Source organism: Mariniflexile aquimaris (assembly GCF_042676825.1).
Lineage (GTDB): Bacteria > Bacteroidota > Bacteroidia > Flavobacteriales > Flavobacteriaceae > Mariniflexile > Mariniflexile aquimaris.
In genome coordinates this window covers 57672-115342 of the sequence record NZ_JBHTIB010000015.1, presented here as the reverse complement: position 1 = coordinate 115342, position 57671 = coordinate 57672, and the positions used below count along the sequence as shown (strand labels likewise).

Genomic DNA, 57671 nt, shown 5'->3' with positions numbered 1-57671 from the left:
ATCGGGTAGTAAATCATTCTATACCGTAAAAAATGGTGCGACTTATGCCTACGATATTCCAACTAAAAATCAAGAAAAAATTCCTGGACAAGATGCGTTCATCATCTTAGACAATATTCGAAAATCTAATGAAGTCTTTAAAAACTCGGGAGTTGTAATAGAAGATTTAGGTGATGGTATTTTAAATTGTGAGTTTCAGTCTAAAATGAATACTATTGGTGGCGATGTTTTAGCAGGATTGAACAAAGCAGTTGACTTAGCTGAACAAAATTTTGCGGGACTCGTTATAGGAAACCAAGGTGCTAATTTCTCGGTCGGAGCCAATATTGGTATGATTTTTATGATGGCTGTAGAACAAGAATACGACGAGCTTAATGCGGCTATAAAATATTTCCAAGACACCATGATGCGCATGCGTTATTCGGCCATTCCAACGGTGTCTGCGCCTCACGGTATGACTTTAGGTGGTGGATGCGAACTATCTATGCACGCCGACAAAGTAGTAGCAGCTGCCGAAACATATATAGGATTAGTTGAGTTTGGCGTTGGCGTCATTCCCGGAGGTGGTGGCTCTAAAGAAATGGCTTTAAGAGCGTCGGACACTTTCAAAAAAGGCGATGTAGAATTAAATACTTTACAAGAATATTTCTTAACAATTGGTATGGCAAAAGTGGCAACCTCAGCTTATGAGGCTTTCGATATGGGCGTGCTTCAAAAAGGAAAAGATGTTGTTGTGGTTAATAAAGACCGCCAGATTGCTACCGCAAAAGCGTATGCTAAATTAATGGCAGATGCCGGTTATACACAACCAATAAAACGTACCGATGTAAAAGTGCTTGGTAAACAAGCCTTAGGAATGTTTTTAGTAGGAACCGATTCTATGGAAGCTGCTAACTTTATTAGTGAACACGACCATAAAATAGCCAATAAACTCGCCTATGTCATGGCTGGTGGCGATTTATCTGAACCCACTCTAGTAAGCGAACAATATTTACTAGATCTAGAGCGCGAAGCCTTTTTAAGTTTATGTACAGAACGTAAAACTTTAGAACGCATTCAGCATATGTTGAAAACAGGAAAACCACTTCGCAACTAGTTGCGATGCTACAAGCCTTACGCTACAAGCCATAGGCTAAAGTTATTAACAAACAAAAGCTTAAAGCATATTGCTTAAAGCCTAAAGCATTAAAAAATGAAACAAGCATATATAGTAAAAGCATACAGAACAGCAGTTGGAAAAGCTCCAAAAGGTGTTTTCCGTTTTAAACGTGCAGACGAGTTAGGTGCAGAAACCATCCAGTACATGATGAAAGAATTACCAAACTTAGATGTTAAGCGCATAGACGATGTTATTGTTGGTAACGCGATGCCCGAAGGCGCTCAAGGCTTAAATATGGCACGATTTATATCTCTTATTGGTTTAAATAGTGTTGAAGTCCCCGGAGTTACTGTTAATCGCTTTTGTTCTTCTGGAATAGAAACCATTGCCATTGCGGCGGCTAAAATTCAAGCTGGAATGGCAGAATGTATTATTGCCGGTGGATCGGAAAGTATGAGTTCGGTGCCCATGACAGGTTTTAAACCCGAATTAAATTACGATACCGTAAAAGCGGGTCATGAAGACTATTACTGGGGCATGGGAAACACTGCGGAAGCGGTTGCTAATCAATTTAATGTATCTCGTGAAGATCAAGATGAGTTTGCATACAACTCACACATGAAAGCGTTGAAAGCACTCGCCGAAAATCGATTTGAAAAACAAATTGTTCCTATAGAGGTTGAGCAAGTTTATATTGATGAAAACGGTAAAAAAGCGAGCAAAAAATATACGGTAACAAAAGATGAAGGTCCGCGTGCAGGCACAAGTATCGAAGCACTAGCCAAATTGCGTCCGGTATTTGCTGCTGGCGGAAGTGTTACTGCTGGAAACTCATCTCAAATGAGCGATGGTGCTGCATTTGTGATGGTTATGAGTGAAGCTATGGTTAAAGAATTAAATCTAGAACCTATTGCCCGCTTAGTTAATTATGCAGCAGCTGGTGTAGAACCACGTATTATGGGTATTGGTCCCGTAAAAGCCATTCCAAAAGCATTACAGCTGGCGGGATTAAAACAATCAGATTTAGAGTTAATCGAACTTAACGAAGCCTTTGCGTCGCAAGCATTGGCAGTAATTAGAGAATTAAACTTAAATCCAGACATTGTTAATGTTAATGGTGGTGCTATTGCTTTAGGGCATCCTTTAGGGTGTACAGGTACAAAACTAACCGTTCAATTATTTGACGAAATGCGCCAACGAAACATGAAAGGTAAATACGGTGCGGTAACCATGTGTGTTGGTACTGGCCAAGGTGCTTGTGGCATTTTTGAATTTTTAAATTAAAAACGCCCGACCTATCCCCCAAAGTAGAGGAACGATTGAAACAAAAAACAAAACAAATTCAAAAAATGATTTCAAGTTTTAAATCCGGACTAAAAACGTCTTGATTCCTGATTCTTGAATCTATAAATATTAACTAATAACTAAATAAGAATGGAAGCAACAGAAAAAGATATTTTAAGAGGTGGCCAATTCTTGGTTAAAGAAACTAAATGTGAAGATATTTTCACACCTGAAGATTTTTCTGAGGAACAACTCATGATGAAAGAAGCTGTCACCGAATTTGTTGACCGAGAAATTTGGTCTAAAAAAGCACAATTCGAACAGAAAGATTTTGCTTTAACAGAATCTTGTATGCGAAAAGCAGCCGAATTAGGCTTTCTAGGTGTTGCCGTACCTGAGGAATATGGCGGATTAGGTATGGGCTTTGTTTCTACCATGCTGGTTTGCGACTATATTTCTGGAGCAACCGGTTCTTTTAGTACAGCTTTTGGTGCGCATACTGGTATTGGAACCTTACCTATTACCCTTTACGGAACCGAAGAACAAAAACAAAAATACGTTCCTAAATTGGCGTCGGGAGAATGGTTCGGATCTTACTGTTTAACTGAACCAAGCGCCGGTAGTGATGCGAACTCCGGAAAAACCAAAGCGGTACTATCTGCCGATGGTAAATATTACAGCATTACAGGTCAAAAAATGTGGATTTCAAATGCTGGATTCTGTAGCTTAATGATAGTTTTTGCACGTATTGAAGATGATAAAAACATCACGGGATTCATCATTGAATACGATCCAAAAAATCCTAATGGTATAACCATGGGCGAAGAAGAACATAAATTAGGTATTCGATCGTCATCAACCAGACAAGTATTTTTTAACGACACCAAAGTCCCTGTAGAAAATATGCTTTCAACCAGAGGCAATGGTTTTAAAATCGCTATGAATGCTTTAAATGTTGGTAGAATAAAATTAGCAGCCGCCTGTTTAGACGCGCAGAGACGTGTTATTTCGGTTTCTGTTAATTATGCCAACGAGCGTATTCAATTTAACACACCTATTTCTAGTTTTGGGGCTATTCGCCAAAAAATTGCAGAAATGGCAACGAACTGCTGGGTGGGCGAAACAGCCAGTTATCGCGCTGCTAAAAACATAGAAGATCGTATTGAACTGCGTAAAAGAAACGGAAAAGATACACACCAAGAAGCTGAATTAAAAGGTGTTGAAGAATATGCGATTGAATGTTCTATTTTAAAAGTTGCAGTTTCAGAATACACTCAAAAATGTACCGATGAAGGCATTCAGATTTTTGGTGGTATGGGTTTTTCTGAAGATACACCAATAGAATCTGCCTGGAGAGATGCGCGTATTGCCAGAATTTATGAAGGTACCAACGAAATTAATCGTATGTTAAGTATTGGTATGCTTATTAAAAAAGCCATGAGAGGCCATGTAGATTTATTAGGACCTGCCACCGCAGTTGCTAATGAACTTACAGGAATTCCATCCTTCGAGACACCTGATTTTTCTCAATTATTTTCAGAAGAAAAAAGCATCATTGCCAACCTTAAAAAATTATTTTTAATGGTTGCAGGAGCAGCTTTACAGAAGTATGGAGAAGAAATTGAAAAGCATCAACAATTAATGTTAGCAGCCTCAGATATTTTAATTCAAATTTATATTGCTGAATCTGCTATCCTTAGAGCCGAAAAAATAGCCAAAAAAGATGGTGAAGAGGCTGCCAAAGAAAAAATAGCGATGGCTAAATTGAACTTATTCCACGCTATCGATATTATTGAAACTGCTGGAAAACATTCCATCGTTTCGTTCTCTACAGGCGATGAACAACGTATGATGCTCATGGGCTTAAAACGTTACATAAAATATGTAAACATGCCAAACATCATAGAACTAAGAAATATTATTGCAAGTAAAGTAATAAAAGAAAATAAATATTGTTTTTAAAGTAAACTAACGAGTGTGACTAACTCAATTCTAAAAGCGTTTCGGAAATTATTTTTTGAAACGCTTTTTAATTTTAAGTATTTTAGTGAAAAATAATCACCCATGAAATTTCAATATTTTATAATAACGTTTTTAATCACATTTATAACCACTTCACAAAACCATCAAAACATTTACAACATCATCGATGCGGTATCAGAAAAACGCATAGAAAAAGACATACAGGCTCTTGTTAATTTTGGAACGCGAAACACCTTTAGCGATACACTTTCAAAAACGAGAGGTATTGGGGCAGCAAGACGCTGGATTAAATCGGAATTCGAATCCATATCCAGTAATTGTAATAATTGCTTAAATGTGTTTTATCAGAAAGATTTTGTAACAAAAAAAGGCAACAACCGTGTACCACATGATGCTTGGATTGTTAATGTGATAGCCATTCAAAAAGGCAGCAAATATCCTAACAGATATATTATTATGAGTGGTGACATCGACTCGCGCGCAAGTGATACCATGGATTTTACAACAGATGCTCCAGGTGCCAACGATAATGCCTCTGGTATGGCGGGAACTATAGAGGCCGCTAGAGTACTCTCCAAATATAAATTTGAAAACAGTATTGTGTATGTTGGCTTATCTGGCGAAGAACAAGGACTATTTGGCGGTGCTGGACTTGCGGCTTACGCCAAAAAACAAGGTTGGGACATTATTGGCGTTTTAAATAATGATATGATTGGTAATATTGAAGGTGTTGATGGTGTGATTGATAATAGAGCCTTTAGAATATTTTCTGAACCCGTTCCTCCAACAGAAACCGAACGCGAACGGAATGCACGTCGCTTTTATGGTGGCGAAGTCGATGGGATTTCCAGACAATTGGCACGTTACATATACAAAACAACAAAAAATTACATGCCAGAAATGAACCCGATAATGGTTTACAGATTGGATAGATTTGGTCGTGGTGGTCACCATCGTCCGTTTAACGATTTAGGTTTTGCAGGTATTAGAATAATGGAAGCGCATGAAAATTACAACCAGCAACATCAAGACATTCGAGTAGAAAACGGTATAAAATATGGCGATGTTATAGAGCATGTTAATTTTAATTATGCCAAAAAACTAACGGCCGTAAATGCCATAAATTTGGCTAGTTTAGCTTGGGCACCACCCGCTCCTAAATCGGTTGCCGTGGGTGGCATTGTTGAACCATCAACCAAACTAAAATGGAATAAAGTTGATGGTGCTGTTGGCTATAAAATTTACTGGCGCGATACGACCTCGCCCACTTGGGATTATAGCAGACCTGTTGGAAATGTCACAGAATTTACTTTAGATGGTATTGTTATTGATAATTATTTTTTTGGAGTTTCTTCAATTGGAGAAAATGGCTTTGAAAGTATCGTTACATTTCCAAATGAAATTTCTAGATAATCCCTTATTTTAACTTCAAAATATATTTATGACTCATCGGTTTTACATATTATTACTGCTTATTATCTTTTCTACAACAAGCATTCAAGCGCAGTTACATTCAGAAAAAAGCAAATTCACAAAACAAGATACGTTAAGAGGAAGCATCACTCCAGAACGTGCCTGGTGGGATTTAACCTATTATCACTTAGATATAAAAGTAAATCCTGAAGAAAAATATATTTCTGGGAAAAACACCATTCAATATAAAGTATTGGAAAATAATTCTGTTTTGCAAATCGATTTGCAGGCACCTTTAAAAATAACCAAGGTAATTCAGAATGGCAATATTTTAGAAGTAACGCAAGATGGAAATGCCCATTTTATTACATTAAAAAACAATCAGGATATCGGCAGTATTCAGTCACTCGATGTGTATTATGAAGGTCACCCACGAGAAGCGGTAAACGCTCCTTGGGATGGTGGTATCTCATGGAAAAAGGACCAAAACGGTAATCATTTTATAGCGTCGTCTTGTCAAGGAATCGGCGCTAGTGTTTGGTGGCCAAACAAAGATCATATGTACGATGAAGTGGATAGCATGCTAATAAGTGTGAATGTTCCCGATAAATTAATGAATATTTCTAATGGCAGGTTGCGTTTAGTTGAACAAATCGACACCACAAAAACCTATCATTGGATTGTAAAAAGCCCTATAAACAATTATGGTGTTAATATTAACATTGGCGATTATGTAAAATTTTCTGAAGTTTACGATGGTATAGCGGGAAATTTAGACATGGATTATTATGTATTAAAAGATAATCTTGAAAAAGCCAAAGAGCACTTTAAGGATGCGCCTAAAATGATGAAAGCCTTCGAGCATTGGTTTGGTCCGTATCCCTTCTATAAAGACGGTTTTAAACTGGTTGAAGTTCCCTATTTAGGCATGGAACACCAAAGTTCTGTTACCTACGGCAATCAATACAAAAAAGGTTATTTGGGAAATGACTGGTCTGGAACTGGTTGGGGATTAAAATTCGATTTTATCATCATTCATGAATCTGGTCATGAATGGTTTGCCAACAACATTACCTATAAAGATATTGCGGATATGTGGATACATGAAAGTTTTACATGCTATTCTGAAAGCTTGTTTTTAGATTATTATTTCGGTAAAAAAGCGGCATCAGAATATGTTATCGGGATTCGACGAAATATTCAAAATGACAAACCTATTATAGGCCAATACGATGTAAATAATGAAGGTTCTGGCGATATGTATTTTAAAGGCGCGAACATGCTGCATACTTTAAGGCAACTTATTGAAGATGATGAAAAATGGCGGCAAATATTACGAGGATTGAACAGAACTTTTTATCATCAAACCGTTACCACAAAACAAATTGAAGATTATATATCGAAAGAAACGAAAATTGACTTAACAGAATTTTTTAATCAATATTTAAGAACAACAAAAATTCCAACTCTGGAATATAAGATTGAAAATAAAGAGTTAAAATATCGTTGGACAAAAATTGTGGATAAATTTGATATGCCCATACAAATTACATTAGATGGTAAAGAGCAATGGATATTTCCGAAGGCAGAATGGAAAACGATACCATTAGAATCTAAAAACCCTTCTTTTGAGATTAATCCCAATTTTTATGTTGAATCGAAACAACTATAATTCTTTTGAAAATACCTGAATTATATTTTAAAACCGATACAGAATGGCGCACTTGGTTACATCAAAATCATGCTTCGGCTAAAGGTGTTTACTTAATATTTTACAAAGTAGCTCACGAAAATGACAGCATGCGATGGGAAGATGCGGTAAAAGTTGCCTTATGTTATGGTTGGATTGATTCTACGGTAAAAAGTTTAGGTGACGGAAAGCGCCAACAATATTTTACACCTCGAAACATAAAAAGTGTTTGGAGCGCTTTAAATAAAAAGTATATCGATGTATTAATTTCTGAAAATTTAATGCATGAAAGTGGCTTGAAAACTATTGAAATAGCCAAACAAAATGGCACATGGACCGCTCTTGATGATGTAGAAAATGGCATTATACCAAACGATTTACAAATTGAATTTAACAAGCATCCGCTTGCTTTTGACAACTATCAAAACTTCTCGCCTTCATATAGAAAAAGTTATTTATACTGGTTAAATCAAGCTAAAAGAGAGGAAACAAGAAAAAAGCGCATAACAGAAATTATTCGATTATGCGCTAATAATATTAAAAGTAGAAGCGATTGGTAAAACAAAAATGCTAGCTTGTATAAATATTAGACTCCATAGATTGTTGGTTAATAGAACTAGCAAATATTTTTAATATGCGTTTCGCGATACCTGTCCAACCAAAGTTACGACGAGCAAAACGAGCACCTTCCACCGATAATTCATTACGTAATTTAGGGTATAATAGTGGCATAGACATCATCGCACCAAATTCTATAGGGCGATGAGGATCGGCAAACAACGCCTGATTTCCAAAATCTATCAAATCATACAAACCACCATGAACCGTTACAACACTTGGTGTTCCGCAGGCCATAGCTTCAATCGCAACCATACCAAAAGGTTCGTATCTAGATGGCATTGCAAAAATATTAGCCGAACGATAAACATTGGCTAAGTCTTCGTCTGCAATATAGTTTTTCCATTTTATTTTATCTAAAACCCCCAGCTCTCCTGCTAAGGTTTTTAATTTTTCTATTCCTTGATGATCTTGTTCAGAATCGCCACCAATAGCTGCTACCAATCGTGCTTCCGGACAAAGTTCTAACACGGTAGGTAATGCTTGTAAAAGCAGATCGTAACCTTTATTATGTGCCATTCTACCTAGGGCGAGAATATCATTCGGGTGGATATCATATTTAGAGCGCACCTTGTCGTTTTCTTTTGAAGGCACTGGAAAAAAACGGTTTTCATCAATTCCAGGAGGAATCATTCCGCAATTTCGAGGCAACACATCGTATTGTTTCGTAAGCAAATCAACTTGAGGCAAGGTTGTTGCAATCACATAATTACACATTTGATAAACAAAATACTCCTTTCTAATGCGCTCTTTAAAACGGTAGGTTTTCTCCATTTCTGCGTCGTCCATGTCGCTTCCCATAGTGTGGCGTTTCCACCATCCAAGAGAATGCGGTGTGTGAACGTGCGATATACCTAACTCTTCAGCAATTTTTTGACCTGCCCATCCTGCATCCCAATAATGGGTATAAACGATGTCGTATTTTTTATTTTCTTTTTTTATGGCGGCTAAACAATTAGTGACAAACTTTTTTAAATGATCGTGCATATCCTCTTTTCTGATAAACTTTTTTCCACCAAAAGGAATTCGCCATACACTGTAATTTTCATCTACCACATCATATTCTGGTTGATCTTCGAATTGACGCGTAACTAAATCTACTCGCTTGCCTAATCTGCTAAATCGTTCTGCTAGTTCTAAAACATAAACCACCTGCCCTCCAGTATCTGGTTTTCCTAATTCGGCATTGGCACCTACATATCCGTGTAGCGAGATCATTAAAATAGATTTCATAGTTTTATTATTTATGTTATTTATTAATTATTTTTAAATCGTGACAAGCAGAAATATACTGTGCGGCAGACCAGGCCTGATATGCTTTCCCCATGGCCCTTCCGGTAGTACCATGTGCCCATTCTGTAAATTCCCATTCTTCAATCAAGCCTTCTTTATTTATTAAAGCCAGTTTATGTAATTCTGAAATAGCAACATCTTTAAGTCCTAATTTATTAATATACTTCACCCAAAATCCACCTACAAAAGGCCAAATACCACCATTATGATAATGATGGGGTAAATTCAATAAATTAACGGTGTAATAAGGTCTCCAATCTGGGTCGCCTGGTGTTACCACGGGGTAGACGTTGGAAACAGGAAAAGGACTGTTAACCCCAACCCCAAGCATAAATTTGAGGGTTTGATGTGCTTTTTCGGCATCGACAGCGCCATGCAAAAAGGCTAAAACATTTCCTAACACATCACAGCGCCAACTAAAATCGAACGGTGTGGTTTGTGCGATCAAATAAGGTGTATCCCCTAAAGTAAATTGGCGCTCCGCAAAGGATACTCCCGAAAATAATTTCTGTTGTGTTGATGGCCAAAAATTTTCTAATATTTCCTTTTTAATAACCTGCGACCATCTTATATATTCACCAGCTTCTTCGTAATCGCCCAACATTTCAAGCATGCGCCCAAAACATACATTAGCACGATACCAAAGTATTTCGTCATATAAAATATTATAGCTTCCGCCAAATAAATCGGTCCAATCTCCCGCTTCTGGTATTTCTAACAACGCATCATTATTACTATCGTGCGCACCCAACCATCGCATGGTTTCTTTTATATTCGAAATATGTTCTCTAAGAAAATCTATGTCGTTAGTAACGTTAACATATTCGTAAAATGCAATAACCACCCAAATACCGCTATCTATGGAACAAATACCACCAACACCAGAGTAATCTGGCACATTATCTTTAATGCGAACGTTAGATGGAATTTGTCCATTACGTGAAATATGTTCGAATAAAGTTAAAAGCGTTTGTCGCTGGCATTGATGTATTTCTTTATCGTGTATAAGCGGTAACGACCCAATAACGGTTATTGCGCCATCTCTAGCCCATACGCTATGATAATTCTCGTCTGTACCATTTGGCACATTATCTTTTATGGAGCAGGCTGAAAACCCAAGCGGGGTTATATTCTTCTTTAACGCTTCTACCGCCTTCTTATAACCTTCTTTTATTAAGGCTATTTTTTCATCTTCATCTTCGGCTGCTATGTTATTTAATTCCTGTTGAATAAAAAAGTCTTCAGCATGATCTACAAGGTTGTTAACTCCAGCATGCTCAGGTAATATTCCGTAGTAAATCAACCCTTCAACAATACCATCACCAAAAATACCTTCAGAATGATACACTTGTCGGTGTTTGGTAAATTTATAAAGTTCTTCATGCGTGTTAGCGACTACGATTCCTTTAATATCTTTAATTCCAAACATTGCAGCATCATTTCCGCTATCGCCAGCTACTAAAACATTACTTGCATCTAAATCGAGTTTTTTTAAAAGCCATTGTAATGCATTGCCTTTATTTGCCCATTTTGGTAGAATATCTAAAAACTTTTCTCCAGAATAAACCACATTTATATGCATATTAGCCTCGACAAAACCCTGCTCGATACTTGTAATAAGCTCTGGAGTAGCATCATAAAAAAAATAACTTCGTTTGTAAGAATGTTGATACTTTCTAGGTTGCTCGCTAATGGGGTGTTTTATATTTTGAATTACATTTTCTACAGCCTGTAAATCCCAACCATCATCAAGAACATCGTTAAATTCTTTTAATACTTGTTTGTTGTTATAATCATAAATATGAGTTCCAACACCCGATATAATATAATTTGGTTCGGGCAAAACACCTTTTTTTATTAAATTTAGTGTGTCATCTATTAAACGTCCTGTATTATAAGTTAAGAGAACATCTGTGTCAGCACTGTATTTTTTCCATATTTTAGTGAAGTTACTTTTTAGGGTATTAAAGTCTATTAATGTATTGTCAATATCAAAAGATAGAAGTTTTATATCATGTTGTTTGTAACTGTCTTTTTGGCTCATATTAAGTTTTCGAGAAATAATTTAATTAAACAATTTGTGTAATGTATAACTTACAAAACACCTTGAACTATATTCCCGAAGTTACAAAAAAAATAGGAACTGCCTTTTGGCAGTTCCTATTTAAAACCTTGATTATGCTGCTAATGACCCCTAATTATATCATATTACTTGTTAATTAAGACTTAACTATTAAATTTTTAAAAAATCACCCTAATTTTTTTTATATTATTGGTTCAAATTCCGCTAATAAAACTCCCATATGGGTCTTTAAAATGGGTTCCTTCTGTAAATCTATATTTACTTAACAATTTAAATTCTACTAAAGACCACAACAAGAATTCTTTAACAAAATACCGATCTTGTTGAATTAAATCTGGTTGATATTCTTGTAATAAATCCTCTAATGGCGGAATGGCATCGAGGGTATTTTTATATTCTTCATCATTAAAATCATCCATGAGTTCGAAGCCATCTTTTTGATTAAAAAACCAAGACACTAGGTCGTCGTAAGGACTCTCGTCTTCTTGTTTTTTCAACTTTTCAATTTTTGGAAAAAACTCTTCGAATAAACTTTTAACAGCTTCTCCTATTAAATTATAGGCCACTACAGCAGCTCCTTCTTGTTCGCCTTCATAAACAAGTTCTACTTTACCGATAATGGATGGGATAATCCCAACAAAATCGCTTAAACGAACCACCGTGTTTTCGTCGCCCGATTTTAATGCACGACGCTCTGCAGTGCTTAGCAAATTTTCGAATGCTGTGATGCTTAATCTGGCGCTCACACCGCTTTTAGCATCTATATATTCGCTTTCTCTGGCTTCAAACACAATTTGCTCTAGTAAATCTTTAGCCAAATCTGGTACATTTACTGTGGCGGTTTGACTCTCTAACACTTTAGCTTCTTGTTCTGTAATTAAACGTGCCGTTTCAATATCTACAGGATAATGTGTTAAAATTTGAGAACCAATTCTATCTTTAAGTGGTGTTACGATACTGCCTCGATTGGTATAATCTTCTGGATTTGCCGTAAACAAAAACTGAATATCGAGTGGTAACCGCAACTTAAACCCTCGAATTTGGATATCGCCTTCTTGTAAAATATTAAACAAGGCCACTTGTATTCTAGCCTGTAAATCTGGCAACTCGTTTATTACGAAAATACAACGATTTGCTCTGGGAATCATACCGTAATGTATGACCCTGTCATCGGCATAATTCAATTTTAAATTAGCAGCTTTAATAGGATCTACATCTCCTATAATATCTGCAACTGTTACATCTGGTGTTGCCAGTTTTTCGGCAAAACGCTCACTTCTATGTAACCAATAGATAGGTGTTTGATCGCCTTTTTCTTTTATAAGCTCTTTGGCATATCTGGAAATAGGTTTAAAAGGATCGTCATTTATTTCAGAACCATCTACTACGGGAATATATTCATCTAACAAATTAAGCATTAACCGCGCTAAACGCGTTTTTGCCTGACCACGAAGTCCTAAAAGATTAATATTATGACGTGATAAAATAGCGCGCTCCAATTCTGGAATCACGGTATTTTCATAACCATGAACGCCTTCAAAAGTGGTCTCTTTATTTTTTATTTTCTGAATTAAATTATCTCTTAACTCGTCTTTTATTGACTTTGATTGATAACCCACCACTTTTAATTCGCCAAGTGTTTTTATATTTTCTATTTTCATTTTCAATTTTAATTTTGTCTTGATTTTTGGTTTTCTAATCAAATCTATTTAGCCTCTAATTCTCTTTTTTCTATTGGTTTCATAATCTTCAAAGATCATTTCACCCAAACCTTTTAGTCCGGTATAAAACGCCTTTCCTTGATTTGCATAGGTAAATTCGCGAACAAACCGCATTAAGTAACTGTCTTGCGCAATCATAAACGTTGTAATTGGAATATGTAATCTTCTGGCTTGTTGCGCCATAACGTAGCATTTATTTACAATGTGCTTATCTAACCCATTACTATTTTTGTAGTACTGTCCATCGGGCAATCGCAAACAGCTTGGTTTCCCGTCTGTAATCATGAATATTTGCTTGTTGGTATTACGTTTTCGTCGTAATATATCCATGGCTAATTGTAAACCTGCCACGGTATTGGTGTGATAGGGTCCTACTTTTAAATAGGGTAAATCCTTTATTTCTATTTGCCAAGCATCATTACCAAAAACTATAATATCGAGCGTATCTTTTGGGTATCGGGTAGTTATCAATTCGGCTAATGCCATAGCTACTTTTTTGGCTGGTGTTATTCGATCTTCGCCATATAAAATCATACTGTGACTTATATCAATCATCAAAACAGTACTCATTTGTGATTTATGCAAAGTTTCTTCAACGACCAAATCGTCTTCAGACAATTTAAAATCACCGATTCCGTGATTAATTTGTGCGTTTTTTAAACTTTCAGTAACCGAAACTTTATCTAAACTATCCCCGAATTGATACGCGCGAAAATCGCCTGTATGTTCATCACCAAGGCCAGGGCTTTTGCTTTTATGGTTTCCTTGTCCGCTACGTTTAATCTTACCAAATATTTGATCTAGAGCTTGTTGCCTAATGGCGCGTTCGGTTTTTGAAGTAATAGCCATTGCTCCTTTTCCATCGGGATCTATTTCTTCTCTAATGTAGCCTTTCGCTTTAAGATCTTCAATAAAATCGTCGATGGTATACTCTGGTGTGGTAAGCTTGTATTCTTTATCTAATTCGCGCAACCAACTTATGGCTTCATCAAAATCACCCGAAGTGTGTGTGATTAGTTCCTTGAAAATATCGAATAATTTATCGAACGGCGACTGGTTTGGCGCTTCGTATTTTTTAAATACAAAACCTTTTCTTAAAGTATTCTTGTCTTTCATAGCAAGCTAAAAATACTTTATTTTTCGTCAAAAAATGCTAAGGAATTATTAATTTTTTCTATAACGTGTCCTGAACTACTTATACTTGCGTACTATTCTACACGTTTTAGTCCTTCTACGTCGTCTATTCTAATTTGTTTTCCAATTATCGAAATTAGACCTTCTTTTTTAAACTGAGATAACACTCGAATTGCCGATTCGGTAGCAGTACCAACAATATTTGCAAAATCTTCGCGCGACAACAAAACACTTAACGTTTTATCTGGATTCACACCAAAACTCTCTTGAATATACACCAACGTTTCTGCTAAACGTTGTCTAACAGATTTTTGCGCCATATTTACAATAATATCATCTGCTTCCTTTAAATCGTGGGCCATTTCTTTTAACACATCGTATGAAAATCTCGGATTGGTTTGTAAATCGTTAATTATTTCATGTCGTGGTATAAAACAAACCTCCATATCGTTTAAAGCTACGGCTTGTAAATTTGAAGCTTCTTCTGTGATTAATGAGCGTTGACCAATTAATTGTCCTTTAACAACCATTTTAACTATCTGGTCTTTACCATTTTCACTTAATTTTGAAAGCTTACAAATTCCATCTTTAACGCAATACACACCGTTAATTATTTCGCCCTCTTCGAAAATTACTTCACCTTTTTTTATAACCCGTGTTGTTTTGCAATTCGAAATCCGAACGAGTTCTTCTTTTGATAAAGATTTTAGAGCGTTAAATTGTTTTATGATGCATTGTTCACATTTACCCATACTAACTTTTTGAAGTTTTGTAAAATTAAATAAAATTATTGAATAGGCTATGTAAATATTGAATTAGTGCAATACTAAAAAAGGAATGTTTTTATAGTAACTAATTTCTTTTACAGTAGGATGAAATAATATTTTTTGAAAATAATTTAAATTCTTTGCCAACATGGTTATAAGATTTATCCCTTGGCTATCTACAAATTTCTGGACAGCATCTTCAATATACTTATTAGTTAGAAAATGAAAACTATGTTCGTGATTGCTAAAATAATCGTCTAAATACTCTTTGTTTTTTTGCTGCTCGTCGTTTAGTTCTGCTCCTTTATTTACGTGTAACACCCGAACCACCGATTTGTGCGCTTCTATAATATCTGTAATAGGTTGTAAGGTTTCGGTGGGATAAAATATAGAAAAATCTGTGGGGAATACAATTTCTTTTGGCACGTTAAACGTGGCGTTTTCTGGTACAATTAAGGTAGTACATTTTACTTTGGTAATAACATCGCCTGTATTACTTCCAATGGCTAATTTTTCTAAATCGGAGGCGCCTTTGGTTCCCATAACTATTAAATCGATGCGCTTTTCTACCACATGCCTCCTAATGGAGCTAATCATGTACATGCTATCTGTTAGGGTAAAAAATCTATGATTACCACTTAGCCCTAATTTATTTATCCGCTTAATGGTATCTTGTAATAGTTTTTTAGTTGGTTTAGAACTCACCTCTGGGAGAACTACTTTTGATGCGTTCTGAACTGTTTCAAAACGTTCGCAATCGGCTACAGTATTAACATGTAATAAATAAAAATTACATGTCGATTTACTGAAAAACCGGAGCGCATATTCAATGGCATTCCACGAGTTTTCAGAAAAATCTGTAGGGATTAAAATATTCTTCATTCCTGTTTTGTCTTCTAAAAAACAAAAGTAAAAGCATGAAGCTAAATGATATATGACCAATATCATGTTTCACCCCTAAATGTGAAAATTAGTTGATTTGTTGCAGCTGATGGATGTCTAAAATCCTAATATTTCTGCCTTCTATTTCTATGATACCCAAATCTTTGAAACCAGACAAGGTTCTTATTAAACTTTCTGTGGCAATTCCTGCAACCCCAGCCAAATCGTTACGAGATATCCTAATGGCTTCATCTGGTTTTCTGTTTAATTTTTCAGCAAATTTAAGAATTGTATTTGCTGTTCGTTTTTTTACAGAACTGTAAGCCATATGTAATAACTGATCTTTAACACCCGTTAAATCGTTGGTTATCATTTGTATTAACTCTAAAGTTACCTGATGATTATTGCTAAGAATATCTTTAAGATCGTTTTTAGAAATCGCTACTAAAGTGGTTTCTTTTACTGCAGTTGCTGTTTCTTGATACGGTATATTTTGAGTAAAAGAGGTATACCCAAATAAATCGTCTTCTTGATGTAAGGCCGTGGTAAGTTCTTTACCTTGTTCATCTAACTTATTACATTTAACAAGTCCTTTAGACACCAAATAAATGTAATTAGAATTTTGCCCTTCTTCATAAATAATTTCACCTTCAGAAAAATTTACCGACTTTCCATGATCATCAAAGAAATTCTTAAGATCATTTAACGATCTTAATTCGGGTTCAACTTCCTTAACATCGTCTTCTTTTTCTCTTAAATCTTTTAATATTTCTGCTTTTGCTAAACGACTTTCAATAGCACTTAAAAGTTCTTCTTCTTCAAATGGTTTAGTAATATAATCGTCGGCTCCCAAATCCATTCCTTTCCTAACATCTTTCCGCTCGGTCTTTGCTGATAGAAATATAAAAGGGATATGTTTTGTTTTTTCTTTATGAGAAAGCCCTTCTAAAACACCATATCCATCTAACTGAGGCATCATAATATCGCAAACAATAATGTCTGGCACCACATTTAATGCCGTTTCTAAACCAATTTTGCCATTCGCCGCAGTTATAACCTGGTAATTAGATAATTCTAATAACTCTGCGGTATTTTCTCTAAGAATAACATCGTCTTCTATCAATAAAATTTTTTTCATTGGGTTGCTTTATTTGGTAACATGATGGTAAATGTGCTTCCTTTATTTTCTTCACTCACAAAGTGAATGCTGCCTCCTAAATTCTCTAAATGACTTTTTACAATATTTAAGCCTATGCCCGTGCCTTGAGTAAGCAAAGCATTTTCTGCTCTGAAATAACGGTTAAAGATACTTTTTTGATCATTCAACGGTATACCAATACCATTATCTGAAATTATAAAAGTGGTCATGTTTTCATCTTGCTTTACTTTTATATCTACTACCGTGTTTTCAGATGAATATTTAATAGCATTATGTACCAGATTAGATAATGCCAATTCCACGATTTTTTCATCTTGAAACAGCGACATCTCATCAATATTTTCTGGGTAATTAATTTTTTGACCTTCTTTTAATAGCATGTTGGCGTTATATACCACTTCGTTTACTACTTTACTTAACTTAAAATTGTTGAATTTATAATTAATTTTTCCAGTCTCTAATTTTTCAATAGATAAAAAATCGTTTAAAATATTGTTTAAATAATGTACTTTATCCGTAATGGTTTTTACGTGTTTGTCGCGCTTATCCTGCTGGTCTGTTTGTTTATATTTCCCCAATAACATGGCGGAGGTTAAAATTCCACTTAACGGAGTTTTAAATTCGTGAGACACTAACGACAAAAACTTAGTTTTTAACTCATTAAGTTCCTTCTCTTTTTTTAGCGCACTGTTTATTTCATTTTGAGCCTCAATACGTTTTTTAATTTCGGCGTCTCTTTCAATATTTACCTTTTGAAGTTCTGAAACCATATTACTTAATGCTTGAGTACGTTCGTTAACCTTATTTTCAAGCTCGGTATTTAATATTTTTAACTGCTCTTCTTGTTGTTTTCTTATAGTAATATCAATAACCAGCGCCATAATGTAAGACTGACCATTAATATTTAACGGATTTAATCCTGCTTCTACAGGAAAAACACTCCCATCTTTTCGAGCTCCATACAAATCGCGTCCGCGTCCCATTTGCCTACTCTCTTGATGCTTTACAAAACCTTCAAAATGAGTCCCATGACCTGCATGGTATTTTTGAGGTATTAAAATATTAAGTTCCTTACCCTCAAGCTCCTCTTTAGTATAACCAAACATTTTTTCGGCCGATGCATTTGTAAGTACAATAATCTGCTTATGATCAACTACAACTACCCCTTCAGATACTGAAGCAAAAAGTACATTAAAAATATCTTTTTCGTTTTCTAACATTAAAACAGACTCTTTTTAGAATTAATAATAGTCAGTAGTGCATCGTAAAACCTATTGTTATAACTTTTATTTGGGCAATTACCGCATCGCTTAATTATAATCATACCTTATTATTGAAGCGGTGTAAAAATAAACAAAACATGATAAATATCATATTTATTAACAACAACATTTTTATTTTTGTTGCAGGTAAAATTGAGCAAATAATAAATGAGTAAAGACTCTTGTTTTCATTGTGGTTTAGACGCATCTACGTCTAACATTACTTTTGATGGCAAACCATTTTGTTGTAATGGCTGTAAAACGGTTTACGAAATATTTTCTGAGAACGATTTAACATGCTATTACGATTTACAGCAAACCCCAGGTGCAACGCCAAAAGACATTGAAGGCAAATACAACTTTTTAGAGAACAGCAAAATTATTGAGCAATTACTGGAATTTAATGATGGTGAAACTCAAATAATAACGCTTTACATTCCGCATATTCATTGTAGTTCTTGCATTTGGATTTTAGAAAATCTGAATAAATTACATCCTTCTATTAATGCTTCTACGGTAAACTTCGGCAAAAAAACGGTTCGGGTTACTTTTAATTCTACTACGCTTACTTTAAAAAATCTTGTAGAACTTTTAAGCAGAATTGGCTACGAACCTTTTATTAGTTTAGACGATTACAGTGTTGGAAAAAAACATATTGACCGGTCCTTAATCTACAAATTAGGAATTGCTGGATTTGCATTTGGGAATGTGATGTTTTTATCGTTTCCAGAATATTTTCAAGTGGGCGAATTTTGGCTCGAGCAATTTAAACCTATGTTTAGATGGCTTATGTTCGCGTTTTCGGTACCTGTTGTTTTTTATTCCAGTCAAGATTATTTTATTTCGGCTTTCAAAGGGCTCCGTTCCAACATTTTAAATATTGATGTCCCTATCGCATTAGGCGTTACGGTTTTATTCATAAGAAGTACTATAGAAATTATTCTCGATTTAGGCTCTGGTTTCTTTGATAGTTTAACCGGATTAATTTTCTTTTTGCTGTTAGGGAAGTTTTTTCAGCAAAAAACCTATTCCTTTTTATCTTTTGAACGTGATTATAAATCGTATTTCCCTATCGGAATTACAAAAATAAATCACGATGGTAGCGAAGAATCTATTCAAGTTTACGATATCGAAAAAGGCGACCGTCTGTTAATACGCAATGAAGAATTAATCCCTGTAGATTGCATTTTAATAAAAGGAAAAGCTAAAATAGATTACAGTTTTGTAACAGGCGAATCTAAAACCGTTTCGAAACAATCTGGCGACAAATTATTTGCGGGAGGAAAACAATTAGAAGGAAGTATTGAAGTAGACGTTTTAAAATCTGTAGAACAAAGTTACCTCACACAGCTTTGGAGTAACGATGTTTTTAAAAAGGATAAATCTTTAGCGTTTACAAACATCACGAACCAAATAAGCAAACGTTTCACAATTAGTATTTTAATTATCGCTTTTATAGCCACAACCTATTGGTTATTTGCAGATTCTAGCAAAGCACTTAACGTTTTTACATCGGTATTAATTATTGCATGCCCCTGTGCCTTAGCGCTGGCAGCACCTTTTACTTTTGGAAATGTATTACGCATTCTTGGTAAGAAAAAGTTTTATTTAAAAAACGCCAGTGTTATAGAACAATTAGCTAAAATAAACACCATCATTTTTGATAAGACCGGTACTATAACCGCCAATAAAGAAACAAGCATAAGTTACGAAGGATTAAAACTTTCAAACCATGAAGAATCCTTGCTAAAAAGCACTTTGCGTGGATCGAACCATCCGTTAAGTAGATCGCTTTATAAACTGCTCGACGAACATGATATTCTTACATTAGATACTTACCAGGAACATTTAGGACAAGGTATTGAAGCCAAATACAATAACCAAAATATAAAAATTGGTTCGGCGCCATTTGTTGGTAATACTTCTGAAGTTTCAACGCTAAATACCACTGTTCATGTTAGTACAAACAACCAATACAAAGGAAAGTTTACATTTTATAACGCTTATCGAAAAGGACTTTCCCATTTATTTAATACCCTAAAAAAAGAATACGACTTGGCCATTCTTTCTGGTGACAATGAAGGAGAAAAAGAAAATTTAACTAAATTACTACCCACAAAAACCAAATTACTTTTTAACCAAAAGCCAGAAGATAAATTGGAATATATAAAATACCACCAAACAGAAGGCGCTCAAGTACTTATGATTGGCGATGGTTTAAACGACGCCGGCGCTTTAGCACAAAGCAACGTTGGGGTGGTGATTTCAGAAAATGTGAATGTTTTTTCTCCTGCCTGTGATGCTATTTTAGACGCTTCAAAATTTAACCAATTATATAATTACATTAAAACATCAAAAACAGCCATAACAGTTATTAAATGGAGTTTTGTACTGTCATTTATATATAATATCATCGGGTTATATTTTGCTGTAACTGGTCAATTATCACCTGTGGTCGCCGCTATATTAATGCCATTAAGCTCCATTAGCATTGTAGCATTCACCACGATAACAACAAATATATTATGTCGTAATTTAGAGTAACATTTGTGACATATACTAAAAACAAAAAATATGACATTTGTCATATTTTAGACTAAACTATGAAAGTAATTTTGAAGCTTAACTTCAAGTAGGTATGAGTGTTATTTACGTTTTATTAACCATAAGCATTATTGTGGCTGTTGTGTTTTTTATAGCTTTTATTTTAGCTGTAAAAAGCGGACAGTTTGATGATAGTTATACCCCGTCTGTAAGAATGTTGTTTGAAGACGAACTCGTTAAAGAAAAATCAAAAAAACCAGAAAAATCAATACTAACCAATAAAGATTAATATTTACAACTATGGAAATGCAACAATTTCATTACGATAATAAAATCGTTACAAAATTCATCTATGCAACAATAGTTTTTGGAGTGGTGGGAATGTCGGTAGGATTACTACTGGCTTTTATGTTTTTATTCCCAAATTTAACCGATGGAATTTCATGGCTAAGTTTTGGTAGATTACGACCGCTACACACCAACGCTGTTATTTTTGCATTTGTGGGCAATGCTATGTTTGCAGGTATTTATTACTCTTTACAAAGATTGTTAAAGGCGCGCATGGCGAGCGATCTTTTAAGTAATATAAACTTCTGGGGATGGCAACTTATTATTGTTGCCGCTGCGATAAGTTTACCGCTAGGTTATACCAGTTCTAAGGAATACGCAGAATTAGAATGGCCAATCGATATTGCTATTGCACTCATTTGGGTTGTTTTCGGTGTTAACATGATTTGGACCATTTTAAAAAGAAGACAGCGTCATTTATATGTAGCCATTTGGTTTTATATCGCCACCTTTGTAACTGTTGCAGTGCTTCATATTTTTAATAGTTTAGAACTTCCTGTTAGTGCCATGAAAAGTTACTCGGTGTATGCCGGTGTACAAGATGCCTTGGTACAATGGTGGTATGGACACAATGCGGTGGCATTCTTTTTAACTACTCCTTTTTTAGGTTTAATGTACTATTTTGTACCTAAAGCGGCTAACAGACCTGTTTATTCTTATAGACTTTCTATTGTACACTTCTGGTCTTTAATTTTTATCTATATCTGGGCTGGACCTCATCACTTATTATATACGGCTTTACCAGAATGGGCGCAAAATTTAGGTGTAGCTTTCTCAGTAATGTTATTAATGCCTTCTTGGGGTGGTATGATTAATGGTTTATTAACCCTTCGTGGAGCCTGGGATAAAGTACGTATTGATCCTGTTTTAAAATTTTTAGTAGTAGCCATCACCGGATATGGTATGGCAACGTTTGAAGGTCCTACCCTATCATTAAAGAACGTAAACGCTATTGCCCACTTTACCGATTGGATTATTGCGCACGTACACGTTGGTGCATTGGCTTGGAATGGCTTTATGGCATTTGGTATTATATATTATTTAATTCCAAGATTATTTAAAACCAAACTATATTCTGTAGGGTTGGCTAATTTACATTTCTGGTTAGGTACCTTAGGTATCATTATGTACGCGCTTCCTATGTACGTTGCTGGTTTTACTCAGGCAAGTATGTGGAAACAATTTAATCCTGACGGAACTTTAACTTATGGAAATTTCTTGGAAACAGTTGCCGAAATAATGCCAATGTACTGGATGCGTGCTATAGGTGGTACGTTATACATAGCAGGTATGTTTATATTGGTTTACAATATAATTGTAACTATTAAAAACGGAAGTAAGGTAGAAGACGAATTAGCCGAAGCCCCTGCATTAGAACGTGTTACTAACAAACGCACTAAAGGTGAAGGATGGCATACATGGTTAGAGCGCAGACCCGTGCAACTAACTATATTAGCAACTGTAGCTATTTTAATTGGAGGTGTTGTTCAAATTGTACCAACCATTATGGTAAAATCGAACATTCCAACAATTGCAAGCGTTAAACCCTATACACCTTTAGAATTAGAAGGGCGTGATATCTATATCCGTGAAGGATGTGTTAGCTGTCACTCACAAATGATACGCCCTTTTAGAAGTGAAGTAGAACGCTATGGCGAGTACTCTAAAGCGGGTGAATATGTTTACGACCATCCATTTTTATGGGGAAGTAAACGTACCGGTCCAGACTTACACCGCGTAGGAGGCAAATACTCAGACAACTGGCACTTTAACCACATGTACGATCCGCAAAGCACCTCATCGGGTTCTATAATGCCTCGTTACCAATGGTTAATTAAAAATGAGTTAGACAAGTCGCAAACCGAAGCCAAAATGAAAACCATGGTGGCTCTTGGTGTTCCTTATTCAGACGAAGAAATTACCAATGCACAAGCAAATATGCTGGCACAGGGCACTTTAATAGAACAAAATTTATACGCAGATCCTGATTTTGTAAATGCTTACGAAGCAGATAAAAAATATGCTGCAGAAAATGGTGAGAGTTTTGTTGAAATGAAAAATCGTGAGATAGTTGCTGTAATAGCTTATTTACAGCGTTTGGGCACCGATATAAAAGTAGAAACAGCTGAAAATTAACCGTTAAAATTTAGAATTATGTTGAAATTTGTAAAAGGTTATATGGATAGTATTGATGGTATAGAAATTTACCCAATTATTTCATTACTCATATTTTTCACATTTTTTGTAATTCTTTTTTGGTGGGTATTTACAGCCAAAAAAGAGTATATAAAAACTGTTAGCAACCTTCCATTAGACAATCAAAACGACCAAATATTATGAGAAATTTAATTCCATCTTGGGTAAGAGTACCCATAGTATTCTTTATCATTTTCGGAGTTGTAGAATACGTTATCGATTCTGGTAATCAACCCGCATTTATAAAATATCCAGCTGTATTACTTTTTCTTTTGTTGGTTCTATTAATCCTAATTGCCATTGAAGCCATTGTGGGTGCGTTAGAAAATGTGATGCTTCAAAAATTAGACGAAGAAGCTAAAGCACGTTTTTTAGCTGAAAAAGAAAAAAGCTATCAGTTTACATGGATTAAAAATATCTATAACAAATTAGTAGGTACCACAAAACCTATTGAAGAAGAAGATGAAATTATTCTAGATCATAATTACGATGGCATTAAAGAATTAGACAACAACTTACCGCCATGGTGGGTATGGGGATTTTATGCTTCCATAGTATTTGCTGCTATTTATCTTTTAAGATTTCATGTATTTAGTGGCCCTACGCAAATAGATGAGCTAGAAACCGAATTAGCACAAGCGAAAATCGCTGTTGAAGAATACAAAAAAACAGCAAAAGATTTGGTGGACTTTAATACTGTAGAATTATTAACAGATGCTGCGGATTTAAGTGCAGGAAAAGGCATCTTTGAAACCAATTGTGTTGCTTGCCATATGGCCGATGGTGGAGGTGGAATCGGACCCAATTTAACAGACAACCATTGGATTTTAGGTGGCGGTATTAAAAACGTTTTTAAAACCGTTTCTGAAGGTGGACGTTCTGGTAAAGGAATGATTGCTTGGAAAGCGCAATTAAAACCAGCGCAAATTGCACAAGTAGCTAGCTATGTATTAAGTTTACAAGGTACTACGCCAGCAAATCCAAAAGAAGCAGAAGGCGATATTTGGGGAGATGCAACGCCAGCACCAACAGAAACGACCACCACAACAACAGACTCTTTATCAACTAACATAAATTAAACTATTGCCAAGAACCAAGAATAATGTTTTAATGATTTGGTTTTCTTTATTTATTCTTGGTTCTTTTTTAAAAATTATTCATGGAAACTCCAGAAAACGAAGTATTTAGAGATTCTATTGCGACAATAGATGAAAAAGGGAAACGTGCATGGGTATTTCCAAAAAAACCTAGTGGCACCTTTTACAAATACAGAAAACTAGTTAGCTATTTTTTATTAGGCTTCTTAATTCTGGCTCCTTTTATAAAAATAAACGGGAACCAGTTTTTAATGTTTAACGTTTTAGAGCGTCGCTTTAATATTTTTGGTTTTCCGTTTTGGCCACAAGATTTTTATCTTTTTGTAATCTCAATGCTTATTGGCGTTGTGTTTATTACACTTTTTACAGTGGCATTTGGTAGAATTTTCTGCGGTTGGATTTGTCCGCAAACCATTTTTATGGAAATGGTTTTTAGACGCATAGAATATTGGATTGAAGGAGATAGAGGCAAACAAATTAAATTAGCTAAACAACCCTGGAATGCTGAAAAAATTAGAAAAAAAGGATTAAAATTTATTGTCTTTTTAATAATTTCTTTTGTTATCGCCAATGTGTTTTTAGCCTATTTAATAGGTAGCGATAAACTTATACAGTATATTAAGGATGGTCCTTTAAGTCATGTAAGCACCCTAGTGTCGTTACTTATTTTTACCGCTGTTTTTTATTTTGTTTTCGCTTGGTTTAGAGAACAAGTTTGCATTATAGCTTGTCCTTACGGAAGATTACAAGGGGTTCTTTTAGATACTAAATCTATTGTTGTGGCGTACGACCATAAACGTGGAGAAGCAGAAAATGGCAGGAAGAAGTTTAGAAAAAATGAAGATAGAAAAGCCTTAGGATTTGGCGATTGTATTGACTGTAAACAATGTATTCATGTGTGTCCCACAGGAATTGACATTAGAAATGGTACACAGTTAGAATGTATAAACTGTACCGCCTGTATAGACGAATGCGATCATATAATGGAAAGTATAAACCTTCCAAAAGGTTTAATTCGATATGCAAGTGAAGAAAATATAAGTAACAAAACACCCTTTAAACTTACAGCAAGAATAAAAGGATATATTGCAGTTTTAGTCATTTTAACAGGCTTACTTACTGGCATGCTGTTTTTAAGAAATGATGTTGAAGCTTCTGTATTAAGATTACCCGGACAATTATTTGAACATAAAGAAAACAATATAATTAGCAACGTATTTACTTATAAACTAGTTAACAAAACCACTAAGGAAATTGAAAATGTGAGTTTTAAATTGTTATCGCATAAAGGAACTTTAAAACTGGTTTCTACTGGTAATAGTATTTTAGTACCTAGTAAAGGTATTGCCCAAGGTACTTTTTTTGTGGAAATTAATAATTCGGCGCTATCGGGCGACAGAAATAAAATAAAAATTGGTGTTTACCAAGGTGATAATTTAATAGAAACAGCAACGGCAAATTTTTTAGGACCACGAAGTTTTAAATAAAGTTTCTTTCTACGGAAATAGTTACTTTTTGTGTCATTTTAAAATTTGAAATTTGTAGATAGGCAACTCTAATAGAGGTTAGAAAATTAGTTAGCAAATAGGTGCATTAGGGATTGAGGCGGCATCCTTTTTGAAAAAAAGATATAGCCGAAAGCCCGACCCTGAAAGGGGAATGCCAAAAACATAATAAAATTCCTTTTTTGGAAGGAATTGACAAAACATTTAGACTATGAAAATTAATTGGGGAACTGGTATTGTATTAGCGTTTATTGGCTTTATTAGCTTTATTCTGTACTTCGTTATTTCTATGAATTTTAATAGTAAATACGACCATGATTTGGTTGTGGAAGACTATTATGGTGAAGAATTAATGTACCAAAACGATATAAACAAACTGAAGAATTCGAAAAAATTAAGCGACAATATTAGTTACCAAAAAACAGACGCGGGGTTACTGATACAGTTTCCAAAAGATTTCGATCCTTCAAAAATAACAGGAAATGTGTTCCTATATAGACCATCTAACAAACAATTAGATTTTGATACTGCTATTTCAATATCTAAAACTTATTTGCTCATACCTGACAACCGTTTGGTAGATGGTCGATGGAACATTAAAATTGATTGGCAATATAACGGAAATTCTTATTTGTTTAAAGAATCAATAATTTATTAATATGCTTTATTCGGCATTTGTTTTAGGGTTTTTAGGAAGTTTTCACTGCATTGGCATGTGCGGACCCATCGCCTTTATGCTACCTGTAGACCGAACAAATGCGTTGAAAAAAGTGTCGCAAATAACTATTTATCATATTGGTAGATTGTTATCGTATAGCATTATTGGACTTATTTTTGGGCTGATTGGAAGAAGTCTCTACATCTTTGGGTTTCAGCAACAACTATCTATAACAATTGGAGTTTTAATGATTGTAATTGTATTAATTCCCCAAGCTTTATTTAATAAATATAATTTTTCGAAACCTATTTATAAACTCATTTCTAAGGTAAAATCAGCTTTAGGTAGTGCCTTAAAGAAAAAAACATTAGACACCTTTTTAACCATTGGTTTTCTTAATGGCTTTTTACCTTGCGGACTCGTTTATATGGCTCTTTTTGCTGCTATTGCCGGCGGAAATGCTTTAAATGGAAGTATCTATATGCTTGTTTTTGGACTTGGAACGGTACCGTTAATGACAACCGCTATTTATTTCGGACATTTTTTAAAAGGTAGTGTACGCCAAAAAATACATAAGGCAATTCCTGTTTTTGTTATCATTATTGGTATTCTTTTTATTCTTCGTGGTTTAGGTTTGGGCATTCCGTACATCTCTCCTGCCCCAATTAACGAGATGGTTTCTGGAAGCATGAACTGCCATTAAGCCAGTGTTTACAGTGCTTTTCACGATTAATTAATTCCTATTTTCAATATATCTGTAAATTTTTATATAAAAAACTAATAGTTTTATTTTTTATTTTAATAGTATTGCTATTATATTTGCACATTAAATAATTGCAGTATGAATAGCTTACTATCGAACTTAAAAATATCGGTGCCTGAAAAAATATATGTGAAACACCCAGAATCTTCCGAATTGGGAAAACGCATTGTAGAACACAGTATCATTTTAATAAGCAACATAGGTTTTGATGCTTTTACATTTAAAAAACTAGGAACGGCTATAGGTTCGAACGAAAGTTCGCTTTATAGATACTTTGAAAGCAAACACAAACTTTTGCTATACTTAACATCGTGGTATTGGGCATGGATTGAATACCAGCTAGTTTTTGAAACCCACAACATTTCTAACAAAAAAGAAAAGTTATTAAAAGCCGTTGAAGTTCTTACCCGAAGTACAAAACAAGATTCGAATTGCAGCCATATTAATGAAGAGTTACTTAATCAAATTATAATTAACGAAAACTCAAAATCCTTTTTAACAAAAGAAGTCGACCAAGAAAACAGAGATGGCTATTTTATAATCTATAAGCGGGTTGTAACTAGATTTAAAGACATGATTTTAGAGGTAGATGCTAAATATAAATATCCTTCTAGTTTAGCCAGCACCATTATTGACGGCAGTTTACACCAACACTTTTTAAAAGACCACTTTATAACTATAACAGACTGTAAAAAAGGTGTAACACCAACAGAATTCTATACAAATCTAATTCTAAAAACCTTAAACCAATAAATATGGCACAGCCAAGTATGACCCCATGGCAACGTTTAATAGGCCTTATTCAATTAGAGAAAAAAGATATTTTACAAATTTTTTATTATGCCATTTTCGCCGGTGTTGTGGCCTTATCGCTTCCTTTAGGTATTCAGGCAATTATTAATTTAATTCAAGGTGCGCAAATTTCTACATCCTGGGTGGTTCTGGTAACACTTGTAACGCTCGGAGTAGCATTATCTGGTCTTTTACAGCTTATGCAATTGCGTATTATAGAGACCATTCAACAACGCATATTTTTACGTTCTTCCTTCGAGTTAACTTACAGATTTCCAAAGATAAAGACGTCTGAACTTCGTAATTATTATCCGCCAGAATTAGCGAACCGTTTTTTTGATACCTTAATAATTCAAAAAGGATTATCTAAAATATTAATCGATATTCCAACAGCGGTGCTTCAAATATTATTCGCGCTCATATTACTTTCTTTTTATCATCCTTTCTTTATAATATTCGGACTCCTCCTATTAGTTTTGGTTTTTATCGTTTTTAAATTTACCGCTATTAGAGGTCTTGAAACAAGTTTAAAAGAATCTAAACATAAATATAAAGTCGCACATTGGATTCAAGAAATTGCACGAACCCTTATTAGTTTTAAACTATCTGGGATTACCAATTTAGGATTATCAAAAAATGACGAATTGGTTGCCGATTATCTTAAAGCCAGAGAAAGCCATTTTAAAGTTTTAATCGTTCAGTTTATACAAATGATTGGTTTTAAGGTGGTCGTTACTGCCAGTTTATTATTAATTGGAGGGGCATTAGTTTTAAACCAAGAAATGAATATCGGTCAGTTTGTTGCAGCAGAAATTATTATTTTACTTGTAATTGCATCGGTTGAAAAACTGATTCTAGGTTTAGAATCGTTTTACGATGTATTAACGTCTCTGGAAAAAATAGGCCAAATTCTGGACAAAGATTTAGAAAGCCATTATGGCGAAAAGCCTGAATATGATGACAATTTCAATATAGAATTCAATAAAGTTACTTATAAGGTACCTGAAAAAATTGAACCTATTTTAAAAGACATTTCGCTAAAAATTAACACCAAAAGCAGAATTCTAATATTAGGTGAAAGTGGTTCTGGAAAATCTACTTTATTAAGACTCATAGCCAGCGCCATAGAAGCTACGTCTGGGCACATTTATGTTAATAATTTATCAATTTCCAGTTTAAAACTTAATCACTATCGCGCACATTTGGGCATATCTTTAACCGAAGAAACACCATTTGAGGGTAGCATTAAAGCCAATTTAACAGTTGGAAATGAAAACATTACTAACGATGAGATTTTTAATACCCTTGAAAATGTTGGACTTCTCGAATTTATAAAAGAACAGCCTGAAGGTTTAGAAACCATACTCTATCCAGATGGCAAGCAAATGTCTCATACAGTTTCAAAAAAAATTGTTTTGGCACGCGCCATATTAAAAAAACCTAAAGTTTTAATTCTGGAAGATGCACTAGACCGTTTCAACCTTAAAGAAACAAGTTCTATTATTAATTATTTATCGCATCCAGATAGACCATGGGCGCTTATTGTTGTAAGTGGCGGCGACATTTGGAAATCGAAATGTACGCAAATCGTTGAATTAGATAAAGGTGAAATAAAAAACATTATACATGCTTAATATATCTCACAATAAAGTAAATGATAGGCTTGATTTATCAGAATTTAAATCTAGCAAAGACATTTTTAGCAAAACCTATTACAAACAGTTTAATAAAATTTTGCTTTCTGTAGCCATTTTTATAATTGTTGTACTGTTTTTGCCTTGGACCCAAAACATTACTGGTCAGGGTTCTGTTACGACCTTAAAACCAAGTCAACGTCCGCAAACCATCCAATCCCAAATACCAGGACGCATTGAAGAGTGGTTTGTGCAAGAAGGCGATTTTGTTAACCAAGGCGATACCATTTTAAGAATTTCAGAAATAAAAAGTGAGTATTTTGATGACCGACTTGTGGAACGAACAAATCAGCAAATTCAAGCTAAATCATCATCTGTTAACGCGTACCAAGAAAAGGTAGGCGCCTTAAACAGACAGATTTCAGCGCTGAGTAATGAACAAAATTTAAAATTCGAACAGACAAAAAACAAACTAATACAATCTCGCTTAAAAGTTAAAAGCGATAGTATTGATTTGGAAGCTGCTAAAACAAACCTTAGCATAGCAGAAAGACAATTCAACCGAACACAAACACTACAAAACGAAGGACTTAAAGCTGTTAAAGATGTAGAAGAAAAACGCCTTAAGCTGCAAGAAACACAGGCTAAATTGATATCGCAGGAAAACAAATTAATAACCAGTAAAAATGAAGTTTTAAATGCGCAAATTGACCTTTCTAGAATCAAGCAAGAATACATCGATAAAATTTCGAAAGCACAAAGTGATATGTTCTCCGCACAATCAAATCAATTTGACACCGAAGCCCAAGTATCTAAACTCGAAAACGACTTTACCAATTACAGTGTTCGTAACAGATTATTATACATCACAGCCCCGCAAAGTGGGTACATAAATAAAGCCTTACGAGGTGGTATAGGCATTACCTTTAAAGAAGGTGAAGAGTTAGTAGGAATTATGCCCGCAAAATATGACTTAGCTGTTGAGACTTATATAAAACCAATAGATTTACCATTAATTCACGTGGGTGAAAAAGTGCGTATTCAGTTTGATGGATGGCCTGCCATTGTTTTTAGCGGATGGCCAAACGTTTCGTACGGTACCTATGCGGCAAAAGTAATTGCTATTGAAAATTTTATCAGTGATAATGGAAAATACAGAGTTTTGTTGGCGCCAGATAAAAACGGACAAAAATGGCCAGAAGCAATACGCGTAGGTTCTGGCGCACGTACTTTTGCGCTTTTAGAAGATGTACCTATCTGGTTTGAATTATGGAGACAAATAAATAGTTTCCCTCCTAATTATTACCAACCTCAGGCTAAGGAAAAATCCGATTCAAAAGATTCAAAAAAATGAGAAGTCTTGTCATTTACATCGCTTTATTAATTAGTTGTACTACTGCTGCACAAGACAGTACTGCTACCATTAGCTTATCTGAGTATTTGGGTTACGTAAAAACGTTTCACCCCATTGTAAAACAAGCGAATCTAATAATTACTGAAAGCGAAGCGAAGCTTATGAAAGCGCGAGGTGCATTCGACCCAAAAATAGAAGTTGACTACGATCGCAAAAAATTTAAAAACACCGAGTATTACGATAAACTAAATGCTGCTTTTAAAATACCAACCTGGTATGGTATTGAATTTAAAGGAACTATTGAAGAAAATGATGGTTATTATTTAAACCCTGAATCTTTCGTGCCCGAAGACGGATTATACAGCGTAGGTGTTTCGGTATCGTTGGCGCGAGATTTATTAATTAACAAACGTATGGCGATGCTTAAGCAAGCTAAAATGTTTGTAAAACAAGCAAAAGCAGACAGACAATTATTGGTTAATAACATACTATACGATGCCACTATTACATATTTTAATTGGTTAAAATCATACAATGAAAAACGTGTTTACGAAGCGTTTTTAAGCAATGCAGAAATGCGATTTAACGGTATAAAAATGAGTTTTGAACAAGGTGAAGCCCCTGCTATAGACACCATAGAAGCTCGTATAGCGCTTAATGATAGAAAACTAAATTTAGAAAAAGCACGAATTAAATTTCTGAAATCTTCTTTGGAATTGTCTAATTATTTATGGTTAAATGACAATACACCTATCGAGCTCGAAGACAATATTATACCAGACACCAACACCTTTAATATAGTTGACGCCACTTTGAATACCTCTAATTTTGATATAGAAAATTTAAATTTAGACAATCACCCAAAAATGCAATCGTTAGACTATAAGCTAGAAAGTTTAACTTTAGAGAAACGTCTATCACTCAACAATTTGCTTCCAAAAATAGATTTACAGTATAATTTTCTATCTCAAACCCCAGAGATATCGAGGTCGTTTAGCACTGCGGCGTACAAAAGTGGGCTAAACGTTAGCATACCGCTATTTTTAAGAAAAGAACGCGCCGATTTAAAATTAGCTAAAATTAAAATGCAGGATACTGAATTCGAAATGCAAAGCACCAGGTTAAATTTAAAAAATAAAATAAAGGCCATTACGCAAGAACTCGATTCTTACATGTTACAAAATAAATACACTCTAGTAATTGTTAGCGATTACACGCAAATGTTAGATGCAGAAGAACGCAAATTCGATTTAGGTGAAAGCTCTCTTTTTTTGGTAAATGCTCGAGAATCAAAACTTATTGACTCTAAATTAAAAGCCATAGAATTAGAAAATAATTTCCTTAACACCAAAGCGAATTTATTTAATGTCTTAGCAATTTCTAATGTTGACACTGATTAAATCCTACACTAAATCAGCATACAAATAATTAAATAAAAAAAAAGGAACCGTTACTCCTTTAACAATTCCTTTTTCCAAAATTAGTCACACTATTAATTATACTTTCAAATTTTAAATGTTATTACTGGTAATGTTGCATGATTTGCCACATCTTCACCTATGCTACCTTCAAAAAAGTGAGCTAAACCTTTTTTACCACGCGTTGGCACTGCAATAATATCTGCTCCTATTTTATTCGCTAAATATATAATACCATCTTCTGCGGTATAATCAGACACATAATAAACGTCTTTCATCCTATCTAAATTTCCATCTGCCTTAGTAAAAAAGTTTACGACGCTCTTTTCTAATTCCGACGAACTTTTAAATCTTTCATTAGGCAAATTAACATTTACCATACAAAATTTAGCGCCTATTTTATCAAATAACTTAACAGCATTTATGTAGGGTTTAATAGATTCTTCAGCAAAATCGCAGGCAAAAACAACTTTTTCAAAATTAACATCTATACCACTGCTTTTTACTACTAGCACAGGAACATCAGAATTCCTAACAACACGCTCGGTGTTCGAGCCAATAAAAAATTCTTTCACACCACTGCTACCATGCGATCCCATAACTATTAAATCGGCATCATGTTTATGCGCTACATCGTTTACTTCGCCAAACACCTTAAAGTGCTTAATAATAGGTGTAACTTTTACATCTTTTAAATAATCTTTTTCAATAAACTTTTCAAATTTTTGCTCAGATAATTTATAGAAATAAACAGCCTTTTCATACTGCAAGCCATCGGAAGCTGTAAGCATAATATCCGACATTTCTAACATATGTAAAGCAAGTATTTCGGCATTATTTTTTTTAGCTAATTTAGCGGCCGTTTTTAATGCATATTCTGAGTGTTCAGAAAAATCGACAGGTACAATAATTTTTTTCATGAGATTTGGTATTTAATTAAACTGTCATCGAAAACAACTGTGTATCTGGTTGTTTTCGTTGTAATAATAAATCGAAAGCCATACAAATGTTTCTCACAAATGGCTGGCCTTTTGTTGTTACTTTAATATAGTTGGCATCTATTTCAAGTAACCCATCAACTTCCATTTCTTTTAATCTATTCAATACCTCTGGAAGCTCACTAAAATATAACGCATCTTGTGTCCAACTTGTTTTAAACTGACACATTAAATTTAGTATATGTTTTCTAATTATTAAATCTTCTTCGTTTAAAATATGTCCCCGATAAACTGGAATTAAGTTCTCTTTTAACAATTTGTAATAAGACTCGATGCTTTTTTCGTTTTGCGCAAATCCGTACCAACTATCGCTAATAGAAGAAACCCCCAATCCAATCATGGCTTTTGTTTTTGAGGCGGTATACCCCATAAAATTGCGGTGTAATTTTCCGCTTAGCATCGATTTATATAGTGTATCACTAGGTAATGCAAAATGGTCCATACCAATTTCATGATACCCTACCTCTGTTAACAATTGCTTTCCTAATTGATATTGCTGTCTTTTTAATTCGGCCGTAGGTAAATTAGATTCGTTAAAACCACGTTGCCCATTTCCTTTTATCCATGGCACGTGGGCATAACTGTAAAATGCCAAACGATCTGGTTGTAACTCTTTAGTTTTTAAAATCGTTTCCTTTACATGTTCGATAGTTTGAAAAGGCAAGCCGAAAATAATATCATGACCCACAGAAGTATAACCAATTTCTCTGGCCAATTCTGTAGCGCGTTTTACATTTTCAAAAGGTTGAATTCTATGAATGGCTTTTTGTACCGTTTCGTTATAATCCTGCACGCCGTAGCTTACGCGTCTAAATCCTACATCAAATAACGCCTGTAAATGTTCTTTGGTTGTATTATTTGGGTGACCTTCAAAACTAAACTCATAATTATCGGCTAATTCCGAATTTTTCAAAATACCGTTAATTAATCGTTTTAAATTTTCAGGACTAAAAAATGTTGGTGTTCCACCACCCAGATGCATTTCTTTTATAATGGGCTTTTCATTAAACAGCTCTAAATACAAATTCCATTCCTTTAAAACCGCATTTATATAAGGCGATTCTACGTTGTGTTGTGTTGTAATTCGCTTATTACACCCACAAAACGTGCACAAACTTTCGCAATAAGGCAAATGAATATAAATACTTATCCCTTCGGTAGCATTACTTTCATTAAAAGAATGTATTAAAGATGATTTCCAGTTTTTTAAAGAAAAGGTATCCTGATTCCAATAAGGAACGGTTGGATAACTTGTATAACGTGGTCCTGCTATATTATATTTATTCACTAAAAAACTCGACATACCTAACATTTATATTCAAAAGTATAAGAACAGCGCAACTAAAAACATGATATATGTCATATAGTTTATTTGCAATTCGCGCTAATAAATAGTAACTTTCCATTCAAATTAATTCCGAAAAATATGAAAAAAATAAGTTTATTGGTAATTGCAGTGATTTTCAGCATGACATCATGCAAAAATACAACAAAAACTACTGAAAATGAAACATCTACAACTGAAGCGAAAATAGCAGAACCAAAAACAATTACAGTTTCCCTCGAGCCAAAAAGCGATACGAATGTTAGCGGCGAAGTGGTGTTTACCGAAGAAAATGGTATAGTTACTATGAACGCTACTTTAAGTGGTTTAGCACCAGGTGAACACGCTATACATATACATCAATCGTCTGATTGCTCATCTCCTGATGGAACATCGGCTGGAGGACACTGGAATCCAACAAACCAACCACATGGAAAATGGGGCGCCGAATCAGGATTTCACAAAGGTGATATCGGAAATTTTATAGCCGATGAAAATGGCAACGGTAGCATCTCTATTTCTACAGACGAATGGTGCATTGGTTGTGGTGACGAAACCAAAGATATTTTAGGCAAAGGCATTATTGTACACGCTGGATTAGACGATTTTACCACACAACCTACAGGTGATGCCGGCGGGCGTGTAAGCTGTGGTGGCATTATTAAATAATTTAAAAAAAATTAATATGAATAAAGCTGCTTTAATGAGCAGCTTTTTTAATTTTACATCAGAAATTAAGTGACTATGAACCCATCGGGTAATGGCTGGATAAAAAAATTACTAAAAGAAGTTGCTAAAAACAATTCTTTCTTAAACCTAGAAAACGATACGTTTTATCGTGCTCTAAGAGATTGTGGCTTTATTTATGGAAGCAATTTTGATATTGTTTGCAATGTTGTAAAGCACAAAGATCTTACAGAAGAAGAACTTTGTAAAACTAATTTACTCTTAGCCTTACTTTACACCCATTCTAACGCCAATTCCGACATCCCATTTGCCGAAAGTGCGGTTAACTTTTATACCGAAATTAATGAACTTAAAACCTCGTACTTTTTAGGGTTTTTAGGAGAAAAAAAATCGAACGAACAACTCGAAAAAATAATACAAAAGCGTGTTCAAATTGACGACAATTTTATTACCAAAAACTTTAATTATTTCATTATAAATGCCTTGTTATATATAGATATTCTGGCTTATCAGGAGTATTTAAAAAACAATTCTATTTCGGTTGATTATATAAAAAATTTAGAAGCATCTATAGAAACTATTTCTATTAATGTGCTTGATTCTAAAGAGTCTAAAAATAAATACGACGACAGTTTAATTAAACTATTTGAGGCCTCTTTACGTTTTCATAGTCATGAGACTATAAGTTACCCGGAGGCCATCTCGAATATAAACAACGATTTAGAAAAATATTACATCTTGGATTTGGCATGTATGGCAACATGGAGTGATAAAACCATCGATAAAAATGAAAAATTATTTTTAATTCAATTAAGCACCGATTTACAGATTGACACTTCCAACATTAACGAATCTATTAAAACAGTAAACGCTTTTTACACCACCCACAAAGACCAAATTGCCTTATTAAATTCTAACAATATGGTACAGAGTTTTTATAAAAACTCGAGCAAAATGGTGAAAAAGTTAATTACCAGAAATAGCAAACGTCTTTATAATGAATTAAAAGGCAGCAAAGAATTAATGGTACTGCTTACACAATCTACCACCAGAGATTTAACCAACGAAGAACAAAAAAAGGTACAAGAACAACTTTTAGACATTTTTAAATCCATACCAAGTTTGGCTATATTTATGCTTCCAGGTGGAGCCTTATTATTACCGCTGGTAGTTAAATTTATACCAAAACTACTTCCTTCTGCTTTTGACGAAAACAGAATTGATGAAGAATAATGAGTAATCTATATTTTTTTTATTAGATTTACAAACACCTCATACTAACAATAAATCCAACTAAACTTTTGAAAAAATCGTATTCTATTGAAGAAATTAACAGCTATTTAAATGGCGAGTTAATTGGGACCACTACTCATTTAATTGAAGGTCCAGAACAATTACAAGCTGCGAAAAGCCATCATATTTCTTTTATAGGAAGTATAAAATATGCAAAATATTGGGCCGCTTCTAAAGCTTGTGCCGCCATTGTAAATGATAATTTAACTATGGAACCCATAGACAACAAGGCAATTATAAAAGTTAAAAATGCCGATTTAGCAATGGCTAAAGTGTTAGAATTGTTTAATCCGCCAGCTCCAGAATTCACAATAGATATTCACCCAACGGCAGTTATACACGATACGGCAATAATTGGTAAAGGTTGTAAAATTGGCGCCAATTGTTATGTTGGTAAAGATGTAGAACTGGGTGATAACGTTATTTTATACCCAAATGTTTGTGTTTTTGATGAAACCGTTATAGGTGAGAATACGGTGGTTTGGTCTGGCACTGTTATAAGAGAGCGTTGCATAATTGGTAGCCATTGTATTTTTCACACCAACGTAAGTATCGGTGCCGATGGGTTTGGATACAGACCTAGCGAAGATGGCCGAGGTTTGGTAAAAATACCTCAAATTGGAAATGTTATTATTGGCCATTATGTTGAAATAGGTGCTAATTCGTGCGTTGATCGTGCTAAGTTTAGTTCAACCATTATTGGCGACGGTTGTAAAATTGATAATTTAGTTCAAATAGCTCATAACAGCGTTATGGGACGTTTTTGTATTATGGCAGGACATAGCGGACTTGCGGGTTCTGTAACTTTAGGAGACGGCGTAATTATTGGAGGAAGTGCTTCTATAAAAGACCATACCACCATTCATTCTGGCGCTACTGTTGGCGCAGGTTCTGGGGTTGTTGGTGATGTAGAAGCGGGCAAAACCGTGTTGGGATATCCGGCACAAGATGCCAGAGATATGCTTAAACAATGGGTTGCCATGCGGCAGTTTATGAAAAAGCAATAATACTTTTTTGAGACCTAGAAATAGATTAAATTTACGTAGTATTTTTTGCGCTAGGGATAGCAGTGAAAATCCTTTTTAAAACTTTTAAACCTGTAACATTGGCAAACATTAAAAATTGACAAATTGCAGTATCGTTTTCCATAGCAAAAAGGTTTTAAAAAGATTGTAACGTATAGCCCGACCCCTGTGGTAGCGCCCAGATAATAAATTTTACTTTAATTAGATTTTACATTAAAATGATTGAGAATATCGAAAATATAGAATTACAGTTTTTAACCGTTGAGGACTACCAGGAGTTAAAAGAAGTAATGATTGAAGCCTATGCGACCATGCCAGGGTCTTACTGGGGAGAAAAGCAAATAAAAACACTTGTAGATAAGTTTCCTGAAGGACAGGTAATTATAAAAGTGAATGGGCACCTTGCTGGTTGTGCCTTGTCTATTATATTAGATTACAATCAATTTGACGACCACCATACTTACGAAGATATTACGGGAAATTATACCTTTAGTACACACACAGACAGAGGTGATGTGCTTTATGGTATTGATGTTTTTATAAAATCTGAATATCGGGGATTACGACTGGGCAGACGTTTATACGATTACCGAAAAGAACTTGCTGAAAAATTAAATTTAAGAGGGATTGCTTTTGGTGGCAGAATACCAAATTACCATAAGTATGCTGCCGAAATGAGCCCTAAAGAATACATCGATAAAGTTAGACGAAAAGAAATTCACGACCCTGTTTTAAATTTTCAAATATCGAATGATTTTCATCCGTCTAAAATTTTAAAAGGTTATTTAGAAGGCGATAAAGCTTCGAACGAATTTGCAGTGCTTTTAGAATGGGATAACATTTACTACGAAAAGAAATCTACCAAAGCCATTACAAAGAAAAAGGTAGTGCGACTTGGGTTAATACAATGGCAAATGCGATTGTATAATACTATGGAAGATTTGATGCAACAGGCCGAATATTTTATTGACGCCGTATCGGCTTACCGATCTGATTTTGCACTTTTCCCAGAATTTTTTAATGCTCCGTTAATGGCAGATCACAACCACATGCCAGAAAGTCAAGCCATTAGAGAATTAGCTGCATATACACCCATAATTGTGCAAAAGTTCTCAGAACTGGCTATTTCTTATAACATAAATGTTATTACCGGCAGTATGCCCGAATTAAGGGACGATTTGTTATACAACGTGGGCTATTTGTGCCGAAGAGATGGCACTACAGAACGTTATGAGAAGCTTCATGTAACACCCGATGAAGAAAAAGTTTGGGGTATGCAAGGCGGTAAAGAATTAAAAACCTACGATACAGACTGTGGTAAAATTGGGATACTAATTTGTTACGATTCTGAATTCCCAGAATTAAGCCGAATTTTGGCAGATGAAGGTATGGATATCTTATTTATTCCGTTTTTAACCGATACACAGAACGGTTATTCGCGCGTGCGCTATTGTGCACAGGCGCGTGCCATAGAAAACGAATGTTATGTTGCCATTGCAGGAAGTGTTGGTAATTTACCAAAAGTGCACAATATGGATATTCAGTTTGCACAATCGATGGTATTTACGCCATGCGATTTTGCGTTTCCCGCGAATGGTATTAAAGCTGAAGCGACTACAAATACAGAAATGATTTTAATTGCCGATGTTGATATTGATATGCTTCGCGAATTAAATCAGTTTGGAAGTGTTAGAAATCTTAAGGACAGACGACATGATTTATTCGAGTTGAAGAAAAAGTAACTCTTGTGGCAAGACATTTAACTGATTAAAATTGAGCCGTTATGAAAATAAAACAATTAGACGAAGAGTTAAGTGCTATTTTACAAGCCATCATTGATAACGAGTCTAAAATAAATGACATTATTTCAGACATTGATGAAGACTATAAACTAAGTGCTAAAAATTTATGCCGCTATTTAATTTTAAGAAGTTTCGATTTAAGAAAATATCACGATAGTTTGTCTGATTGTGGCGTATCATCTTTAGGTACCCTAGAGGGTTATGTGTATAGCAACCTTTATAATGTTATTAGAAATTTAAGATTAATTCAAGGATTACCTTTCGATAAAAAGTCGGATATCGAACTCATTGGCTACAAAAAAAGCAAAGACATAGTAAAGAAAAACGGTAACAAGTTATTTAACGAGGTTAAAAAAAATCATTTTACCGAAATCATGGTAACCTTACCCAATGAGGCTGCAAGCGATAAAAATATTATAAAAGATTTTGCCCTTAGCGGCATGAAAATAGCCCGGATAAATTTAAGCCATGGCGATATAGATATATGGTCTAAAATGGTGACGTATATTCATGAAGTTAAAGCTGAAACAGGTAAGGACGTAAAAATTTATATGGACTTATCTGGACCTAAAATAAGAACTTCGCAAATAGAAATTACAACTAAAAAAGGGGAAATAAGAAACTATATTAAAGTAAAAGTGGGAGACCACATTATTTTAACTGGCAATAAAACACTAGGCAGAAAATCGAAATTTGGAAATGATAACGAACAATTAGTTAAAGCCGAAATCGGCATTTCTTTACCGCAAATTTTAGACGATGTTAAAATAAACGACATGGTTTTATTTGATGATGGTATGGTAAAATCGACCGTAGTTTCTAAAAATGATAATGCTATTGAATTACTTATAACCGATTGCTACAAGACCAAAATAGGTTCACAAAAGGGCATTAATCTACCCAATACTAAACTAAAACTACCTGCGTTAACGCCGCGAGACATAGAATGTTTACCTTTTATTTGCAAACATGCCAATATTGTGGGGTATTCTTTTGTGCGATCGGGAGAAGATGTTAAGTTTTTATATGATCAATTAAGACCTTACAATGCCAAAAACTTAGGTGTTGTTTTTAAAATTGAAAACAACGAAGCTTTTGAAAACTTACCACAAATATTGTTGGAAGGCATGAAACACCATAAAATTGGAGTGATGATTGCTCGCGGTGATTTAGCTGTTGAAATTGGCTTTGAAAGAATCTCTGAAGTACAAAATCAAATTCTCTGGATCTGCGAAGCAGCTCACATTCCGGTTATCTGGGCAACCCAAGTGCTTGAAAACTTAGCAAAAACAGGTGTTCCAACAAGAGCTGAAATTAGCGATATTGTTCAGGGCATTCAGGCAGAATGTATTATGCTTAATAAAGGTCCTTACATAAATGAAGCCATTAAAATATTAAAAAATATTTCTGAACGTATGGAAGCGCATTCGTTTAAAAAGAAAAATTCTTTAAGAGCTTTAAATATCGCTATTCACTCTACAAGTCTGCTATTTAATAAAGAAAAAATAGCTCTTTAAAATTCCTTTATTTGTTTCTCCTTTTCGGATTTGTTTTACGCAACATTAATAAGTCGCATAATGCTAAACTAAAAAAATGGTATTCAAAAGCATTAAAATATAAGGTATTATAAATTTAAATAATATTTTTGCAGCCATGGAAACGATAGAACAGATTACAAAAAAATTACAACGCGCCACTGGTGAAGCTATAGAACAATTTTCGATGATTGAAGATGGCGATAGAATTATGGTTTGCTTATCTGGCGGCAAAGACAGCTATACCTTGCTACAAATGATGCTTCATTTTCAAAAAGTAGCCCGAATCTCGTTCGAAATTATTGCCGTAAACCTCGACCAAAAACAACCTGGTTTTCCAGTAGAAGTTTTGCCTAATTATTTAAGCCAATTAGGTGTTGACTATAAAATTATAGAGAAAAACACCTATAAAATTGTGTTAGAAAAAACGCCTGAGGGTAAAACAACCTGTAGTCTTTGTTCCAGATTACGTCGTGGTACCTTATACGAAGCCGCCAAGAATTTAAATTGTAATAAATTAGCGCTTGGTCATCATAGAAACGACATTATAGAAACATTCTTCTTAAACTTATTTTTCTCAGGAAAACTAGAAGCAATGTCACCAAAATTTAGAAACGATGCTGGCGATTTAGTAATTCTTCGTCCACTGGCATTCTGTAAAGAAAGTGATATTGAAGTGTATTCGGAGTATATGAATTTCCCAATTATTCCATGTAATTTATGTGGATCGCAAGAAAATTTACAACGTAAAAAAGTAAAACAAATGATAAGCGATTGGGAAACAGACTTTCCAGACAGAAGTTCTGTAATGATGAATGCTTTACAAAATGTGTATCCTTCGCACTTATTAGACCGAAAACTGTACGATTTTTCATTGCTTCAAGAGCTAGTTTCTAATGAAGCATTGTTGTAAGTATGTTTTAAAATCTTCAAAACATCAATAAAAATCATCCTTTGCGGTTATTTTATTAATCGCAAACTTTCCGCTGTTTATAAATAGCTTGTTTACAATAAAACCTTGAAAAAATTTCCGAAACTTTATTACTAAGCTAACAAAAATCATGTTTTACTTATGCATATTGTGTTTCTTTTGGCAAATTATTTTTTCTGAATAAAACGCCTAATATTACTCGGCTTTCAGACAAATAACACAAACAAAAACTCGAACACAACCAACTGTAAACAAACAACATACAACATTTTTTTATAATTAAAACAATGAAAAAACTTCTTTTACAAGTATTATTAATATTTCCTATTTTAGGCTTCGCTCAAGAACATTCAAATTCATCAAATGCCCATCATGAGGATTTTAAAAAGATTAAAATTTCGTTCGCGTTTGCGCAAGCTTATATTCCTTCGCATCATTTACATGATGAAAGTGAAAGCGCACAACTAATACCTACAAATGGTATTGATTTTCAATATAACTTCAACCACAAATTATTCGCTAAATGGACCAACGAATTGGAATTTTTAACCTACAATTTAAAAAATGATGAAGGCGAAAAAAGGGTTAGAGAAAATGCTTTTTTAAGCACTGTGACGCTCGGTTACGAACTTTATGATAAATTTGCGATTATTGCGGGAGTAGGTTATGAATTTGAAAAATCGAAAGATCTCACCGTATGCAGACTTGGTGCAGAGTACAGTTTTTCGATAGGAGGTAATTGGGAATTATCACCCGAATTACTATATGATATTAAAGAGGATTCTCATACCGCCATTACTTGGGGTCTTGCCATTGGTATTAGAATATAACACGCTGTTTTCAAACTATAACCTGTTCTAAAAGCATTAAAGATTAAAAAGAAATTTAGTTATTATTGTGTTACAACTAATAATAACATAGGCTTTAAACCTTATGCTTCCCAGGCTACATTATGTTTTTATATAGAAGTTTTTAACACATAAAAACAACTAATAAAAATATCTAATCCTGATTTTAGGCAGTTACAACCTCGGCATATAAATCGAAATCTGCCGCCTCTGTAATTTTAACAGTTGCAAACTCTCCTGTTTTTAAATAGGTTTTTGTAGCATCGATTAATACTTCATTATCCACGTCTGGTGAATCAAATTCGGTGCGACCCACAAAATAGTTGCCTTCTTTTCTATCGATAACCACTTTATAGGTCTGCCCTATTTTGGCTTGATTCAATTCCCATGAAATCTGCGATTGAATTTCCATAATCTCATTCGCACGTTCTTGCTTAACTTCTTCTGGCACATCGTCTTCCAGATTAAAGGCATGCGTATTTTCTTCGTGAGAATAGGTAAAACAACCCAAACGTTCAAAACGCATCTCTTGAACCCACTGTTTTAGGGTTTGATAATCTTCTTCGGTTTCTCCAGGATAGCCTACAATAAGCGTCGTTCTGATAGTCATATTTGGAACGGCAGCTCTAAAATCTTTAAGCAATTGTGTGGTTTTTTCTTTGGTAGTACCACGACGCATACTTTTTAAAATAGCATCTGAAATATGTTGTAGCGGAATATCTAAATAATTACAAATTTTTGATTCGCGATTCATCACCTCTAACACATCCATAGGAAACCCTGTTGGGAATGCATAATGCAAACGTATCCACTCAATACCTTCTACTTTCACCAAGGCTTCAAGAAGCTCAGCAAGATTTCGTTTTTTGTATAAATCTAGTCCGTAATACGTTAAATCTTGCGCAATTAAAATAAGTTCTTTAACACCTTTTGCTGCCAGTTTTTCAGCTTCAATAATAATTTCTTCTATTGGTGTACTTTTATGTTTCCCGCGCATTAACGGAATCGCACAAAAACTACATGGGCGATCGCAACCTTCTGCAATTTTTAAATAGGCATAATTTTTAGGCGTTGTTGTTAAGCGCTCGCCTATTAATTCGTGTTTATAATCGGCACCCAAAGCCTTTAATAACCCAGGTAATTCTGTAGTACCAAAATATTCATCAACATTAGGAATTTCCTTTTGCAAATCAGGCTTATAACGTTCACTTAAACAACCGGTTACAAAAACCTTATCAACCTCGCCATCTTCCTTCTTCTGCATAAATTCTAAAATAGTATTGATGCTTTCTTCTTTGGCATTATTAATAAATCCGCAGGTATTAATTACAACAATATTACCTTCTTCTTCATGAACTACGTCTTTACCACTAGCTTTTAACTGCCCCATGAGCACCTCGCTGTCGTAAACATTTTTACTACAACCAAGCGTTACTACATTGATTTTATTCTTTTTAAGTGATTTCGTTCTCATACCAAAATTTAAGTGCGCAAAGATACGGAATGATTTAAGATTAACGATTTTTGATTCGTGATTTTTGATTTTTATGATTTTTTCCGATAAAGCGCGGTAAAATTGAACCCACAACCTTTTAATCCTCAACTTTTTAAGACTATTTACTAAACCTTTTATATATTTGAAAGTCCTAATTTATAAAACCTATCTTATGAAACGAATATACTTATTGTCATTAATTTTTGTAATGTCGTTTTTAAATTGCTCGAAAGACGATTCTAATAATGAAGAAACACTTTACTTTCCTCCGATAAATTCCGATATCTGGGAAACTAAATCGATTTCAGAATTAGGTTGGAACAGCAGTGCAGAGCAACCGCTTTACGATTTTTTAGAAGCCAATTCTACAGATGCTTTTATTATTTTACACAACGGAAAAATTGTAGTTGAAAAATATTTTGGCACTTTTAATGAAACAAAAATTCATTCTTGGAATTCTGCAGCTAAAACTTTAACGGCGTTTACGGTTGGTATTGCCCAAGAAGAAGGATTTTTATCTATAAATAACCCGTCTTCTAATTATATGGGTACGGGTTGGTCTTCGTTAACGCCAGAACAAGAATCTAAAATTACGGTTTGGAACCATTTAACAATGACAACCGGATTAGATTATACGGTACCCGTAAATTTTTGTACGGATAAAGAATGTTTAACCTATAAAAATGAACCAAGCAGCTATTGGTACTACCATCAAGCGGCATACACCTTACTTGACAACATCATTACGGGCGCTGTAAATCACGATTTTAAACTTTATTTCAACAACAAAATACGCGACAAAATTGGCATGACAGGAAGTTGGATTAAAACGGGTTATCTGAATCTCTATTTTAGTAATGCAAGAAGTATGGCACGTTTTGGACTTTTAAATTTAAATGAAGGTGTTTGGGATAAAACCACAATACTTGCTGATAAAAACTATTTTAATGCCATGACCACGACTTCGCAAGATTTAAACAAATCTTACGGTTATTTGTACTGGTTAAACGGAAAGAGTAATTACAAAATTCCGGGTTCTGAAACTTTATATTCGGGTAAATTGATACCTAATGCTCCAGACGATTTAATAGCAGGTTTAGGGGCTTTCGACCAAAAACTATATATTATTCCTAGCAAAAAATTAGTAATTGTTAGAATGGGAGATAGCGGCGATGAAGATGAATTAGGCCCTACTATTTTTGATAACAGTCTTTGGGAAAAGTTAAACGCATTGATTAAATAAAGTAAGAATCCCTCCTTTTGAGGTATACCTAACTTTTACTTAAAAAACGAATCTACAAACTCGAACTTATTAAAAACTTGTAAATCTTCGATACCTTCGCCAACACCAATATATTTTACTGGTATTTTAAACTGGTCTGAAATACCAATAACCACGCCGCCTTTGGCAGTACCATCTAATTTTGTTACTGCTAATGATGTCACTTCGGTAGCGGCTGTAAATTGTTTTGCTTGCTCGAATGCGTTTTGACCTGTTGAGCCATCTAATACCAGTAATACATCGTTTGGTGTATTGTCTACTACTTTTTGCATTACGCGTTTAACTTTGGTTAACTCATTCATTAAGTTTACTTTGTTGTGCAAACGACCTGCAGTATCGATAATAACCACATCGGCATTCTGAGTTACGGCACTTTTTAAGGTATCGAACGCCACAGAAGCAGGGTCGCTACCCATAGATTGTTTAACAAGCGGCACACCTACTCTATCTGCCCAAACTTGTAATTGGTCTATCGCAGCTGCTCTAAAGGTATCGGCTGCTCCTAAAACCACGTTTAATCCTTGTTTTTTAAACTGGAAGGCTAACTTTCCAATAGTAGTTGTTTTACCAACCCCATTTACACCAACAACCATTATTACATACGGTTTTTTGTCTTGCGAAATAGTGAATTCTGATTCGTTACCTGTATTGGTTTCGCTTAGTAAGCCAGCTATTTCTTCGCGAAGAATGACATTAAGTTCGTCGGTGCCTAAATATTTATCTTTAGAAACTCGTGCTTCTATGCGTTCTATGATTTTTAAGGTAGTATTTACACCTACATCACTGGACACTAAAATTTCTTCTAGATTATCTAGAACCTCATCATCTACCTTCGATTTACCAGCAACTGCTTTACTCAGCTTACCGAAAAAGGTTGCTTTAGTCTTTTCTAAGCCTTTATCGAGGGTTTCCTTTTTTTCTGAAGAAAATATTTTTTTAAAAAAACTCATTACTATAGTTTATTCGTTGAATTGTTTATTTGTTGATGCCTTATACTTTGCGTTAGGGATTGAGGCAATTGTTGGAGCTCCTCGCAGAGAGCGACTGCCGAAAGCCCGACCCCACAGGGTAACGCCCAAATACCTATGTCAAAAGTCTTACCAATAATTTTTTATGCTATTATGGCAGAGGATTACCGTATACACGGGAATGACAATTTTAAAGGATTCCTCAAAATAAAATTTTGAGAAGCTTCTTTTCAAGTCAAATATAAACATAAAAAAGCTGCTTCCCATAAAGAAAGCAGCTTTGTATATTTTAAAAAGCTTTTTTTTACTTTTTGTTGAAAAAGTCGTCTGCAAATTCTGGAGACATGATTGATTCAACAAACATGTATGCACCTGTTTTAGGTGATTTTACCATTTTAATCGCTTTAGTTAATCTTTTTGAAGATGTTTGTAACGATGCTACTGTTTTCTTTGCCATGACTTATTATTTTATCTCTTTATGAACTGTCATACGCTTAAGGATAGGGTTGAATTTTTTAATTTCCATTCTATCTGGCGTATTCTTTTTATTCTTTTTAGTAATGTATCTAGAAGTTCCTGGAAGTCCAGATTCTTTGTGCTCTGTACATTCTAATATTACTTGTATTCTATTGCCTTTCTTTGCCATTTTATTTACTTATTAAATACAGCTATTATTTTAAAAATCCTTTAGATTTTGCATCCTTAATTGCTGCAGTAATACCTATTTTGTTGATAGTTTTTAAAGCAGATGTAGAAACTTTTAAAGTTATCCAGCTGTCTTCTTCTGGAATGTAAAAACGTTTCTTTACTAAATTCGCATTAAACTTGCGTTTAGTTTTATTCATTGCGTGAGACACGTTGTTCCCAACCATTGCCTTCTTACCTGTAAGTTCACAAACTCTTGACATTATTTATAACTTTAAAATTCTTTGTTGCTTAAAATCGAGGTGCAAATATACAAATTCTTTATATTATGACAACTTAAATATTATCAATTTTTAAAAATTTCTTTTAGAAGCATCTCTAAAGCTTTATTTACGGCCTTATGAATGACTTTAATTCGATGATTTCCTAACATAAATTTTTCTGAAAACACCCCGTCTTTTGTAGCTATTGCTATATAAACAGTGCCCACATCGGCATCTGAATCGCCTTTTGTTGGACCTGCATTTCCTGTGGTTGCGATGGCATAATCTGATTGAAAAATTCTCATGACATTTTGCGCCATAGACTCGGCAACTTGAGAACTTACTACAGAAAATGCTTCGATATCTGTTTTTGAAACGCCTAAAACATTGATTTTGGACTCTGTGGAATAGGTTACAACACCTCCTTTAAAATAGGCTGATGCTCCTGAATGGGTTGTAAATTGTTCGGCTACCATGCCTCCAGTGCAACTTTCGGCAATTGCCAAAGTTTTACCTAATGCTGTGAGTTGATTTGCGATAACGACTTCTACAGAACCATCGTCTTCTTCATAGCCAGCAAATTCGTTTTTTATTAATGGGATTACTTTATCTATTTCTTCTTGCACAGAATTATTGATAAAATCGACATCATAGCCTTTGGCTGATAAACGTAAGCGCATTTTGCCTAAACTAGGCAAATAAGCTAATTTAATATGACTTGGTAAGGTATCTTCCCAAACTTCTATCCTTTCGGCCAAGGCACTTTCGCCAATGCCATAAACCAACAAGGTTTTATGTAATATGTAGGGACAATTGAATTTTTCTTTGAGTTTTGGGATAACTTCGTTTTCAATTAAGCCATTCATTTCATACGGAACACCTGGAAGCGATATAATTACTTTATTATCTTTTTCCATCCACATACCAGGAGCGGTACCCAGCTTATTCATTAACACCTTAGATTTTGAAGGCACCAAAGCCTGATCTCTGTTAACTTGTAACAGCAAACCGCCTGTGTAATGTTTCCAAAGTTCCTCGATATTCTTTAATACAGAATCGTCTTTTACAAGAGTATCGTTAAAATATTCGGCAATCGTTTTTTTTGTAATATCGTCTTTCGTAGGACCTAAACCACCTGTTAAAATAATTATATCGGCATGAGCTTCGGCTTCTTTTAACGCTTTTAAAATATGCTCTTTATCATCCTGAATGGATGTCATTTGATATACAGATACACCTATCTTATTAAGTTGTTTTGCTATAAATGCAGAATTGGTATCAATCACCTGTCCTATAAGTAGTTCGTCTCCTATGGTGATTATTTCTGCTTGCATTACAAATTAAAATCTGATTTTATTTCTGCTACGGCGTTATCAACCGCAGTTATTACAATATCTAATTGAGACGAAATGTCTAAATCTCGTTTTTCGAATTTCCCCCAATCCTGTACTTCGATTAAGATATCGAGCACCCCTAATTCGAACAAATCGACTGTAGGCTTCATTTTATGTGCCGCCTGATATGCCGTGTGATAATCTTTTTCTGCAACGGCTTTTTTAAGTCTTTCGGCATCTTCTGGCACTTCCTCTAAAAAAGCTTCGGCCAAAGTGGCGATAAAATCTTCATCGTTATCTGCCAACTCACGCACTCTAAATAATTTGTAATGTTGTTCCATTATTTTACTGTTATTGAAAATAGTTCTTTGTCTGCTATAAATCCTTTAAGTTTATCATTTGCAATTACTTTACCAACTCCAGCGGGTGTTCCTGTAAATATAATATCTCCAATCTTTAAAGTAAAATATTTCGATACATATTCTATTAATTCATCAATTTTCCAAAGCATGTGGCTTGTATTTCCTAATTGTACAATATTATCATTTTTTTTTAACGAAAATTCAATAGCGTTTACATCTTTAATCTCGGAAACAGGAAGCCATTTACCTACAACCGCAGAACCATCGAATGATTTTGCTTTTTCCCATGGTAATCCTTTGCTTTTTAATTCGTTTTGAACATCGCGTGCTGTGAAATCAATTCCTAAACCAATCTCATCGTAATATTTATGTGCAAATTTCTTATCGATATACTTACCTATCCTATTGATTTTAACTAAAATTTCGACTTCGTAATGCACATCGTTTGAAAAATCTGGAATAAAAAACGGTTGCTTTTTTAAAAGTATAGACGTGTCTGGTTTTAAAAACACCACTGGATCTGTTGGTTTTTCGTTTTCTAACTCTTTAATATGTTCGGTGTAATTTCTACCTATGCAAATAATTTTCATTCTATAAATTTTAATTGGGCGTTACCTTTTACTCATACCTACAAGGTTTTCAAAACCTTGCAGGATCGCAAAAGGTCGGGCTTTACGTTACAAGTCCTCGCACCTCCTGCGTCGGGCTGTGGGCTTTTCACTGCAATCCCTAACGCGGGCTAGTTTGCGATAGTCGGTATTCAACCCACAATTATTTTCTTATTCTACAAATTTATAATTTTGATTTCGGTTGTAGGTTGCTGAGTTGTTACCAAACAAACGACTCCTCGACAAACGACTTTACTTACTATCCTAATTTATTATTAAAACTTCTTAGTTTAATGGCCGTTAATACTTTTTTGGTATATAATGGAAAATCGGCATTTAACAACCAGCCAAAATAACCGGGTTCGGTTTCTAAAACCTCAGTTACTAATTTTCCTTTATGTTTTCCGAAAGAAAAACATTCTTCTCCTTTTTTATTATACACTATAAAGCCTGCAAAATCGGCAAATTGTTTTCTTGAACTAAATTCGGCTAAAAACTTGGTATCATTTTCTATTTCATCATATTTTGCAATTTGAGCTTTTAACACTTCAAAGGTTGCTCTGGTGTCTGCTTCCGCCCCATGCGCGCCTTCTAATTCTTCATTGCAATAAAATTTATACGCTGCACTTAAGGTACGTTGTTCCATTTTATGAAAAATAGTTTGCACATCGACTGCCACGCGATTTTTCATATCAAAATCTACTTCGGCACGTAATAATTCTTCAGCCAACAACGGAATATCAAACCTATTGGAGTTAAATCCGCCCAAATCTGAATCTTTTATCATGTTATAGATATCCTTCGCAACTTCTTTAAAGGTTGGCTTATCGGCAACATCTTCGTTTGAAATACCATGTATGGCAATCACTTCTTTTGGGATTACCATTTCTGGATTTACCAACCAGGTTTTGCTTTCTTCTTTGCCGTTTGGGTGTACTTTTAAGATGGCAATTTCTACAATACGATCGGTGGTTATGTTGACACCTGTAGTTTCTAAGTCGAAAAAACAGATGGGTTTTGTTAGGTTTAAATTCATTTTCTGTTGTGTTGTTTAACTACAAACTTATATTTGCAAAAATAAGAAAATCCAACAGTTTCAAAGGTTGGATTTATCTTTTAACATTTATTTCTTGAGATTCCTGCCTACGCAGGAATTATATTTCTCTATTACTATCCCAAGCCTCCAAATAATCTTTTACAGCTTTTACAAATTGCCCTCCTAACGCTCCGTTTACCACGCGATGATCGTATGAATGCGACAAAAACATTTTATATCGAATGCCTATAAAATCGCCTTCATTGGTTTCGATAACTGCTGGCACTTTACGAATAGCTCCCAAGGCTAATATACCCACTTGAGGTTGATTGATGATAGGTGTTCCCATGATGCTACCAAAAGTTCCTACATTGGTTACCGTATAAGTTCCTCCTTGAATATCGTCTGGCTTTAATTGATTGTTACGCGCTCTATTAGCCAAATCGTTCACCTGCTTCGTCATACCAACCAAATTAAGTTGATCTGCATTTTTTATAACAGGAACAATTAAATTACCATCAGCTAACGACGCTGCCATCCCTAAATTGATATGTTTCTTCTTAACTATAGTATCACCTTGTACCGAAATATTCATCATCGGGTAATCGCGAAGTGCTTTTGCCACGGCTTCCATAAAAATGGGTGTAAAAGTTAAATTTTCGCCTTCACGTTTTAGAAATACATCTTTAACTTTATTTCTCCAATTCCAGATTTTAGTTACATCGGCTTCAATAAAACTCTGTACGTGGGCTGAAGTCTGAACCGATTCCACCATGTGATGCGCAATGAGTTTGCCCATTCTGGTCATTTCTATAATTTCGTCTTCGCCACTAATTACCACAGGTGAAGGTGCTGGTTTTGGAATTTCGTTTTTAATTGGTTTTGTAAACTCCGGTTCTACCTTTGGCGCCTCCATTTTAGGTGCCACTGGTTGGGTTTTACCACTTCTATTCTCAATAAAAGTTAATATATCGCTTTTTGTTACGCGATTATCCATTCCTGTACCAACTATAGAATCTAATTCTTGCTGAGAGATTCCTTCTTCTTTTGCTATATTTTTAACCAGTGGTGAATAAAAGCGATCTTCGCTCGATGCTATCGGTTTCACGGCATCTTGTGCAACGGCAATGGTCTGATTAACATATTCAACCACATTTTCTTGTTCAATTTCTGGCAATGTCGAAACCTCTACTTCTGATTCTGTATCTGTATTTTGGTCATCTCCTTCTGTTTCAATTATCGCTAATACCTGACCTACCTGAACAACATCATTTACATTAAAAAACTTCTCTACTAATATACCATCCACATCACTTGGCACTTCGCTATCCACTTTATCTGTAGCAATTTCGAGTACAGCTTCATCAAGTTCGATGGTATCGCCAACTTCCTTTAACCAAGATGTAATTGTTGCTTCTGCAACACTTTCTCCCATTTTTGGTAACTTAAGTTCAATTTTTGCCATATCAATAACGTAATTCTTGTTTTTTAATTTGTGCTTGCAAAATTACTTAAAAAACATTGATTTCTTTAAATTATTTACATTAAAACTATTTAAATAACACAACCTCTCCTCGAGTAATAGCATTATCGCTTCCTATGATAAATCGTGCGTTTTTTGGTAATATTTTGTAGGTAACACCTAAGGCTTTCGGACTATCTGACATCATTTGTATAATGTCTTTAAATGATAATGTATTTGCATCGAAAACAACTTCGGTGTAATTTTTAACAGTAGTTAATTGAGATTGAACAATTATTTTTTTCGATAAAACTGATTGCAAATCCGTATTCATCTTATCTGAAACAAAAACATATTCGCTTACTATTTTCTCTTTATTTACCGGTGATTTTCTAAATAAATAAACCAATCGGATTCCTAACCAAACAAACATATCAAACAACACATTTTTTTTGAAATGCTTTCTGTAAAAGATTTGCATAGCACCATAAAAACGACGTGCATAATGCTTGTTTCTTAAAGTGCTTTCACCTTTGTAATGTATCACAGTAGTCGATCCAAAATAGTAATTTTTATATCCCGATTTTAACATTTTATACGACAAATCGATATCTTCACCATACATAAAATAATCTTCGTCGAAACCTCCAACTTTATTAAAAACCGCTCGTTTTATCAGCATAAAGGCACCGACTAAAACATCAACTTCTCCAGATTCATTTTCTTTAATATGATTAGCATAATACGCTTTCGAATTTCCGTATAATTTTTGAAATGCTGCCTTTACATAAGGAATGTTCCGCTTACTTTCTGGTAGAAAAGTGCCCATACCATTTATAAGTTTACAGCCTACAATCCCTAAATTATCTTTAGATGACGCGAAATTTAAAATAGTGGCAAAAGTGTCTTCTGCAACAACAGTATCTGGATTTAAAATACATAAAAATTCACCTTTTGCTCTATTAACTCCTATGTTATTCCCCTTTGAAAACCCATAATTCTCTTTATTTTCAATTAAAATTACATCTGGGAACAACGATTTTACCATTTGGCAACTTCCATCTTCAGAATTATTATCAACGACAATAATTTCTGCCTCTATATTGGTAATAGCAGCTTGAACGCTTCTAATACATAGTTCTAAAAAATAACGAACATTATAGTTTAATATGACAATAGATAACTTCAAACTATAATTTTAACGAAGATTCAAACGGTACACGATTAACAATACTTCTTCCTAAGGTGATTTCATCGGCATATTCTAATTCATCACCAACCGATATTCCTCTGGCAATTGTAGATGTAAAAACATTAAATTCCTGAATTTGTTTAAAAATATAAAAATTAGTAGTATCGCCTTCCATTGTTGAACTTAATGCAAAAATGAGTTCTTTTATTTTTCCTTCTTTTACTTTATTTACCAAAGAATTAATATTTAAATCGTGGGGACCAATACCATCCATTGGCGAGATTTTTCCGCCTAAAACATGATACAACCCTTTAAAAGAGCTGGTATTTTCTATAGCCATGACATCCCTGATATCTTCCACAACACAAACTAGCGTATGATCTCTATTGGGGTTTGCACAAATTTCACATACCTCAACATCGCTAATATTGTGACACGATTTACAAAATTTCACATCGTTTCTCATGGTTTGCAATGCTTCTGCCAATGCAGTTGTTTGTTCCTTTGGTTGCTTTAACATATGTAATACCAAGCGCAAAGCGGTTCGCTTACCAATTCCTGGTAACTGAGACATTTCGTTTACTGCGCGCTCTAATAATTTTGATGAGAATTCCATTGCCGCGAATTTACAATAATTGTTTGTTTTTAGGCCAATGTAAATTTTGAAATCTTTATTTGTATATTTCGGCTCGATTTAAAAAAATTATGCAACCAATACACGTTTTACTACTCATCATAATCTATTTTGGAGTTTTAATATTCATTTCTTACCTCACAGGCAAAGAAGATAGCAACGAATCCTTTTTTAAAGCTAACAAATCGTCGCCTTGGTTCTTGGTCGCTTTTGGGATGATAGGTGCGTCGCTTTCTGGGGTAACATTTATTTCGGTACCTGGTGATGTGGGCGGTAATATGTTTGGCTACATGCAAGTTGTTTTTGGCTACTTACTAGGGTATATGGTGATTGCGTTTGTGCTTATGCCTGTTTATTACCGTTTGAATGTTACATCTATTTATGAATATTTAGGCGACCGTTTTGGCATATTTAGTCATAAAACAGGTGCCGCTTTCTTTTTCGTATCTAGAGTTTTGGGTTCTGCCTTCCGACTATTTTTAGTTGCTAGTGTTTTGCACGAATTTGTCTTTAAACATTGGGATTTCCCTTTTCCAGTTACTGTGGTTATTTCGGTTGCGCTCATTTTAGCATACACCTTTAAAGGTGGCATAAAAACAGTGGTTTGGACCGATACAATTCAAACCTTACTTATGCTAATTGCATTGGTAGTTACCATCGTACTAATTTACCAACAAATGGGTTGGGGCTTAGGCGATTTTATTGGAAGCGAAGCTATTAAACAGTACGACAAAATTTTCTTTTTCGATGATATTTTAGCCAAAAACCACTTTGTTAAACAATTTTTAGGCGGTATGTTTATTGCGATTTGTATGACTGGTTTAGACCAAGATATGATGCAAAAAAACCTGACCTGTAAAACCTTAAAAGACGCTCAAAAAAACATGGTTTCCTTTAGTATTGTATTAGTTTTTGTAAACTTCATATTTTTACTTTTAGGCGCCTTATTATTTGTTTATGCTGGCTCAAAAGGCATTGAAGTACCCATGGTAGATGGTGTTGCAAAAACCGATTTGTTGTATCCAGAAATCGCTTTAAATTCCGATTTAGGATTACCAGTAGCTATATTTTTTATGCTTGGACTAATCGCTGCTGCCTATAGTAGCGCCGATAGCGCCTTAACAGCTCTAACAACATCTTTTTGTATTGATTTTTTAAACATAGAAAAACGCGAATTAAGCACACAAAAAGGAACAAGAAAAAAGGTACATGTTGGCATGAGTGTATTAATGATCTTAGTAATCATCTGCTTTTATTACATACTTAATCAAAATGTAATCAGTGGTATTTTAACAGTTGCTGGCTATACATACGGACCATTATTAGGCCTTTTCGCTTTTGGTATACTTACTAAATTTAAAATTAAGGATAAATTAGTTCCAGCCGTTGCAATAGCATCCGTGGCCATATGTTACATTATTGCAAATATACCTTCGGACTATTTTGGCGGTTATAAATTTGGATACGAATTATTGGTTGTAAACGGACTGATTACCTTTTTAGGATTAATATTGATTCGTAGAAAGTAACACCAAAGTACAAGCCGCTTCAAACTTAATATCGTTTTCCTTTAAAATTTTATAGAGTTCTGGATTCTCTGTCCCAGGATTAAATATAACACGCTTAGGTTTTAAAGAAACAATATAGTCATAATAACCTTGCTGATTCTTAGGATTTAAATACAATGTTACGGTATGAATATCGTTAAAGTCTAACAATTCTGTATTCACAACAACACCTGCAACTTCGCCGCTTTTTAAACCAAAAGCTACAGTTTCAATGTTATAATTCACTAGTTTTTGCACTGCAAGATTTGAATATTTATTCGGGTTTAACGAAACACCAAGCACTAATGTTCTCATATTCATAATGTTAAAAGCATGTTAATAATTTGAAAATAACAGTAACAGAATCTAACTTCTGTCGTCTACTAAGCAATCAATCAAAAAACAATCAATCAAATGAAACATTTAATTTTAGCATGTGCATTTCTGTTTTCCATAACAAACGCATCATATGCACGTAATTCAAAAATTCCCGACGACAAATCTGGCACTATTACTGGAAAGGTATTAGACGCTGCTTTAAAACAACCCTTACCGTATGTAAATATCATAATAAAAAATGGTAAAGACGAAGTTTTAACAGGAGTAATTACCGCAGAAGACGGCTCGTTTAAAATTGAAAAATTAGCAGAAGGCAAATTAATTGTAAGCATCCAATTTATGGGCTACAAAACATTGAGAAAAGAAGTGACAATTTCTAAAAGTAATTATAATATAAACTTAGGAAATATCTTGTTAGAAGAAGAAGCCGAAGGTCTCGATGAAGTTACCGTAGTTGCCGAAACATCTAGCATTCAACAAAAGGTAGACCGAAAAGTAATTACTATCGGAAAAGACTTAACAACTATTGGGGCTACCGCTTCAGAAATCATGAATAATTTACCTTCTGTTAGTGTTGATAGCCAAAGTGGCGCCATTAGTTTAAGAGGCAACGAAAATGTGCGCGTGTTAGTGGATGGCAAACCAACCAATGTTCCAGCGGCACAATTATTAAAACAAATTCCTTCCACTTCTATAAAAAGCATCGAATTAATAACCAATCCATCAGCAAAATACAATCCTGAAGGTATGAGTGGCATCATTAACATTGTACTTCATAAAAACTCTAATGTTGGTTTTAATGGTAGTTTTAATGTTGGATTAGCCCAAGAAATAAACGCCAATTTTAACAGTTCCGCAGATATGAATTACCGAAACGGTAAGTTTAATTTTTACGGAAATTATGGAAACAACATTGGTAAAAGAAGAAATTATGGTTTTGTAAACCGTTTAGACGATAACACACAACAATTATTTTACGGAAAAGATTCTAATAAATCACATCTTTACAAATTCGGGATAGACTATTACATTAATGACAAAAACACCTTTTCGGTATATACCAATCAAAATATTTACAACGGAAAGAGCAACAACATTGCCAGCGTAATTTTCTTATCTGAAAATGAACCAGATTTTAGACAAGATAATTTTAGCGATTACGGGAATGATACTGAAACCTACAACGCATCTTTTACACACGACTTTAACAAAGAAGGTCATAAAATACTTTTAGAAGCTGATTATAGCGTTTTTAATAGCGATGAAACGGCAAGTTTTGATTTTAACACGGCACCATCGTATAGAGATTTGGTAAAAAACAATAGAGAAAATACCGTGCTAAATTTAGACTATGAAAACCCTTT

At 34.4% G+C, this 57671-nt stretch carries 51 protein-coding genes (2 of these 51 cut by a window edge); 28 read left to right on the top strand and 23 right to left on the bottom strand.

Translation table 11 applies throughout. The features are described from left to right. The 6 genes from ACFQ0I_RS14505 to ACFQ0I_RS14480 form a co-directional block, all read left to right on the top strand. Nucleotides 1-1096, top strand: partial view of a 3-hydroxyacyl-CoA dehydrogenase/enoyl-CoA hydratase family protein gene (locus tag ACFQ0I_RS14505; RefSeq protein WP_379943473.1) — the final stretch only. It extends 1298 nt beyond the left edge of the window; the window shows 1096 of its 2394 coding nt (coding positions 1299-2394); its start codon lies beyond the left edge, outside the window; it ends in the stop codon at nucleotides 1094-1096. Between the two features lie 96 nt (nucleotides 1097-1192). Further along, nucleotides 1193-2383, top strand: coding sequence for an acetyl-CoA C-acyltransferase (locus ACFQ0I_RS14500; RefSeq protein WP_379943471.1), 1191 nt, complete (start codon nucleotides 1193-1195; stop codon nucleotides 2381-2383). 150 nt (nucleotides 2384-2533) lie between these two features. Beyond that, nucleotides 2534-4345 carry an acyl-CoA dehydrogenase family protein gene (locus ACFQ0I_RS14495; protein WP_379943469.1) on the top strand — a complete coding sequence of 604 codons (1812 nt, stop codon included), beginning with the start codon at nucleotides 2534-2536 and terminating at the stop codon, nucleotides 4343-4345. 102 nt (nucleotides 4346-4447) lie between these two features. Beyond that, the gene (locus ACFQ0I_RS14490) at nucleotides 4448-5779 is read left to right on the top strand and encodes a M28 family peptidase (RefSeq protein ID WP_379943467.1); all 1332 of its coding nucleotides are present in this window, start codon (nucleotides 4448-4450) and stop codon (nucleotides 5777-5779) included. A 28-nt stretch (nucleotides 5780-5807) separates the two neighbouring features. Next, nucleotides 5808-7451, top strand: coding sequence for a M1 family metallopeptidase (locus tag ACFQ0I_RS14485; protein ID WP_379943465.1), 1644 nt, complete (start codon nucleotides 5808-5810; stop codon nucleotides 7449-7451). A 5-nt stretch (nucleotides 7452-7456) separates the two neighbouring features. After that, complete coding sequence (locus ACFQ0I_RS14480; RefSeq protein WP_379943464.1) at nucleotides 7457-8029, top strand: YdeI/OmpD-associated family protein; 573 nt, start codon at nucleotides 7457-7459, stop codon at nucleotides 8027-8029. Between the two features lie 10 nt (nucleotides 8030-8039). On the opposite strand, the gene ACFQ0I_RS14475 is transcribed toward ACFQ0I_RS14480, so the two are convergent. The 8 genes from ACFQ0I_RS14475 to ACFQ0I_RS14440 all read right to left on the bottom strand — a co-directional run bounded on the left by ACFQ0I_RS14475 (nucleotide 8040) and on the right by ACFQ0I_RS14440 (nucleotide 18346). Beyond that, complete coding sequence (locus ACFQ0I_RS14475; protein ID WP_379943463.1) at nucleotides 8040-9320, bottom strand: glycosyltransferase; 1281 nt, start codon at nucleotides 9318-9320, stop codon at nucleotides 8040-8042. A 16-nt stretch (nucleotides 9321-9336) separates the two neighbouring features. Continuing rightward, a complete protein-coding gene (locus tag ACFQ0I_RS14470) occupies nucleotides 9337-11424 on the bottom strand; it encodes an HAD-IIB family hydrolase (protein ID WP_379943461.1) in 2088 nt (695 codons plus the stop codon). Between the two features lie 233 nt (nucleotides 11425-11657). Further along, on the bottom strand, nucleotides 11658-13124 hold the full coding sequence (locus tag ACFQ0I_RS14465) for a magnesium chelatase (protein WP_379943459.1): 1467 nt from the start codon (nucleotides 13122-13124) through the stop codon (nucleotides 11658-11660). Between the two features lie 48 nt (nucleotides 13125-13172). Further along, nucleotides 13173-14300, bottom strand: a complete 1128-nt coding sequence (locus tag ACFQ0I_RS14460; protein WP_379943457.1) for a vWA domain-containing protein — start codon at nucleotides 14298-14300, stop codon at nucleotides 13173-13175. Nucleotides 14301-14392: 92 nt separating this feature from the next. Further along, on the bottom strand, nucleotides 14393-15070 hold the full coding sequence (locus ACFQ0I_RS14455) for a Crp/Fnr family transcriptional regulator (protein ID WP_379943455.1): 678 nt from the start codon (nucleotides 15068-15070) through the stop codon (nucleotides 14393-14395). 63 nt (nucleotides 15071-15133) lie between these two features. Next, a complete protein-coding gene (locus tag ACFQ0I_RS14450; RefSeq protein WP_379943453.1) occupies nucleotides 15134-15967 on the bottom strand; it encodes a universal stress protein in 834 nt (277 codons plus the stop codon). Nucleotides 15968-16055: 88 nt separating this feature from the next. Next, on the bottom strand, nucleotides 16056-17105 hold the full coding sequence (locus tag ACFQ0I_RS14445; RefSeq protein WP_379943451.1) for a response regulator: 1050 nt from the start codon (nucleotides 17103-17105) through the stop codon (nucleotides 16056-16058). After that, complete coding sequence (locus ACFQ0I_RS14440) at nucleotides 17102-18346, bottom strand: PAS domain-containing sensor histidine kinase (protein WP_379943449.1); 1245 nt, start codon at nucleotides 18344-18346, stop codon at nucleotides 17102-17104. Before ACFQ0I_RS14440 ends, ACFQ0I_RS14445 begins: the two co-directional genes overlap by 4 nt. A 210-nt stretch (nucleotides 18347-18556) precedes the next feature. Between ACFQ0I_RS14440 and ACFQ0I_RS14435 the strand changes: the two genes are divergently transcribed. From ACFQ0I_RS14435 to ACFQ0I_RS14380, 12 genes are all read left to right on the top strand, one after another. After that, nucleotides 18557-20932 (top strand): heavy metal translocating P-type ATPase, encoded by a 2376-nt coding sequence (locus ACFQ0I_RS14435; protein ID WP_379943448.1) that lies wholly within the window; start codon nucleotides 18557-18559, stop codon nucleotides 20930-20932. Nucleotides 20933-21026: 94 nt separating this feature from the next. After that, entirely contained in the window at nucleotides 21027-21221 is a 195-nt protein-coding gene (ccoS, locus tag ACFQ0I_RS14430; RefSeq protein ID WP_379943446.1) for a cbb3-type cytochrome oxidase assembly protein CcoS, read from the top strand. An 11-nt stretch (nucleotides 21222-21232) separates the two neighbouring features. Beyond that, the gene (gene ccoN, locus ACFQ0I_RS14425; RefSeq protein WP_379943444.1) at nucleotides 21233-23416 is read left to right on the top strand and encodes a cytochrome-c oxidase, cbb3-type subunit I; all 2184 of its coding nucleotides are present in this window, start codon (nucleotides 21233-21235) and stop codon (nucleotides 23414-23416) included. A gap of 18 nt (nucleotides 23417-23434) precedes the next feature. Continuing rightward, a complete protein-coding gene (locus tag ACFQ0I_RS14420; protein WP_379943442.1) occupies nucleotides 23435-23620 on the top strand; it encodes a CcoQ/FixQ family Cbb3-type cytochrome c oxidase assembly chaperone in 186 nt (61 codons plus the stop codon). Further along, nucleotides 23617-24555 (top strand): cbb3-type cytochrome c oxidase N-terminal domain-containing protein, encoded by a 939-nt coding sequence (locus tag ACFQ0I_RS14415; RefSeq protein ID WP_379943440.1) that lies wholly within the window; start codon nucleotides 23617-23619, stop codon nucleotides 24553-24555. Before ACFQ0I_RS14420 ends, ACFQ0I_RS14415 begins: the two co-directional genes overlap by 4 nt. A gap of 80 nt (nucleotides 24556-24635) precedes the next feature. Further along, nucleotides 24636-26060 carry a cytochrome c oxidase accessory protein CcoG gene (ccoG, locus tag ACFQ0I_RS14410; protein ID WP_379943438.1) on the top strand — a complete coding sequence of 475 codons (1425 nt, stop codon included), beginning with the start codon at nucleotides 24636-24638 and terminating at the stop codon, nucleotides 26058-26060. A gap of 229 nt (nucleotides 26061-26289) precedes the next feature. Beyond that, complete coding sequence (locus ACFQ0I_RS14405; RefSeq protein ID WP_379943436.1) at nucleotides 26290-26736, top strand: FixH family protein; 447 nt, start codon at nucleotides 26290-26292, stop codon at nucleotides 26734-26736. Between the two features lies 1 nt (nucleotide 26737). Then, on the top strand, nucleotides 26738-27439 hold the full coding sequence (locus ACFQ0I_RS14400) for a sulfite exporter TauE/SafE family protein (RefSeq protein WP_379943434.1): 702 nt from the start codon (nucleotides 26738-26740) through the stop codon (nucleotides 27437-27439). Between the two features lie 138 nt (nucleotides 27440-27577). Beyond that, the gene (locus ACFQ0I_RS14395; RefSeq protein ID WP_379943432.1) at nucleotides 27578-28252 is read left to right on the top strand and encodes a TetR/AcrR family transcriptional regulator; all 675 of its coding nucleotides are present in this window, start codon (nucleotides 27578-27580) and stop codon (nucleotides 28250-28252) included. A gap of 2 nt (nucleotides 28253-28254) precedes the next feature. Then, nucleotides 28255-29925 carry a peptidase domain-containing ABC transporter gene (locus ACFQ0I_RS14390; protein WP_379943430.1) on the top strand — a complete coding sequence of 557 codons (1671 nt, stop codon included), beginning with the start codon at nucleotides 28255-28257 and terminating at the stop codon, nucleotides 29923-29925. After that, on the top strand, nucleotides 29918-31279 hold the full coding sequence (locus tag ACFQ0I_RS14385; RefSeq protein ID WP_379943428.1) for an HlyD family secretion protein: 1362 nt from the start codon (nucleotides 29918-29920) through the stop codon (nucleotides 31277-31279). The genes ACFQ0I_RS14390 and ACFQ0I_RS14385 overlap by 8 nt, the downstream gene beginning before the upstream one ends. Next, a complete protein-coding gene (locus ACFQ0I_RS14380) occupies nucleotides 31276-32679 on the top strand; it encodes a TolC family protein (protein WP_379943426.1) in 1404 nt (467 codons plus the stop codon). Before ACFQ0I_RS14385 ends, ACFQ0I_RS14380 begins: the two co-directional genes overlap by 4 nt. Nucleotides 32680-32783: 104 nt before the next feature. On the opposite strand, the gene ACFQ0I_RS14375 is transcribed toward ACFQ0I_RS14380, so the two are convergent. Next, nucleotides 32784-33617: a universal stress protein gene (locus ACFQ0I_RS14375; RefSeq protein ID WP_379943424.1), complete on the bottom strand. Its 834-nt coding sequence runs from the start codon at nucleotides 33615-33617 to the stop codon at nucleotides 32784-32786. Between the two features lie 16 nt (nucleotides 33618-33633). After that, nucleotides 33634-34998: an oxygen-independent coproporphyrinogen III oxidase gene (gene hemN, locus ACFQ0I_RS14370; RefSeq protein WP_379943422.1), complete on the bottom strand. Its 1365-nt coding sequence runs from the start codon at nucleotides 34996-34998 to the stop codon at nucleotides 33634-33636. Between the two features lie 123 nt (nucleotides 34999-35121). Here hemN and ACFQ0I_RS14365 point away from each other — a divergent pair, with 123 nt between their 5' ends. From ACFQ0I_RS14365 to ACFQ0I_RS14335, 7 genes are all read left to right on the top strand, one after another. Continuing rightward, entirely contained in the window at nucleotides 35122-35688 is a 567-nt protein-coding gene (locus ACFQ0I_RS14365; protein ID WP_379943420.1) for a superoxide dismutase family protein, read from the top strand. Nucleotides 35689-35763: 75 nt separating this feature from the next. After that, complete coding sequence (locus tag ACFQ0I_RS14360; RefSeq protein WP_379943418.1) at nucleotides 35764-36939, top strand: LETM1-related biofilm-associated protein; 1176 nt, start codon at nucleotides 35764-35766, stop codon at nucleotides 36937-36939. 68 nt (nucleotides 36940-37007) lie between these two features. Then, nucleotides 37008-38006, top strand: a complete 999-nt coding sequence (gene lpxD, locus ACFQ0I_RS14355; protein ID WP_379943416.1) for a UDP-3-O-(3-hydroxymyristoyl)glucosamine N-acyltransferase — start codon at nucleotides 37008-37010, stop codon at nucleotides 38004-38006. Between the two features lie 236 nt (nucleotides 38007-38242). Continuing rightward, the gene (locus ACFQ0I_RS14350; protein ID WP_379943414.1) at nucleotides 38243-39766 is read left to right on the top strand and encodes a GNAT family N-acetyltransferase; all 1524 of its coding nucleotides are present in this window, start codon (nucleotides 38243-38245) and stop codon (nucleotides 39764-39766) included. A 41-nt stretch (nucleotides 39767-39807) separates the two neighbouring features. Further along, nucleotides 39808-41343 carry a pyruvate kinase gene (locus ACFQ0I_RS14345; RefSeq protein ID WP_379943412.1) on the top strand — a complete coding sequence of 512 codons (1536 nt, stop codon included), beginning with the start codon at nucleotides 39808-39810 and terminating at the stop codon, nucleotides 41341-41343. Nucleotides 41344-41479: 136 nt separating this feature from the next. After that, nucleotides 41480-42274: a tRNA 2-thiocytidine(32) synthetase TtcA gene (ttcA, locus tag ACFQ0I_RS14340; protein ID WP_379943410.1), complete on the top strand. Its 795-nt coding sequence runs from the start codon at nucleotides 41480-41482 to the stop codon at nucleotides 42272-42274. 305 nt (nucleotides 42275-42579) lie between these two features. After that, complete coding sequence (locus ACFQ0I_RS14335) at nucleotides 42580-43122, top strand: hypothetical protein (protein ID WP_379943408.1); 543 nt, start codon at nucleotides 42580-42582, stop codon at nucleotides 43120-43122. A gap of 184 nt (nucleotides 43123-43306) precedes the next feature. On the opposite strand, the gene rimO is transcribed toward ACFQ0I_RS14335, so the two are convergent. Further along, entirely contained in the window at nucleotides 43307-44614 is a 1308-nt protein-coding gene (gene rimO, locus ACFQ0I_RS14330) for a 30S ribosomal protein S12 methylthiotransferase RimO (protein ID WP_379943406.1), read from the bottom strand. Between the two features lie 193 nt (nucleotides 44615-44807). On the opposite strand from rimO, the gene ACFQ0I_RS14325 reads away from it, so the two are divergent. Further along, on the top strand, nucleotides 44808-45878 hold the full coding sequence (locus tag ACFQ0I_RS14325) for a serine hydrolase domain-containing protein (protein WP_379943404.1): 1071 nt from the start codon (nucleotides 44808-44810) through the stop codon (nucleotides 45876-45878). A 35-nt stretch (nucleotides 45879-45913) separates the two neighbouring features. On the opposite strand, the gene ftsY is transcribed toward ACFQ0I_RS14325, so the two are convergent. The 11 genes from ftsY to recR all read right to left on the bottom strand — a co-directional run bounded on the left by ftsY (nucleotide 45914) and on the right by recR (nucleotide 54403). After that, nucleotides 45914-46867, bottom strand: coding sequence for a signal recognition particle-docking protein FtsY (ftsY, locus tag ACFQ0I_RS14320; RefSeq protein ID WP_379943402.1), 954 nt, complete (start codon nucleotides 46865-46867; stop codon nucleotides 45914-45916). 322 nt (nucleotides 46868-47189) lie between these two features. Then, nucleotides 47190-47342 (bottom strand): DUF4295 domain-containing protein, encoded by a 153-nt coding sequence (locus ACFQ0I_RS14315; RefSeq protein ID WP_117176235.1) that lies wholly within the window; start codon nucleotides 47340-47342, stop codon nucleotides 47190-47192. A 6-nt stretch (nucleotides 47343-47348) separates the two neighbouring features. After that, entirely contained in the window at nucleotides 47349-47531 is a 183-nt protein-coding gene (rpmG, locus tag ACFQ0I_RS14310) for a 50S ribosomal protein L33 (protein ID WP_379943400.1), read from the bottom strand. 25 nt (nucleotides 47532-47556) lie between these two features. Then, entirely contained in the window at nucleotides 47557-47793 is a 237-nt protein-coding gene (rpmB, locus tag ACFQ0I_RS14305) for a 50S ribosomal protein L28 (protein WP_111309066.1), read from the bottom strand. An 83-nt stretch (nucleotides 47794-47876) separates the two neighbouring features. Next, on the bottom strand, nucleotides 47877-49127 hold the full coding sequence (locus tag ACFQ0I_RS14300) for a competence/damage-inducible protein A (protein WP_379943398.1): 1251 nt from the start codon (nucleotides 49125-49127) through the stop codon (nucleotides 47877-47879). After that, on the bottom strand, nucleotides 49127-49468 hold the full coding sequence (locus ACFQ0I_RS14295) for an Hpt domain-containing protein (protein WP_379943396.1): 342 nt from the start codon (nucleotides 49466-49468) through the stop codon (nucleotides 49127-49129). Before ACFQ0I_RS14295 ends, ACFQ0I_RS14300 begins: the two co-directional genes overlap by 1 nt. Then, complete coding sequence (locus ACFQ0I_RS14290) at nucleotides 49468-50079, bottom strand: fumarylacetoacetate hydrolase family protein (protein WP_379943394.1); 612 nt, start codon at nucleotides 50077-50079, stop codon at nucleotides 49468-49470. The genes ACFQ0I_RS14295 and ACFQ0I_RS14290 overlap by 1 nt, the downstream gene beginning before the upstream one ends. A gap of 277 nt (nucleotides 50080-50356) precedes the next feature. Further along, nucleotides 50357-51133 (bottom strand): exonuclease domain-containing protein, encoded by a 777-nt coding sequence (locus ACFQ0I_RS14285; protein WP_379943392.1) that lies wholly within the window; start codon nucleotides 51131-51133, stop codon nucleotides 50357-50359. A 118-nt stretch (nucleotides 51134-51251) separates the two neighbouring features. Next, a complete protein-coding gene (locus ACFQ0I_RS14280) occupies nucleotides 51252-52598 on the bottom strand; it encodes a dihydrolipoamide acetyltransferase family protein (protein WP_379943391.1) in 1347 nt (448 codons plus the stop codon). An 85-nt stretch (nucleotides 52599-52683) separates the two neighbouring features. Further along, the gene (locus ACFQ0I_RS14275) at nucleotides 52684-53784 is read right to left on the bottom strand and encodes a glycosyltransferase family 2 protein (RefSeq protein WP_379943389.1); all 1101 of its coding nucleotides are present in this window, start codon (nucleotides 53782-53784) and stop codon (nucleotides 52684-52686) included. A gap of 1 nt (nucleotide 53785) precedes the next feature. Beyond that, the gene (gene recR, locus ACFQ0I_RS14270; protein WP_379943387.1) at nucleotides 53786-54403 is read right to left on the bottom strand and encodes a recombination mediator RecR; all 618 of its coding nucleotides are present in this window, start codon (nucleotides 54401-54403) and stop codon (nucleotides 53786-53788) included. Nucleotides 54404-54492: 89 nt separating this feature from the next. Here recR and ACFQ0I_RS14265 point away from each other — a divergent pair, with 89 nt between their 5' ends. Continuing rightward, nucleotides 54493-55950 (top strand): sodium:solute symporter, encoded by a 1458-nt coding sequence (locus ACFQ0I_RS14265; protein ID WP_379943385.1) that lies wholly within the window; start codon nucleotides 54493-54495, stop codon nucleotides 55948-55950. Here the strand turns inward: ACFQ0I_RS14265 and ACFQ0I_RS14260 are convergent. Further along, nucleotides 55927-56289, bottom strand: a complete 363-nt coding sequence (locus ACFQ0I_RS14260) for a CoA-binding protein (protein WP_379943383.1) — start codon at nucleotides 56287-56289, stop codon at nucleotides 55927-55929. The two genes, ACFQ0I_RS14265 and ACFQ0I_RS14260, sit on opposite strands and share 24 nt — an antisense overlap. A gap of 93 nt (nucleotides 56290-56382) precedes the next feature. Here ACFQ0I_RS14260 and ACFQ0I_RS14255 point away from each other — a divergent pair, with 93 nt between their 5' ends. After that, nucleotides 56383-57671, top strand: the 5' portion of a protein-coding gene (locus tag ACFQ0I_RS14255; protein WP_379943381.1) for a TonB-dependent receptor domain-containing protein. It continues 1099 nt past the right edge of the window; the window shows 1289 of its 2388 coding nt (coding positions 1-1289); its start codon is at nucleotides 56383-56385; its stop codon lies beyond the right edge, outside the window.

What these genes read in the sequence shown, in the direction of transcription:
- ACFQ0I_RS14315 (WP_117176235.1), bottom strand. Translation starts at nt 47,342, where the DNA reads ATGGCAAAGAAAACAGTAGCATCGTTACAAACATCTTCAAAAAGATTA.
- ACFQ0I_RS14345 (WP_379943412.1), top strand. Translation starts at nt 39,808, where the DNA reads ATGAAAATAAAACAATTAGACGAAGAGTTAAGTGCTATTTTACAAGCC.
- ACFQ0I_RS14450 (WP_379943453.1), bottom strand. Translation starts at nt 15,967, where the DNA reads ATGAAGAATATTTTAATCCCTACAGATTTTTCTGAAAACTCGTGGAAT.
- ccoS (WP_379943446.1), top strand. Translation starts at nt 21,027, where the DNA reads ATGAGTGTTATTTACGTTTTATTAACCATAAGCATTATTGTGGCTGTT.
- ACFQ0I_RS14395 (WP_379943432.1), top strand. Translation starts at nt 27,578, where the DNA reads ATGAATAGCTTACTATCGAACTTAAAAATATCGGTGCCTGAAAAAATA.
- ACFQ0I_RS14300 (WP_379943398.1), bottom strand. Translation starts at nt 49,127, where the DNA reads ATGCAAGCAGAAATAATCACCATAGGAGACGAACTACTTATAGGACAG.
- ccoN (WP_379943444.1), top strand. Translation starts at nt 21,233, where the DNA reads ATGGAAATGCAACAATTTCATTACGATAATAAAATCGTTACAAAATTC.
- ACFQ0I_RS14485 (WP_379943465.1), top strand. Translation starts at nt 5,808, where the DNA reads ATGACTCATCGGTTTTACATATTATTACTGCTTATTATCTTTTCTACA.
- rpmB (WP_111309066.1), bottom strand. Translation starts at nt 47,793, where the DNA reads ATGTCAAGAGTTTGTGAACTTACAGGTAAGAAGGCAATGGTTGGGAAC.
- ACFQ0I_RS14500 (WP_379943471.1), top strand. Translation starts at nt 1,193, where the DNA reads ATGAAACAAGCATATATAGTAAAAGCATACAGAACAGCAGTTGGAAAA.
- ACFQ0I_RS14295 (WP_379943396.1), bottom strand. Translation starts at nt 49,468, where the DNA reads ATGGAACAACATTACAAATTATTTAGAGTGCGTGAGTTGGCAGATAAC.
- ACFQ0I_RS14400 (WP_379943434.1), top strand. Translation starts at nt 26,738, where the DNA reads ATGCTTTATTCGGCATTTGTTTTAGGGTTTTTAGGAAGTTTTCACTGC.
- ACFQ0I_RS14440 (WP_379943449.1), bottom strand. Translation starts at nt 18,346, where the DNA reads ATGTTAGAAAACGAAAAAGATATTTTTAATGTACTTTTTGCTTCAGTA.
- rpmG (WP_379943400.1), bottom strand. Translation starts at nt 47,531, where the DNA reads ATGGCAAAGAAAGGCAATAGAATACAAGTAATATTAGAATGTACAGAG.
- ACFQ0I_RS14390 (WP_379943430.1), top strand. Translation starts at nt 28,255, where the DNA reads ATGGCACAGCCAAGTATGACCCCATGGCAACGTTTAATAGGCCTTATT.
- ACFQ0I_RS14445 (WP_379943451.1), bottom strand. Translation starts at nt 17,105, where the DNA reads ATGAAAAAAATTTTATTGATAGAAGACGATGTTATTCTTAGAGAAAAT.
- ACFQ0I_RS14260 (WP_379943383.1), bottom strand. Translation starts at nt 56,289, where the DNA reads ATGAATATGAGAACATTAGTGCTTGGTGTTTCGTTAAACCCGAATAAA.
- ccoG (WP_379943438.1), top strand. Translation starts at nt 24,636, where the DNA reads ATGGAAACTCCAGAAAACGAAGTATTTAGAGATTCTATTGCGACAATA.
- recR (WP_379943387.1), bottom strand. Translation starts at nt 54,403, where the DNA reads ATGGAATTCTCATCAAAATTATTAGAGCGCGCAGTAAACGAAATGTCT.
- ACFQ0I_RS14405 (WP_379943436.1), top strand. Translation starts at nt 26,290, where the DNA reads ATGAAAATTAATTGGGGAACTGGTATTGTATTAGCGTTTATTGGCTTT.
- ACFQ0I_RS14290 (WP_379943394.1), bottom strand. Translation starts at nt 50,079, where the DNA reads ATGAAAATTATTTGCATAGGTAGAAATTACACCGAACATATTAAAGAG.
- hemN (WP_379943422.1), bottom strand. Translation starts at nt 34,998, where the DNA reads ATGTCGAGTTTTTTAGTGAATAAATATAATATAGCAGGACCACGTTAT.
- ACFQ0I_RS14435 (WP_379943448.1), top strand. Translation starts at nt 18,557, where the DNA reads ATGAGTAAAGACTCTTGTTTTCATTGTGGTTTAGACGCATCTACGTCT.
- ACFQ0I_RS14490 (WP_379943467.1), top strand. Translation starts at nt 4,448, where the DNA reads ATGAAATTTCAATATTTTATAATAACGTTTTTAATCACATTTATAACC.
- ACFQ0I_RS14465 (WP_379943459.1), bottom strand. Translation starts at nt 13,124, where the DNA reads ATGAAAATAGAAAATATAAAAACACTTGGCGAATTAAAAGTGGTGGGT.
- ACFQ0I_RS14265 (WP_379943385.1), top strand. Translation starts at nt 54,493, where the DNA reads ATGCAACCAATACACGTTTTACTACTCATCATAATCTATTTTGGAGTT.
- ACFQ0I_RS14280 (WP_379943391.1), bottom strand. Translation starts at nt 52,598, where the DNA reads ATGGCAAAAATTGAACTTAAGTTACCAAAAATGGGAGAAAGTGTTGCA.
- ACFQ0I_RS14325 (WP_379943404.1), top strand. Translation starts at nt 44,808, where the DNA reads ATGAAACGAATATACTTATTGTCATTAATTTTTGTAATGTCGTTTTTA.
- ftsY (WP_379943402.1), bottom strand. Translation starts at nt 46,867, where the DNA reads ATGAGTTTTTTTAAAAAAATATTTTCTTCAGAAAAAAAGGAAACCCTC.
- ACFQ0I_RS14375 (WP_379943424.1), bottom strand. Translation starts at nt 33,617, where the DNA reads ATGAAAAAAATTATTGTACCTGTCGATTTTTCTGAACACTCAGAATAT.
- ACFQ0I_RS14365 (WP_379943420.1), top strand. Translation starts at nt 35,122, where the DNA reads ATGAAAAAAATAAGTTTATTGGTAATTGCAGTGATTTTCAGCATGACA.
- ACFQ0I_RS14470 (WP_379943461.1), bottom strand. Translation starts at nt 11,424, where the DNA reads ATGAGCCAAAAAGACAGTTACAAACAACATGATATAAAACTTCTATCT.
- ACFQ0I_RS14285 (WP_379943392.1), bottom strand. Translation starts at nt 51,133, where the DNA reads ATGAATTTAAACCTAACAAAACCCATCTGTTTTTTCGACTTAGAAACT.
- ACFQ0I_RS14495 (WP_379943469.1), top strand. Translation starts at nt 2,534, where the DNA reads ATGGAAGCAACAGAAAAAGATATTTTAAGAGGTGGCCAATTCTTGGTT.
- ACFQ0I_RS14415 (WP_379943440.1), top strand. Translation starts at nt 23,617, where the DNA reads ATGAGAAATTTAATTCCATCTTGGGTAAGAGTACCCATAGTATTCTTT.
- ACFQ0I_RS14385 (WP_379943428.1), top strand. Translation starts at nt 29,918, where the DNA reads ATGCTTAATATATCTCACAATAAAGTAAATGATAGGCTTGATTTATCA.
- ttcA (WP_379943410.1), top strand. Translation starts at nt 41,480, where the DNA reads ATGGAAACGATAGAACAGATTACAAAAAAATTACAACGCGCCACTGGT.
- ACFQ0I_RS14360 (WP_379943418.1), top strand. Translation starts at nt 35,764, where the DNA reads ATGAACCCATCGGGTAATGGCTGGATAAAAAAATTACTAAAAGAAGTT.
- ACFQ0I_RS14420 (WP_379943442.1), top strand. Translation starts at nt 23,435, where the DNA reads ATGTTGAAATTTGTAAAAGGTTATATGGATAGTATTGATGGTATAGAA.
- ACFQ0I_RS14460 (WP_379943457.1), bottom strand. Translation starts at nt 14,300, where the DNA reads ATGAAAGACAAGAATACTTTAAGAAAAGGTTTTGTATTTAAAAAATAC.
- ACFQ0I_RS14475 (WP_379943463.1), bottom strand. Translation starts at nt 9,320, where the DNA reads ATGAAATCTATTTTAATGATCTCGCTACACGGATATGTAGGTGCCAAT.
- ACFQ0I_RS14380 (WP_379943426.1), top strand. Translation starts at nt 31,276, where the DNA reads ATGAGAAGTCTTGTCATTTACATCGCTTTATTAATTAGTTGTACTACT.
- ACFQ0I_RS14455 (WP_379943455.1), bottom strand. Translation starts at nt 15,070, where the DNA reads ATGGGTAAATGTGAACAATGCATCATAAAACAATTTAACGCTCTAAAA.
- ACFQ0I_RS14335 (WP_379943408.1), top strand. Translation starts at nt 42,580, where the DNA reads ATGAAAAAACTTCTTTTACAAGTATTATTAATATTTCCTATTTTAGGC.
- rimO (WP_379943406.1), bottom strand. Translation starts at nt 44,614, where the DNA reads ATGAGAACGAAATCACTTAAAAAGAATAAAATCAATGTAGTAACGCTT.
- ACFQ0I_RS14350 (WP_379943414.1), top strand. Translation starts at nt 38,243, where the DNA reads ATGATTGAGAATATCGAAAATATAGAATTACAGTTTTTAACCGTTGAG.